This window comes from Streptomyces sp. NPDC007991 (assembly GCF_042958445.1).
In the GTDB taxonomy this organism is placed as follows: domain Bacteria; phylum Actinomycetota; class Actinomycetes; order Streptomycetales; family Streptomycetaceae; genus Streptomyces.
The window spans coordinates 515,934-572,074 of record NZ_JBIBJD010000006.1 but is presented as its reverse complement, the minus strand read 5'-3'; the positions used below and the strand labels follow the sequence as shown (position 1 = coordinate 572,074).

General features: G+C 71.1%; 49 protein-coding genes and 5 pseudogenes (2 of these 54 cut by a window edge). 30 read left to right on the top strand and 24 right to left on the bottom strand.

Annotated elements, in window-relative coordinates; all coding sequences use genetic code 11:
- From ACFZDA_RS20245 to ACFZDA_RS20235, 3 genes are all read left to right on the top strand, one after another.
- Nucleotides 1–1,329: the 3' portion of an ABC transporter substrate-binding protein gene (locus ACFZDA_RS20245; protein ID WP_391083047.1), read on the top strand. Its footprint begins 258 nt before the window's first position; the window shows 1,329 of its 1,587 coding nt (coding positions 259–1,587); its start codon lies off the left edge, out of view; its stop codon occupies nt 1,327–1,329.
- 117 nt (nt 1,330–1,446) lie between these two features.
- On the top strand, nt 1,447–2,130 hold the full coding sequence (ung, locus tag ACFZDA_RS20240; protein ID WP_391083044.1) for a uracil-DNA glycosylase: 684 nt from the start codon (nt 1,447–1,449) through the stop codon (nt 2,128–2,130).
- Between the two features lie 93 nt (nt 2,131–2,223).
- Complete coding sequence (locus ACFZDA_RS20235) at nt 2,224–2,739, top strand: hypothetical protein (protein WP_391083040.1); 516 nt, start codon at nt 2,224–2,226, stop codon at nt 2,737–2,739.
- 229 nt (nt 2,740–2,968) lie between these two features.
- Here the strand turns inward: ACFZDA_RS20235 and ACFZDA_RS20230 are convergent, their stop codons facing one another.
- From ACFZDA_RS20230 to ACFZDA_RS20220, 3 genes are all read right to left on the bottom strand, one after another.
- Nucleotides 2,969–3,490 carry a hypothetical protein gene (locus ACFZDA_RS20230; protein ID WP_391083271.1) on the bottom strand — a complete coding sequence of 174 codons (522 nt, stop codon included), beginning with the start codon at nt 3,488–3,490 and terminating at the stop codon, nt 2,969–2,971.
- Between the two features lie 126 nt (nt 3,491–3,616).
- Complete coding sequence (locus ACFZDA_RS20225; RefSeq protein WP_391083037.1) at nt 3,617–4,129, bottom strand: DinB family protein; 513 nt, start codon at nt 4,127–4,129, stop codon at nt 3,617–3,619.
- A gap of 42 nt (nt 4,130–4,171) precedes the next feature.
- On the bottom strand, nt 4,172–4,762 hold the full coding sequence (locus tag ACFZDA_RS20220) for a TetR/AcrR family transcriptional regulator (RefSeq protein ID WP_391083034.1): 591 nt from the start codon (nt 4,760–4,762) through the stop codon (nt 4,172–4,174).
- A 105-nt stretch (nt 4,763–4,867) separates the two neighbouring features.
- Between ACFZDA_RS20220 and ACFZDA_RS20215 the strand changes: the two genes are divergently transcribed.
- Both ACFZDA_RS20215 and ACFZDA_RS20210 read left to right on the top strand, forming a co-directional pair.
- Complete coding sequence (locus tag ACFZDA_RS20215) at nt 4,868–6,052, top strand: FAD-dependent oxidoreductase (protein WP_391083031.1); 1,185 nt, start codon at nt 4,868–4,870, stop codon at nt 6,050–6,052.
- A gap of 13 nt (nt 6,053–6,065) precedes the next feature.
- Nucleotides 6,066–6,971: a Gfo/Idh/MocA family oxidoreductase gene (locus ACFZDA_RS20210; protein ID WP_391083028.1), complete on the top strand. Its 906-nt coding sequence runs from the start codon at nt 6,066–6,068 to the stop codon at nt 6,969–6,971.
- Here the strand turns inward: ACFZDA_RS20210 and lnt are convergent.
- Together lnt and ACFZDA_RS20200 are read right to left on the bottom strand one after the other, a co-directional pair.
- Complete coding sequence (gene lnt, locus ACFZDA_RS20205) at nt 6,895–8,460, bottom strand: apolipoprotein N-acyltransferase (RefSeq protein WP_391083025.1); 1,566 nt, start codon at nt 8,458–8,460, stop codon at nt 6,895–6,897. The genes ACFZDA_RS20210 and lnt overlap by 77 nt on opposite strands.
- A gap of 72 nt (nt 8,461–8,532) precedes the next feature.
- Nucleotides 8,533–9,003, bottom strand: coding sequence for a nuclear transport factor 2 family protein (locus ACFZDA_RS20200; protein ID WP_391083022.1), 471 nt, complete (start codon nt 9,001–9,003; stop codon nt 8,533–8,535).
- A gap of 92 nt (nt 9,004–9,095) precedes the next feature.
- Between ACFZDA_RS20200 and ACFZDA_RS20195 the strand changes: the two genes are divergently transcribed.
- Complete coding sequence (locus ACFZDA_RS20195) at nt 9,096–9,698, top strand: DUF4291 family protein (RefSeq protein ID WP_391083020.1); 603 nt, start codon at nt 9,096–9,098, stop codon at nt 9,696–9,698.
- Between the two features lie 60 nt (nt 9,699–9,758).
- Here ACFZDA_RS20195 and ACFZDA_RS20190 read toward each other — a convergent pair whose 3' ends face one another.
- Together ACFZDA_RS20190 and ACFZDA_RS20185 are read right to left on the bottom strand one after the other, a co-directional pair.
- The gene (locus ACFZDA_RS20190) at nt 9,759–9,938 is read right to left on the bottom strand and encodes a hypothetical protein (RefSeq protein ID WP_086562056.1); all 180 of its coding nucleotides are present in this window, start codon (nt 9,936–9,938) and stop codon (nt 9,759–9,761) included.
- Between the two features lie 109 nt (nt 9,939–10,047).
- Nucleotides 10,048–10,182 (bottom strand): annotated as a pseudogene (locus ACFZDA_RS20185) (undecaprenyl-diphosphatase); the annotation flags it as partial.
- 397 nt (nt 10,183–10,579) lie between these two features.
- Here ACFZDA_RS20185 and ACFZDA_RS20180 point away from each other — a divergent pair.
- The 5 genes from ACFZDA_RS20180 to ACFZDA_RS20160 all read left to right on the top strand — a co-directional run bounded on the left by ACFZDA_RS20180 (nt 10,580) and on the right by ACFZDA_RS20160 (nt 14,332).
- Nucleotides 10,580–10,762 (top strand): hypothetical protein, encoded by a 183-nt coding sequence (locus ACFZDA_RS20180; protein ID WP_391083016.1) that lies wholly within the window; start codon nt 10,580–10,582, stop codon nt 10,760–10,762.
- A 105-nt stretch (nt 10,763–10,867) separates the two neighbouring features.
- A complete protein-coding gene (locus tag ACFZDA_RS20175) occupies nt 10,868–11,416 on the top strand; it encodes a MauE/DoxX family redox-associated membrane protein (protein ID WP_391083013.1) in 549 nt (182 codons plus the stop codon).
- 14 nt (nt 11,417–11,430) lie between these two features.
- A complete protein-coding gene (locus tag ACFZDA_RS20170; protein ID WP_391083011.1) occupies nt 11,431–11,973 on the top strand; it encodes a TlpA family protein disulfide reductase in 543 nt (180 codons plus the stop codon).
- Nucleotides 11,970–13,865, top strand: coding sequence for an ATP-binding cassette domain-containing protein (locus tag ACFZDA_RS20165; RefSeq protein ID WP_391083008.1), 1,896 nt, complete (start codon nt 11,970–11,972; stop codon nt 13,863–13,865). The genes ACFZDA_RS20170 and ACFZDA_RS20165 overlap by 4 nt, the downstream gene beginning before the upstream one ends.
- On the top strand, nt 13,862–14,332 hold the full coding sequence (locus tag ACFZDA_RS20160) for a S26 family signal peptidase (RefSeq protein WP_391083004.1): 471 nt from the start codon (nt 13,862–13,864) through the stop codon (nt 14,330–14,332). The genes ACFZDA_RS20165 and ACFZDA_RS20160 overlap by 4 nt, the downstream gene beginning before the upstream one ends.
- A 163-nt stretch (nt 14,333–14,495) precedes the next feature.
- Here ACFZDA_RS20160 and ACFZDA_RS20155 read toward each other — a convergent pair whose 3' ends face one another.
- A complete protein-coding gene (locus ACFZDA_RS20155) occupies nt 14,496–14,909 on the bottom strand; it encodes a helix-turn-helix domain-containing protein (RefSeq protein ID WP_391083001.1) in 414 nt (137 codons plus the stop codon).
- A 508-nt stretch (nt 14,910–15,417) separates the two neighbouring features.
- On the opposite strand from ACFZDA_RS20155, the gene ACFZDA_RS20150 reads away from it, so the two are divergent.
- The 8 genes and pseudogenes from ACFZDA_RS20150 to ACFZDA_RS20115 all read left to right on the top strand — a co-directional run bounded on the left by ACFZDA_RS20150 (nt 15,418) and on the right by ACFZDA_RS20115 (nt 28,761).
- Nucleotides 15,418–19,239: a helix-turn-helix domain-containing protein gene (locus tag ACFZDA_RS20150; RefSeq protein ID WP_391082997.1), complete on the top strand. Its 3,822-nt coding sequence runs from the start codon at nt 15,418–15,420 to the stop codon at nt 19,237–19,239.
- A gap of 390 nt (nt 19,240–19,629) precedes the next feature.
- Nucleotides 19,630–19,850: pseudogene (locus ACFZDA_RS20145) on the top strand (monooxygenase); the annotation flags it as partial.
- Nucleotides 19,851–21,027: 1,177 nt separating this feature from the next.
- Entirely contained in the window at nt 21,028–21,195 is a 168-nt protein-coding gene (locus ACFZDA_RS20140; RefSeq protein WP_391082995.1) for a hypothetical protein, read from the top strand.
- Between the two features lie 173 nt (nt 21,196–21,368).
- The gene (locus tag ACFZDA_RS20135; RefSeq protein WP_391082992.1) at nt 21,369–23,723 is read left to right on the top strand and encodes a DUF4135 domain-containing protein; all 2,355 of its coding nucleotides are present in this window, start codon (nt 21,369–21,371) and stop codon (nt 23,721–23,723) included.
- Entirely contained in the window at nt 23,720–24,985 is a 1,266-nt protein-coding gene (locus ACFZDA_RS20130; RefSeq protein ID WP_391082989.1) for a hypothetical protein, read from the top strand. The genes ACFZDA_RS20135 and ACFZDA_RS20130 overlap by 4 nt, the downstream gene beginning before the upstream one ends.
- A complete protein-coding gene (locus tag ACFZDA_RS20125) occupies nt 24,982–26,238 on the top strand; it encodes a JmjC domain-containing protein (protein ID WP_391082986.1) in 1,257 nt (418 codons plus the stop codon). Before ACFZDA_RS20130 ends, ACFZDA_RS20125 begins: the two co-directional genes overlap by 4 nt.
- Nucleotides 26,210–27,568: a lanthionine synthetase LanC family protein gene (locus tag ACFZDA_RS20120; protein ID WP_391082983.1), complete on the top strand. Its 1,359-nt coding sequence runs from the start codon at nt 26,210–26,212 to the stop codon at nt 27,566–27,568. The genes ACFZDA_RS20125 and ACFZDA_RS20120 overlap by 29 nt, the downstream gene beginning before the upstream one ends.
- A 746-nt stretch (nt 27,569–28,314) precedes the next feature.
- A complete protein-coding gene (locus ACFZDA_RS20115) occupies nt 28,315–28,761 on the top strand; it encodes a hypothetical protein (RefSeq protein WP_391082980.1) in 447 nt (148 codons plus the stop codon).
- 365 nt (nt 28,762–29,126) lie between these two features.
- Here ACFZDA_RS20115 and ACFZDA_RS20110 read toward each other — a convergent pair whose 3' ends face one another.
- The 3 genes and pseudogenes from ACFZDA_RS20110 to ACFZDA_RS20100 form a co-directional block, all read right to left on the bottom strand.
- On the bottom strand, nt 29,127–29,894 hold the full coding sequence (locus ACFZDA_RS20110; protein ID WP_391083268.1) for a DUF1963 domain-containing protein: 768 nt from the start codon (nt 29,892–29,894) through the stop codon (nt 29,127–29,129).
- Between the two features lie 187 nt (nt 29,895–30,081).
- Nucleotides 30,082–30,699: pseudogene (locus ACFZDA_RS20105) on the bottom strand (nitroreductase); the annotation flags it as partial.
- 224 nt (nt 30,700–30,923) lie between these two features.
- Nucleotides 30,924–31,269: pseudogene (locus ACFZDA_RS20100) on the bottom strand (transposase); the annotation flags it as partial.
- A 302-nt stretch (nt 31,270–31,571) separates the two neighbouring features.
- Between ACFZDA_RS20100 and ACFZDA_RS20095 the strand changes: the two are divergent.
- The 3 genes from ACFZDA_RS20095 to ACFZDA_RS20085 all read left to right on the top strand — a co-directional run bounded on the left by ACFZDA_RS20095 (nt 31,572) and on the right by ACFZDA_RS20085 (nt 33,426).
- On the top strand, nt 31,572–32,036 hold the full coding sequence (locus ACFZDA_RS20095) for a peptidoglycan-binding protein (protein ID WP_391082977.1): 465 nt from the start codon (nt 31,572–31,574) through the stop codon (nt 32,034–32,036).
- A 210-nt stretch (nt 32,037–32,246) separates the two neighbouring features.
- The gene (locus tag ACFZDA_RS20090; protein WP_391082974.1) at nt 32,247–32,630 is read left to right on the top strand and encodes a peptidoglycan-binding protein; all 384 of its coding nucleotides are present in this window, start codon (nt 32,247–32,249) and stop codon (nt 32,628–32,630) included.
- 40 nt (nt 32,631–32,670) lie between these two features.
- Nucleotides 32,671–33,426: an N-acetylmuramoyl-L-alanine amidase gene (locus ACFZDA_RS20085; protein ID WP_391082971.1), complete on the top strand. Its 756-nt coding sequence runs from the start codon at nt 32,671–32,673 to the stop codon at nt 33,424–33,426.
- Nucleotides 33,427–33,430: 4 nt separating this feature from the next.
- Here the strand turns inward: ACFZDA_RS20085 and ACFZDA_RS20080 are convergent, their stop codons facing one another.
- The 4 genes from ACFZDA_RS20080 to ACFZDA_RS20065 all read right to left on the bottom strand — a co-directional run bounded on the left by ACFZDA_RS20080 (nt 33,431) and on the right by ACFZDA_RS20065 (nt 37,565).
- A complete protein-coding gene (locus ACFZDA_RS20080) occupies nt 33,431–33,748 on the bottom strand; it encodes an acetylxylan esterase (protein WP_391082968.1) in 318 nt (105 codons plus the stop codon).
- A gap of 410 nt (nt 33,749–34,158) precedes the next feature.
- Complete coding sequence (locus ACFZDA_RS20075; RefSeq protein WP_391082966.1) at nt 34,159–34,875, bottom strand: cellulase B precursor; 717 nt, start codon at nt 34,873–34,875, stop codon at nt 34,159–34,161.
- Between the two features lie 135 nt (nt 34,876–35,010).
- Nucleotides 35,011–37,380, bottom strand: a complete 2,370-nt coding sequence (locus ACFZDA_RS20070; protein WP_391082964.1) for a xyloglucanase — start codon at nt 37,378–37,380, stop codon at nt 35,011–35,013.
- Entirely contained in the window at nt 37,377–37,565 is a 189-nt protein-coding gene (locus ACFZDA_RS20065; protein ID WP_391082962.1) for a hypothetical protein, read from the bottom strand. Before ACFZDA_RS20065 ends, ACFZDA_RS20070 begins: the two co-directional genes overlap by 4 nt.
- A 636-nt stretch (nt 37,566–38,201) precedes the next feature.
- On the opposite strand from ACFZDA_RS20065, the gene ACFZDA_RS20060 reads away from it, so the two are divergent.
- Both ACFZDA_RS20060 and ACFZDA_RS20055 read left to right on the top strand, forming a co-directional pair.
- Complete coding sequence (locus ACFZDA_RS20060; protein WP_391082960.1) at nt 38,202–38,429, top strand: hypothetical protein; 228 nt, start codon at nt 38,202–38,204, stop codon at nt 38,427–38,429.
- 302 nt (nt 38,430–38,731) lie between these two features.
- Nucleotides 38,732–40,117: a condensation domain-containing protein gene (locus ACFZDA_RS20055; RefSeq protein ID WP_391082957.1), complete on the top strand. Its 1,386-nt coding sequence runs from the start codon at nt 38,732–38,734 to the stop codon at nt 40,115–40,117.
- Between the two features lie 446 nt (nt 40,118–40,563).
- Here the strand turns inward: ACFZDA_RS20055 and ACFZDA_RS20050 are convergent, their stop codons facing one another.
- From ACFZDA_RS20050 to ACFZDA_RS20020, 7 genes and pseudogenes are all read right to left on the bottom strand, one after another.
- Nucleotides 40,564–40,833: a hypothetical protein gene (locus ACFZDA_RS20050; protein ID WP_391082954.1), complete on the bottom strand. Its 270-nt coding sequence runs from the start codon at nt 40,831–40,833 to the stop codon at nt 40,564–40,566.
- Nucleotides 40,834–40,963: 130 nt separating this feature from the next.
- Nucleotides 40,964–42,046: an ABC transporter permease gene (locus ACFZDA_RS20045; RefSeq protein ID WP_391082951.1), complete on the bottom strand. Its 1,083-nt coding sequence runs from the start codon at nt 42,044–42,046 to the stop codon at nt 40,964–40,966.
- Entirely contained in the window at nt 42,043–42,975 is a 933-nt protein-coding gene (locus ACFZDA_RS20040) for an ATP-binding cassette domain-containing protein (protein WP_391083265.1), read from the bottom strand. Before ACFZDA_RS20040 ends, ACFZDA_RS20045 begins: the two co-directional genes overlap by 4 nt.
- Nucleotides 42,976–42,979: 4 nt before the next feature.
- On the bottom strand, nt 42,980–43,432 hold the full coding sequence (locus ACFZDA_RS20035; RefSeq protein WP_391082948.1) for a GntR family transcriptional regulator: 453 nt from the start codon (nt 43,430–43,432) through the stop codon (nt 42,980–42,982).
- Between the two features lie 135 nt (nt 43,433–43,567).
- Nucleotides 43,568–44,019 (bottom strand): annotated as a pseudogene (locus tag ACFZDA_RS20030) (nucleotidyl transferase AbiEii/AbiGii toxin family protein); the annotation flags it as partial.
- Between the two features lie 920 nt (nt 44,020–44,939).
- Complete coding sequence (locus tag ACFZDA_RS20025) at nt 44,940–45,815, bottom strand: undecaprenyl-diphosphate phosphatase (protein ID WP_391082945.1); 876 nt, start codon at nt 45,813–45,815, stop codon at nt 44,940–44,942.
- Between the two features lie 161 nt (nt 45,816–45,976).
- A complete protein-coding gene (locus ACFZDA_RS20020) occupies nt 45,977–46,447 on the bottom strand; it encodes a winged helix-turn-helix transcriptional regulator (protein ID WP_391082942.1) in 471 nt (156 codons plus the stop codon).
- A gap of 94 nt (nt 46,448–46,541) precedes the next feature.
- Here ACFZDA_RS20020 and ACFZDA_RS20015 point away from each other — a divergent pair, with 94 nt between their 5' ends.
- A complete protein-coding gene (locus ACFZDA_RS20015) occupies nt 46,542–47,711 on the top strand; it encodes an acetyl-CoA C-acyltransferase (RefSeq protein ID WP_391082939.1) in 1,170 nt (389 codons plus the stop codon).
- Between the two features lie 49 nt (nt 47,712–47,760).
- Here the strand turns inward: ACFZDA_RS20015 and ACFZDA_RS20010 are convergent, their stop codons facing one another.
- Nucleotides 47,761–48,552, bottom strand: coding sequence for a VTT domain-containing protein (locus ACFZDA_RS20010; protein WP_391082937.1), 792 nt, complete (start codon nt 48,550–48,552; stop codon nt 47,761–47,763).
- Between the two features lie 352 nt (nt 48,553–48,904).
- Between ACFZDA_RS20010 and tuf the strand changes: the two genes are divergently transcribed.
- Nucleotides 48,905–50,074 (top strand): elongation factor Tu, encoded by a 1,170-nt coding sequence (gene tuf, locus ACFZDA_RS20005; RefSeq protein ID WP_391082934.1) that lies wholly within the window; start codon nt 48,905–48,907, stop codon nt 50,072–50,074.
- Between the two features lie 100 nt (nt 50,075–50,174).
- Nucleotides 50,175–51,020, top strand: a complete 846-nt coding sequence (locus ACFZDA_RS20000) for a fused MFS/spermidine synthase (RefSeq protein ID WP_391082932.1) — start codon at nt 50,175–50,177, stop codon at nt 51,018–51,020.
- A 56-nt stretch (nt 51,021–51,076) separates the two neighbouring features.
- Here the strand turns inward: ACFZDA_RS20000 and ACFZDA_RS19995 are convergent, their stop codons facing one another.
- A complete protein-coding gene (locus tag ACFZDA_RS19995; RefSeq protein ID WP_391082929.1) occupies nt 51,077–52,090 on the bottom strand; it encodes a hypothetical protein in 1,014 nt (337 codons plus the stop codon).
- Between the two features lie 162 nt (nt 52,091–52,252).
- On the opposite strand from ACFZDA_RS19995, the gene ACFZDA_RS19990 reads away from it, so the two are divergent.
- The 3 genes from ACFZDA_RS19990 to ACFZDA_RS19980 all read left to right on the top strand — a co-directional run.
- Nucleotides 52,253–52,705: a DUF4442 domain-containing protein gene (locus ACFZDA_RS19990; RefSeq protein WP_391082926.1), complete on the top strand. Its 453-nt coding sequence runs from the start codon at nt 52,253–52,255 to the stop codon at nt 52,703–52,705.
- Nucleotides 52,706–53,035: 330 nt separating this feature from the next.
- Nucleotides 53,036–54,892 (top strand): ricin-type beta-trefoil lectin domain protein, encoded by a 1,857-nt coding sequence (locus tag ACFZDA_RS19985; RefSeq protein ID WP_391082923.1) that lies wholly within the window; start codon nt 53,036–53,038, stop codon nt 54,890–54,892.
- A gap of 122 nt (nt 54,893–55,014) precedes the next feature.
- Nucleotides 55,015–56,141, top strand: partial view of a phosphoketolase gene (locus ACFZDA_RS19980; protein WP_391082920.1) — the 5' end (the start) only. It continues 1,261 nt past the right edge of the window; 1,127 of the gene's 2,388 nt are visible here — the first part of the coding sequence; the start codon lies at nt 55,015–55,017; its stop codon lies off the right edge, out of view.

Sequence of the window (56,141 nt, the reverse complement as noted above, 5' to 3'; positions counted from 1 at the left end):
TGCGGCTTCAGCGACTCCTCGAACCAGGTGTACCGCTGCGAGCTGCGCGAGGGCCTGAAGTTCTCCAACGGCGACGCGCTCGACGCCCGCGCCGTGAAGTACTCGTTCGACCGGATCCGCAAGATCAACGTCAACGGCGGCCCCGCCGGTCTGCTCGGCAGCCTGGAGCGGGTCCAGGCGCCGAACGACCGCGAGGTGATCTTCCACCTCAACAAGCCGGACGCGACCTTCCCGTTCGTGCTCGCCACCCCCGCCATGTCGATCGTCTCCCCGGCGGCCTACCCGGAGGACTCCCTGCGCAAGGGCAGCGACGTGGTCGGCTCCGGGCCGTACGCCCTCGACTCCTACGACGAGGGCAAGGAGGCCGTCCTCGTCCGCAACGACAGCTACAAGGGCTACGCGGAGCGCCGGAACGACGCGGTGACCATCCGCTACTTCCAGGACTCCGGCACCATGGTCAAGGCCCTGCGGGACAAGCGGATCGACGTCACCTACCGCGGCCTGGGCGCCGGTGACGTGGTCGACCTGCAGAGCAAGTCCTCCACGGAGGAGGAGATCCAGCTCGTCGAGGGCACCGGCACCGACATCAACTACCTGGTGTTCAACCCGAAGGACTCCTGGGCGAACCGCAAGGCCGTGCGCCAGGCCATCGCGCAGGTCGTCGACCGGGCGGCGATCGCCCACAAGGTCTACAAGGACACCGTCGACCCGCTGTACTCCATGGTCCCCAAGGGCCTCACCGGTCACACGACGGGATTCTTCGACGACTACGGCGACCCGGACGTCGCCAAGGCCCGCAAGATCCTCACCGGCGCGGGCATCAACCAGCGGGTCCCGCTCACCTTCTGGTACACCAGCGACCGCTACGGCTCCGAGACCGCCGCGGAGTTCAAGGAGCTGAAGCGCCAGCTCGATGACTCGGGCCTGTTCTCGATCACCCTGAAGAGCCGCCCCTGGAAGACGTACGTCGAGGGCTACCGCAAGGGCGAGTACCCGGTGTTCGGGCGTGGCTGGTTCCCCGACTTCCCGGACGCCGAGAACTTCATCGCGCCGTTCGTCGGCGAGCAGAACGCCCTCGGAACGCCCTACTCGGCGCCCAAGATCACCGGCGAGCTGCTGCCCCGGTCGCGCCGCGAGAGCGACCGCGCGAACGTGGAGAAGGAGTTCGAGGAGGCCCAGCGGATCCTGGTGGACGACGCGCGGCTGCTGCCGCTGTGGCAGGGCCGGCAGTACGTGGCGGCCAGCCGGGACGTCTCGGGCGCGGAGCGGGCCCTGGACCCGTCGACGATCATGATGATGTGGGAGCTGCACCGCAAGACCGCCTGGTAGGCGGGGCGGGCACCGGGCATTCCCGGACTGTCGTCACCGGGGTCTCCCGGCACGTTGTCAGTGGTCGCCTGTAGGTTCTGTGGCCTGGAAGTGACCACACATCGTGAGGACGTTGACGTGACCGACATCGCCATGCTGCCCGAGTCCTGGCGCGGGGTTCTGGGTGACGAGCTGCAGCAGCCCTACTTCAAGGAGCTGACGGAGTTCGTCGAGGAGGAGCGGGCGAAGGGTCCCGTCCACCCGCCGCGCGAGGAGGTTTTCGCCGCGCTGGACGCCACGCCGTTCGAGGGGGTGAAGGTCCTGATCCTCGGTCAGGACCCGTACCACGGCGAGGGGCAGGGACACGGGCTGTGCTTCTCGGTCCGGCCCGGCGTGCGGATCCCGCCGTCCCTGCGGAACATCTACAAGGAGATGCACGAGGAGCTGGGCACACCGATCCCGGACAACGGCTATCTGATGCCGTGGGCGCGGCAGGGCGTCCTGCTGCTCAACGCGGTGCTCACGGTCCGCGGCGGCGAGGCCAACTCGCACAAGGGCCGGGGCTGGGAGAGGTTCACCGACGCGGTCATCCGCGCGGTGGCCGGCCGGCCCGACCCGGCGGTGTTCGTGCTGTGGGGGAACTACGCGCAGAAGAAGCTCCCGCTGATCGACGAGTCGCGCCATGCGGTGGTCAAGGGCGCGCATCCGTCGCCGCTGTCGGCGAAGAAGTTCTTCGGCTCGCGACCGTTCACGCAGATCAACGCGGCGGTGGCGGCGCAGGGGCACGAGCCGATCGACTGGACGATTCCGAACCTGGGCTGACGGCCGACGCCCCGGCGTACGGAGCGGCCTCAGCCGGATCCTCCCGGCCTGCGGTTAGCGTCGGAGGAACAGCGGGCGAGCGGTGCGGAGGGCGTGGTCGTGGAGCGACAGGGACATGCGGTGCCGGATGCCGTGCCGACGCGGATCGGGCAGGTCGTCATGCTGCACCACGCCGGGGACCGGGAGGAGGCCCGGCAGCGGTTCCTGGCCCTGTGGTCGGAGATCGGGGAGCACGGCGACCCGCTGCACCGCTGCACCCTCGCCCACTACCTGGCCGACACGCAGGACGATCCCGCCGACGAACTGGCCTGGGACCTGCGGGCGTTGACGGCGGCGGAGGAGATCACCGACGCCGGGGCCCCCTCGGGGGAGGGGGCGCTCGCGGTCCGCGCGTTCTACCCCTCCCTGCACCTCAACCTGGCCGCCGACTACGCCAGACTCGGCCACCGCGACGCCGCCCGCACCCACCTGCGACGGGCCCGCTCAGCGGCCACGGCCCTCACCGACGACCCCTACGGCGAGGGCGTCCGGGCGGCCATCAGCCGACTGGAGTCCCGGCTGGGCGAGGACGGCGGCGGGATGTGGACACCGCCGAGGCAGCGGCCGTAGCGCCAGGAGCGCCCGGAGCGGCGCGGGCCACTCGGGGACAGCGGCCGTGGCGCGGTAGCGGGACCCCGGGTGTTTCGAGGCGCGGCCGCGGCGCCGAGAGCGAAGGGTGTCCGGGCAGGCGGTAGGGCCGGAGCGGGCAGGGCCCGGGTGTGGTCGGTGCCGGCGGGCCACGGCCCGGGCTGCGGGTTCCTGCTGAGCCGGGCCTGCAGAGGGCCGCCCACGGCGTTGTTCAACGCCCGTACATGTCACGGCAGATCGTCGCCTCCGGGCTGTCCGCCCGCCAGCCCCCGTAGCGCCTGCCCAGTGCGCACACGTCCGTGGTGTTCGGGACGTTCTCCCGGATGTCCTGGCGTACCGACTCCGGGATGTCGGGCAGGCCGGTGTGCGGACGCCATGGGCCGCGCGGGGCCGGTTCGGGGCGTTCCGGTCGGACGGGGCGCGGGCGGGCGTCGCGGGGGCCGGGCGGCTGCCGCCGCTGCTGTGGCGCGGCCGGGGGTGTGGTCAGGTGCGACGGGGACGCGGCGGGCTCCGGGCGGCGGGACGTCTCGATGAGTTCCAGGGCCTCGCGGGCCGGTGCCTGCACGATCTGCGTCTCCGACAGCTCCTCCGGCTGCGGCGCCGACGTCCGGGCCGGGGCCGCCGGCGGTCCGGGAGCGAGGGGACGCTGGACCGTCACACAGCCGGAGAGGGCCGAGACCGCCACGGTCACCAGGAGCGTCGCTGTGGTCGTCGTTCGATGCACCCGCGTCACTCTGGTGCGTCCGGCCGGCGGCAGGGCAGCGGACGGTCGGAGGATGCCCCGCACGGGTGATCTCGCTCCCCGTACGGAGGCAGTCGGCCCGTCCGGGGTGACGTCGCCGGCCTGTCCTGGCTGACGTCAGTCGCCGGTCGAGCCGTCGATGCGCTCGCGGATCAGGTCGGCGTGGCCGTTGTGCCGCGCGTACTCCTCGATCATGTGGGTGTAGAGCCACCGCAGGTTGAACCGCTCGCCGGTGCGGCGGTGCTTGCCCTCGGTGATGTCGTCAAGGCCGAAGCGGGCGGCGTTGCTCCGGGCGGTCTCGATCTCGGCCTGCCAGGCGGCGTAGGCCTGCGCGTAGGTGTCCGCCTCGGTGAGACGGAACTCGCCGTCCGGGTCGTCGTCGCTCCAGTAGAGCGGCGCGACGGGCTCGTCCGTGAGCACCCGGCGGAACCAGCTTCGCTCCACGTCCGCCATGTGCCGCACCAGCCCCAGCAGGGACAGGTCGGACGGCTCCACGGCGGGGGTCCTGAGCTGCTCGTCGGACAGGCCCTCGCACTTCCACGCGAGGGTCTGCCGGTGGAACTCCAGCCAGCCTTCCAGCATGGTGCGTTCGTCGGTGGTCGTGGCAGGCATACGGCGTTCGTTCCTCATGCCCGCATCCTTTCCCAGCGCTCCTTGCCGCACCACGGCTTTTCAGGCCGCGAGCATCCCGTCCAGCAGCTCCCGCAGCCCGGCCCGCACCTCCTCCAGGCTGGGCAGCTCGGCCCCGAACGACCCCGCCACGCAACTGAACATCAGCCCGTCCGCCCAGGCGATCAGGGACAGCGTGTGCCGGGCCGGATCGGTCGAGCCCATCCCGGCGACGAGAGCGCCCAGTTGCTCACGGAACCGGGCGCCCGTCGCGTCGAAGTACGCCCGCAGCTCCGGGCGGCGCGTGGCCTCCAGGGCCAGTTCGTAGCGGGCGAGGGTGAGGTCGCGGTTGCGGGTCAGGGCGCGGTGGGTGGCCAGTGCGAGGGCGTCCGCCAGGGAGCCGGCCCCGGCCCGGGGATCCGGCATCTCGTGCAGCGCCAGCACCCGCGCCTCGCGGTCGGCCAGGCGCCGCACCGCCAGTTCCAGCAGGGCCTGCCGGGTCCGGGCGAGGTTCGACGTGGAGCCCTGGGGGAGCCCGGCCGCCTCGTCGACCGCCCGGTGCGTGAGGCCCCGCATCCCGCGCTCGGCGAGCAGGGCGAGGGCGGTGTCGGCGACGAGGTCGGAGCGGGCGGGACCGGTGGTGCGTACGGACATGGAGCTCACGCTACCCGTCTCACTACAGCCGTAGTAAAGTCGACGGGGAACTACAGGTGTAGTCGACAGGCCGGGCAGGTCCGGCCGCCGGTGGGAGGAGAAGCCATGACACAGGTGAGGCGAGTTGTCGTGATCGGCGGCGGAATCGGAGGCCTGACCGCGGCGGCCGCCCTGCACCGGCGCGGCCGGAAGGTCACCGTGCTGGAGCGCGCCCGTTCACTGGAGCCGGTCGGCGCCGCCATCTCCCTCGCTCCCAACTCCCTGCGCGCGCTGGACGTCATCGGCCTCGGCGACGAGATCCGTGACCTCGCCGCCTGGGCGGGGGACGGCGGGCTGCGCACACCGTCCGGCCGGTGGCTCTCGCGCTCCTCCGCCGAAGCCGCCGCCGAGCGCTTCGGCGGCCCGCTCGTGCTGCTGCACCGCGCCACCCTCGTCGAGCGCCTGACCGCACTGCTCCCGCCCGACGCGGTCCGCACGGACGCCGCCGCGACCCTCGCCGACCGCGGCGACACCGGCCGGCCCGCCCGCGTCGCCACCGCGGACGGCGAGCTGGAGGCCGACCTGGTGGTGGGCGCCGACGGCGTCCGGTCCGCCGTACGCCGCGCGCTCTTCCCCGGCCACCCGGGGCCCGTCTACTCCGGATTCACCACCTGGCGGGTCGTGATCCCCGTGCCCGGCGCCGAGTTCGCCTCGCACGAGACCTGGGGCAGGGGCCGCATCTGGGGCACGCACCCGCTCAAGGACGGCCGCGTCTACGCCTACGCCGCCGCCGTGACACCCGCCGGCGGACGCGCGCCCGACGACGAGAGGGCCGAGCTGCTGCGCCGCTTCGGCGACTGGCACGACCCGATCCCCGCCGTGCTCGACGCCGCCCGCCCCGAGGACGTACTGCGGCACGATGTCCACCACCTCGCCGAACCCCTGCCCGCCCACCACCACGGCAGGGTGGCCCTGGTCGGCGACGCCGCGCATGCCATGCCCCCGACTCTCGGCCAGGGCGGAAACCAGGCCATCGAGGACGCGATCGTCCTCGCGCACCACTGCGACGACCTCCCCGCCTACACCGCCGCCCGGCTGCCCCGTACGACCGCCGTCGCACGCCAGGCCGTGCGGGTGGCCCGCCTCAACCTCATGACCAGCCGCCTCGGGATCGCCGTTCGCGACACGGCCGTGGCCGCGGTGTCGAAGGCCGGACCCGCCCTGTTCCTGCGGAGCTTCGACGGCATCGCCGACTGGCGGCCGCCGCAGCAGACGTATGCTTCCGAGCAGATCCCGGACGGCAACCGTTAGAGGAGAGCGCCCCGTGAAGGTCGGCTGCATCGGACTCGGCGACATCGCGCAGAAGGCCTACCTTCCGGTCCTCGCCCTCCAGCCCGGGGTGGAGCTGCACCTCCAGACGCGCACGCCCGCCACGCTCGACCGCGTCGCCGACGGCCTCCACATCCCGCCGGAGCGGCGGCACACCACCCTGGACTCCCTCCTCGCGGCAGGCCTCGACGCCGCCTTCGTGCACGCGCCCACGATCGTGCACCCGGAGATCGTGACCCGGCTGCTGGAGGCGGGCGTGCCGACGTACGTCGACAAGCCGCTCGCCTACGAACTCGACGCGTCCACGCGGCTGGTGGCGCTGGCCGAGGAGCGGGACACGAGCCTCGCCGTCGGCTTCAACCGGCGTCACGCCCCCGGCTACACGCAGTGCGCCGACCATCCGCGCGAGCTGATCCTGATGCAGAAGAACCGCATCGGGCTCCCGGAGGAGCCGCGCGCGATGATCCTCGACGACTTCATCCACGTCGTCGACACCCTGCGGTTCCTGGTGCCCGGCGAGGTCGACGACGTCACCGTGCGCGCCCGCGTCCAGGGCGGCCTGCTGCACCACCTCGTGCTCCAGCTCGCCGGGGACGGCTTCACCGCGCTCGGCGTGATGAACCGGCTCAGCGGTTCGGCCGAGGAGATCCTTGAGGTGTCCGGGCAGGACACCAAGCGGCAGGTGATCAATCTCGCCGAGGTGATCGACCACAAGGGGCAGCCGACCGTGCGGCGGCGCGGCGACTGGGTGCCGGTGGCCCGGCAGCGCGGCATCGAGCAGGCGGTGCTGGCGTTCCTTGACGCCGTACGGGCGGGCAGGGTGCTCAGCTCCCGGGACGCGCTGGAGACTCACGAACTGTGCGAGCGGGTGGTACGCGCGGTTCAGGAGCGGACCGCCTGAGCCGCAGCGTCCGTACGCCCTCACGGGCGGCCCACGCGGCGAGGATCAGCATGGCCGCGTGCACGGTCCAGTCACCGAAGCGCACATAGGGCGTGGTGCCGTGGGCGAGGGGCACGTCGTAGACCTGCGTGGCGGACGCGTCCGTTCCGAGCCATGAGCCGACGCGCTCCCCGCTCGGGCCGTAGACGGCGGAGACACCCGTCAGCGTCGCGTGCACCATGGGGCGGCCGGTCTCGGCGGCGCGTAGCGCGGCGAGCGAGGCGTGCTGCTCGGGCGCCCAGCTGCTCTGGAACGTGGACGTCGACGACTGACCGATCAGCACATCGACGCCTTCCCGGGTGAGGTGGCGGGTCATGTCGGGGAAGGCCGTCTCGAAGCACACCATCGGCCCGGCGCGCAGACCGTCCCCCACGTTCATCACGACCGGCTGGGAGCCGCGCATGCGGTCCTCTCCCGCCGCCTTGCCGACAGAGGTGGCCCAGCCCAGCAGGGAGCGGGCCGGGACGTACTCGCCGAAGGGGACGAGCCGCATCTTGTCGTAGCGCTCGCCGGTGAGACCGCCGGGCCCGACCAGGATGGAACTCTTGTAGATGCCGGGCTTGTCGGAGCGCCGGGCGTCCACGTTGACCAGGATGTCGGCGCCCGTAGCGCGGGAGAGATCCGCGAGCCGCCGCGCGAGGTCGGGCCGGTCCCCGAGGTCGTAGCCGACGCTGCTCTCGCCCCAGACGATCAGGTCGAGGTCCTGTCCGGCGAGCCGGCGGGTGAGCTGTTCCTCGCGAGCGAGCCGGTGGTCCGGGCCGTCGATGACACCGGGCTGGACGACGGCGATCCTGACCTGGCCGTCGACGGCGGGGCGGGGCGACAGGGCCCAGGCGGCGGAGGTGGCGGCGGCCGTGGCGACCAGACCCGCCATCGCGGGCACGCGGGCCCGACGGACCGCGACCAGGACGGCGACCGCGACGTTGACGGCCACGAGCAGGAAGCTGAGCAGCCACACCCCGCCGACCGAGGCCAGCCGCAGCGCCGCCTCCACCTGCCACTGACTGGAGCCGAGCATGCCCCAGGGGCCGCCGAGGCCCTGCCAGGAGCGGACCAGCTCGACGGCCAGCCAGCCGGACGGCAGGACGACGAGCGCGGACGCGATCCGCCGCCGCGAGGGCAGTCCCGCCAGCAGCCGGTGCACCAGCCAGCCCCACCCGGCCCACAGGGCGCCGAGCAGCGCGGCGAGGACGAACGTGAACACGTGCAGGAAGGGCAGCAGCCAGTGGTGCAGGGCCAGCATGAAGCCGAACCCGCCGCACCAGCCGTCGTACGCCGCGCGTTTCCCGGTCGGCGCGGTGCGCGTCAGCAGGATCCAGGGGACCAGGGCGACGTAGGCCCACCACCACAAGGACGGGGCGGGATAGGCGAGTACGGGAAGGGCGCCCGCGATCACTGCGGCGGCCGAGCGCCGCCACGGGGAGGCGAGCCAGTGGCCGAGCGTCTTCATAAGGCGCCTCCTACCCCGCGGGTGCCTCCAGTGTGCGCCCTGCGGACGATCTAGGACAGGACGCCCGCCGGGTCAGTTGACCACAGGTGCCGTCCGCCGCTCGGGAAGGCGCCGCCACTTCTCCCGGATGACCACCTCGCTCAGCCGCCAGCCGTCGGCCGTGCGCCGCAGCGCGAAGGCGTACCGGCCGCCGGCCACGAAGTCGGGCGCGGGCCCTTCCGTGGCCATGGGATTGATGTAGTCGGCCTGGACCTGGGCCGTGTCGCCGGTGTCCTGCTCCCAGACTCCGAACCTCACCCGCCGGTTGACGATCAGGTGCTGTCGCACGGGGAAGAGCCGCATGCTCCCGGCGAGCCACGCGGCGACCGCCGAGACCTCCCCCTCGATGCCGCCGGCCGAGCGGTAGTCCGCCCGCCCCTGGGGGACGAACAGCCCCCGGTACGCCTCCCAGTCTCCGTCGTCGACCGCCACCGCGTAGTCGGTGATCACACCGTCGACGGCCAGCCGGTCCCTCACGGTGGCGAGCTCCACGCGCTGCGTCATCGGCTCAGTGTTGGGCACCGGAGGGGCGCCGCCAAGGGGTGTGCGTGATATTCGGTGGCCGGGGAGGGTCCTGGGGGCCCAGCCTGTCCTGCGTGAACGATCAGAACGAACCGAGATTCCGGATACGCGCCCGCCACACCGAGTCCACGATCACCGTCTACCAGGCCTACCGCCCGGAGATCGGCCGCCCCGCCGCCCGCCACGGCCGGTTCCCGTCGACCTGGAAACGCGACCGCATGACATGGATCAAGCCGTCGTTCCTGTGGATGATGTACCGCTGCGGCTGGGGCACCAAGGAGGGCCAGGAGACGGTCCTGGCGGTCGAGATCAGCAGCGAGGGCTTCCTGTGGGCCCTGCGCAACGCCTGCCTGTCCCATCACGTCCTGGCCCTGCACGGCGAGCGGGCCGATTGGAAGCGGCAGTTGAGGCAGGCACCGGCGCGGGTCCAGTGGGATCCGGAGCGGGACCTGCGTCTCGACCCGCTGCCGCACCGCTCGCTCCAGCTGGGGCTCGCGGGGGAGGCGGCGGCGCGGTACGCCGACGAGTGGATCGTGGGCATCGAGGACGTCACGCCGCTCGCCGCGGAGGTTCATGCGCTGGTGCGGGCGGGTGAACTCGACGCGGCCGCCGGGCTGTTGCCCGAGGAGCGGCCGTACCCCGTCGAGGGGGAGGTGCTTGCGCGTCTGTGCGCCTAGGGCGTGCCCGGCGTCGCGGGGCAGGCGGGGCTCTGCGGACACGCCCCAGGCGGGGGAGGGTCAGGCCGCCTTGACGACGGCGCCGCGGATCGCCGCCGCCCACTCGACGACCAGCAACTCGTACTCAGCGCGCTCCTCGGCCGACAGGGTGCCGCCCGTGCGCCGCCAGAGCGCACGGATCTCCTCGTTGACCTCGGCGGCGGACCGCACGGAACCAGGGGTCACGAAATCGGGGGACATGCGGACAAGCCTAGGGGCAGCCACTGACAGCCCGCTACCGGACGGCTACCCCGGCGCTATGCGGTTGGTCACGAGACGCGGGTCACAGGCCGTCGGCCGGCCCGCCGGGTCAGCCCGCCGACTCGGCCGCGTGCGGGCTCAGCGCGCCCATGCTGACCAGGGCGATGATGAGGATGCCGAGCGCGATCCGGTACCAGACGAACGGCATGAAGCTCCTGGTCGAGATGAACTTCATGAACCAGTTCAAGCATCGAGGTCCTGAGCCGCTTTGACCTGCTGCTTCCACCACTGCGGGGCTGGCAGTCGCAACGACGTTTGTGTGTGCCGGCCGGAGAAAGTGCGTGGTGGACTCCACGGTGGCCGGTGCGGCCCCGGTTGGCTCCCTGAGGTCGGCGAGACCGCCCGGCGCCCGGAACGAACCTGGCGGGCGCGTCCCGAACAGGCCTCCCGCCAGGCCCCGATGTTCGGAACGCGTTCGGAATGTGTCGGAGCGCCGTCCCGGCGTTGAACCGGTGCTCACCCCACCCCAGACTCGTCACCGTTCATCCCGCCCGCTCACCGGGTCGGGCCCGGACCCCCTCGCCTCCCTACCGGACATCTCCCTCCGGGACACGAGGGGCTGTCGAAAATGAGGAGTGGTCATGCTCAACAGGCTCGGAAACCTCGGTACCGCCCTGCTGGAACGGTTCCTCCCCTCCGCCGACGCGGACGCGCTCAGGTGCATCACGCGCTGCAACGCGGAGGGCTACTGGCAGGACTGGTGCTGCGACAACAACGGCAGGAACTGCCGCTGGTACGGCGAGCCGTCGCTCAGCCCCTGCTGACGGCGGAGCACCGGTGACCGGGGAGGGCGTACCGCTCGGTGTGCCCTCCCTCCTGTGCACGACGGGGCTCCGGCCAGCGGGTCCCGGGCTCTGGGGGAGGCGGCAATGAACTACTTCGCTCACGGCGTGCGCGGGCTGCTGACCGCCGTGTTCCTCATCGCCGTGGTGGGCAAGGTCGGCAGGGCCGGGGCGTTCTCCGCCTTCGCCGACTCGTTGCGGCCCCTCGCCGCGCTGCCCGGGCCGGTCGTGCGGACGGTGGCCCTCGCGGTGGTCGCGGTGGAGGGCGCCGTCTGCCTCGCGCTGATCCTGCCGTACACCCCGGCGACACTGGCGGGTTTGCTGGCGGCCAGTGCGCTTCTGGCGGTGTTCGCCGTGGTCATCGCCCGGTCGGTGGGCAGGGGAACCACCGTCCGCTGCCGGTGCTTCGGCCGCTCGGCCGCGTCCCTGGGCCGGGCTCACGTCGTACGGAACGGGCTGCTGGCGTCCGTCGCCGGGGCGGGCGCGGCGGCGGTGGTGACCGGAACGGCCGGTGGATCCGACCCCGGGATGGTGGCGGTGGCGTGGTGCGCGGGCGCGGTTGCCGGCGGCCTGGTCACCGTGGCGGAGGACCTGGTGAGTCTGTTCCGGCCCGTTACCCCTTCCATGACCGAGTGACCGAGAGGTGCTGGATGGCTGCTCTGACCGCGGCAGTGGTGCTCGTCGGCGTCCTGTGCGCAGTGGACCTGCTGCTCACCATCGGAGTGATCAAGAAGATGCGGGAGTACGGCCCGGCCGGGCCCGCTGGCGCACCGGGCAGGGGGATGACACCGCTGCGTCCCGGCGAGGAACTGCCCGCCTTCACCGCCGTGGCGGTGGACGGCGCACCGGTCAGCCGGTCCTCGCTGCCGGACGGGGCACTGATTGCCTTCCTCTCCCCGAACTGCGAGCCGTGCCGGGTGAAGCTGCCCGAACTCGTCGCGTACGCGGCCGCCGAGCCCGGCGGCCGGGACCGGACGCTCGCCGTCGTCGTCGGCGAACCGGAGGAGTGCGAGCGCTTCGTCCGGGAGCTGAGCCCGGTGGCCCGGGTCGTCGTGGAGCCGAGGGGCGGGCCGGTGTGCGCGGCCCTGCGCGTGGACGCGTTCCCCGCGACCCTGCGCGTCCGCTCGGACCGGGACCGTACCGTCGTCACCGGTCACATGGTCGACTTGGCGCGGGAGGCGTCCCCGCGATGAACCCGTCCCTGTCCTTGTCCGGGTCGGGGTCCGGGTCCGGGTCCGTGTCCGCGTGCCGGGGCGGGCTGCTGCTGGCCGCCACTCTGGTGGCCGGGGCCGCTCCCGTCGCGTGCGTGCTGTACGGCGTGCTGAGTCTGGCCGCCGGTCTGCTGACGGTCGCCGCGGCGTGGCTGACCAAGTCGGTGCTGGACAACCTGGGATCGGACGCGGGGATGAGCGCGCTGCTCGCCCCGGCGCTCGGCCTCACGGTCGTCGGCGCGGTCGCCGCCCTGCTGCCGCACGTGTGCCGCTACCTGTCCGCGGAGGTGGACCGGCGTACCGCACTCCGCGCCGATGCCCGCCTCTTCACGAAGGCGGCCGGCTTCCCCGGCCTGAGCCGCTTCGAGGACCCGGACTTCCTGGACCGGCTGCAACTGGCCCGCCAGGGCGGTGGCCGTGTCCCCGCGCAGGTGATGAACGCGGCGCTCGGCCTGGCACGGTCCGCGATCACGGTCACGGGCTTCCTGGGTTCCCTGCTGGTGCTGAACCCGGTGCTGACCATCCTGGTGGCCGCCGCCGGGGTGCCGACGCTCTGCGCGGAGATCGCCCTTTCGCGTCGGCGGGCGCGCGTGGCCTGGCGAGTCGGGGCAACGGAGCGGCGAGAGTGGTTCTACGGCGGTCTCCTGGCGGACGCCGAGGCGGCCAAGGAGGTGCGCCTCTTCGCCATCGGCGGCTTCCTGCGGGACCGGATGCTCGCCGAGCGGCGCACGGCCAACGCGGCCCGCCGGGCCGTGGACCGGCGCGAGGTCGCCGTGCAGTCGGCCCTCGCACTGCTCGCCTCGCTGATGACGGGCGGGAGTCTGCTGTGGGCGGTGCGCGGCACGTACCGGGGCGAACTGTCGGCGGGTGACGTCACGCTCCTCGTCGCCGCCATCGCCGGGACCCAGTCCGCGTTCGCCGCGCTGGCGCACGAGGCGGCCCGTGCCGGTGAGTCACTGCTGATCTTCAGCCACTACCGGTACGTGATCGAGGCCCCGCCGGACCTGGTGCTCGCGCCGGACCCTGGGCCGCTGCCGGCCCTGCGCCGGGGGATCGAGCTGCGCGACGTGTGGTTCCGGTACTCGGAGCGGCACCCATGGGTCCTCAGGGGCGTCAACCTGACCATTCCCCATGGCAGTTCGACGGCCCTGGTAGGCCTCAACGGATCGGGCAAGACCACGCTGGTCAAACTGCTCTGCCGTTTCTACGATCCGACCCGGGGCGCCATCCTGTGGGACGGCGTCGACCTGCGCGAGGTCGATCCGGCGGAACTGCGCGACCGGATCACCGCGGTGTTCCAGGACTTCGTGCAGTACGACCTGACGGCGGCCGAGAACATCGCCCTGGGCGACCTGGGTGCGCTCGGCGACGAGGAGCAGATCGTGTCGGCCGCGCGGCGGGCCGGGGCGCACGACACCCTCAAGGGGCTGCCGAAGGGCTATCAGACACCGCTGACAAGGACGTTCTTCGCGGAGGAAGACAGGGACGACCCCCAGGCGGGTGTGCTGCTGTCCGGCGGCCAGAGCCAGCGTCTGGCCCTGGCGCGGGCCTTCCTGCGGGGCACGCGGGACCTGATGATCCTCGACGAACCCTCGGCGCGACTGGACGCCGAAGCTGAGTACGAGATCCACACCTCGATCGCGCGGCACCGCCGGGGCCGGACCAGCGTCCTGATCTCCCACCGGATGGGCTCGCTGCGCAATGCCGACGTCATCGTCGTCCTCTCCGGCGGGCGCGTCGTCGAACGCGGCGACCACGCCCGGCTGCTGGCGCTCGGCGGCGAGTACGCGCGGCTCTTCGCACTCCAGGCCACGGGCTACCTGCCCGACGCCGGGCCGTCCGAGGGGGCAGCGCTGACGGAGGTGTCACCGTGACCGGCGGGCCGGACGTACGGGTGCCGGCGGTGGCGCTGGCCGTCCTCGCGGCCTGCTGGGCGGTCGCCGCCCGCCGTCTGCTCGTCGTCACCGTGCGCGGGACGAGCATGGCCCCCACGCACCACCACGGGGACCGGCTGCTGGTGCGTCGTACGCGCACGGTGCGCCGGGGGCAGGTCGTGGTGGTGCTGCGCCCCCGGTCGCCGGCGGTCTGGCGGCAGGACCGGCACAGTCCGCTGATCGTGAAGAGAGTGGCGGCGATGCCGGGGGAACCGGTCCCGCCCGGGTTGGTTCCCCCGCTCGCGGAGGACCATGCGGGGCGGGTGCCGCCGGGCCGCGTGGTGCTCCTCGGCGACAACGCCGCCGCCAGCGTGGACTCACGCCAGTTGGGCTTCTTCCCGCTGGACGACGTGCTCGGGGTGGTGACGCGGTCGCTGCCCCGGCCCGAGGGCGCGCACCGGCGGTGAACCCCGCTCGCCCGCTGGCTGTGTTCCGGCTCCGCGGCACATGGAGACCTCACGCCGACGCGGAGGTGGGACCCGAACTGCCTGCCTGTCATGAGCGAGAGGCCCGGCCGGCCGTCGGCCCGTACCCGTCACAGCGATCAACGACCCGGTCCCAGGAGCCCGTTCAGCGTGTGCCCTGGCCGTGGCGTCGCCGTGTGGCCCTCCTGCCGAGCCGTTTGCCGCACCACCAGGAGGTCAGGCAACCGGCGGCGAACACTGCCGCGACGGCGGCGTCGGCCATCTGGTGACGTCCGTCGACGCCCTCCCCGTCGCTCAGAGCCGGCCCGGCGGGCGCCCCACCCGGGCCGGCCGGCTCCCAGGCGGCCCAGGCGATCGCGCTGCGCGCCCGTAACCAGGCGTCCGTCTCGTCCATGCCTCCACAGACCCGCACGAACGCCCGTACCACGTCCTCCCGGGGCAAAGTGGCGCGGCCCAGCACGGTCGCGAGCGTGCTGGGCGGCAACGTGTCGCCGTTCTGGTGCGCGCGAGCCGCGATCTCCCGGTACGTCAGCCCGGACCACGCTTTGAGCGCACGCATGCGGTCCACGAACGACCGCGGGTCGCAAACGTCGTCGGGGCGGGGCGGACAGTGTTGCCTCATCTCGTGGCCTCTCTCGAGTGTGCGGAGGGGATGTCGCTGCGACGTTGCAGCCCGATGGTGACCACCTGCCAGCTCGGCCGCAAGACACCTACGGCTTCCTGGGTGTCCCGGACACCGAGACCCCTCGGACCTGCGCGTTCCGGACTGTCCCGGACGGCCTGGAGGCTGTCCGGCTCACCCTGGGCACGGCTCTCGCCGGTGCTCACGTGACATGGCGGCGGCGCCCACCTGCGTCGTCAGGAGATCCGGGGACAAGGCGAGTTCAGCGGCCGGCGCATTGTTCGGCAGGGCTGGTCCAGCGACCGAACAATGGCCGGGCCCGATCTGTGTGGGGGACATGAGGGGTACGTAGGTTTGCCGTCCGGGCGTGTACGGGAGCGGCTGAGGGGGGCGGGTCGAGGTGGCGGGACGCCGTGAAGGGCCGGTGGATCCAGGGGCGGGTCCGGTGCAGCGGTTCGCGTTCGAGTTGCGCAAGCTGCGCACCGAGGCGGGCGGGGTCACCTACCGGGTGCTGGCGCAGCGGGCCGGGTACGGGGTGACGACGCTGTCGCAGGCGGCCGCCGGCGAGCAGTTGCCGACGCTGCCGGTGGTGCTGGCGTATGCAGAGGCGTGCGGAGCGGATCCGGCGGAGTGGGAGGCCCGGTGGAAGCAGGCGGTGGCGGAGGCCGCGGCCTCGGATTCGCACGACGATGAGGGGCGCGGATCGCCGCCGTATCGGGGGCTGGCCCGGTTCGAGCCCGGCGACAGCGGCCGGTTCTTCGGCCGGGACAAGCTCACCTCCGACGTACTGGACCTGGTGCGTCGGCGAAGGTTCGCCGCAGTGTTCGGGGCGTCCGGCAGCGGCAAGTCCTCCCTGTTGCGCGCCGGCCTCGTCCCCGCCCTCCGGCACACCCGGGACGCCGCTCTGCGCCCGGCCGCCATCCGCATCCTGACCCCTGGCGAGCACCCCACACACACCCACGCCCAGGTGCTCGACACGAGCGCCCGCACGGTCAGCGCTCAGGCGGACGTGTTCCTGATCGTCGATCAGTTCGAGGAAGTCTTCACACTCTGCGGCGATGCTGCCGAACGAGCCGCATTCATCGACCTCCTCCTGACCGCCCGGCACCCCGAGAGCCGGCTGCGCGTACTCCTGGCCGTGCGTGCCGACTTCTACGGCCGCTGCGCCGAACACCCGGGCCTGGCCGACGCGCTGCGCGACGCCAACCTGCTCGTCGGCCCCATGAGCCCCACGGAACTACGCGCGGCCATCGTCAAACCAGCTGCGGAGGAAGGCCTAACGGTGGAGCGCGCTCTGACCTCGCGCCTCGTCGACGAGGTCGGCGACGCCCCAGGCGGACTGCCGCTGCTGTCGCACGTGTTGCTGGAGACCTGGCGCCGCCGCCGCGGCAAAACCATGACGTTGACCGGTTACCAGGCGGCCGGAGGCATGGAGGGCGCGGTCGCCAAGACCGCCGAGGACGTCTACGGCCGGTTCACCGATGCCGAGGCTGCCGCGGCCCGTCGCCTGCTGCTGCGCCTGGTCGCCCCCGGCGATGGCACTCCCGACACCCGCCGACCCGTCGACCGGGAGGAACTCGAGACCTCCGACAGGCAGGAGACCGCCGAGGTAGTGGAGGCGCTGGCCCGGGCGCGGCTGCTGACCCTCGACGGCGACACCGTCGACCTGGCCCATGAGGCTCTGCTGACCGCCTGGCCCCGACTGCGGGGCTGGATAGAACAGGACCGCGAACGTCTGCGTGCCCACCGCAAACTGACCGAGGCCGCCCGTGCCTGGGAGGAACTGGGCCGCGACCCCGGGGCGTTGTACCGGGGAAGCCGGCTCGCCACCGCCCAGGAACACTTCAGCAGCCCCGGGTGCCCCGAGGACCTGACCGGCCTGGAGAAGGATTTCCTGACCGCCAGCACCACCGCACGCGAACGAGAACAACGCTCCGCCACCCGCACCACACGACGCCTGCGCCGGCTGAGAGTGGGCTGGTCCCTCATGCTGGCGCTCGCCTGTGTCGCGGGCGCGATCGCATGGCAGCAGAGCGAGTCCGAGAAACGCGAACGGTTGCAGGCCGAGGCCCGCAGGGTCGCGGCCCTGGCCGAGAGCCTGCGGGCCACGGACCCGGTCACCGCGATGCGGCTGAGCATCGCTTCCTGGACTCTGGCCGACCTCCCCGAGAGTCGCTCGGCGTTGATGAGCGCCGCGGTGCAGCGGGAGGAGGACGCCTTCACCGACCCGGAGACCGATCCGGCCGTCGTGCGTTACCTCAGCGGCGACGGCCGCACCCTGGTCAGCGCCGGAGCGAAGCAGGCCGTGGTGTGGGACGTGCGCGGCCACCGGCGGATCGCTTCGTTACCCGGGCTGAGCGGCAACCTTGCCCAGGCCGGCGTGATGACCCCCGACCTGCGAAAGCTCACTCTCGTGGACGACGACGGCAGGGTGAGGATCTGGGACATGCGGGCGGGCCGCATGGAGGGGCGGCGTCTGCCGGCCGACGACGGAGCCGAGATCTCTCCGAGCGGCCGCACCCTTGTCCTGTACCGCACCCTGGGACCCCAGGCAGTGTTCCAGCTCCGGGACATGCGGACCCGACGTGTGCTGCTGGAGCACCGCACGGACAGTGTCCTGCCCACGATCCGTCCGGGGGAACGGTTCCACGTCCCGGACTGGACCTTGACGCGGCTCCATCAGCAGCGCCGTGTGAACACCTACCCGTTCCCCGAAGCCCAGGTGAGCGCGGACGACCGTCTGATGGCCCTGTGCATGCCCGGCACCCGCCTGCAGATCTGGGACATCCCCAGGCGCCGCAAGGTGCCCGCCGAGTGGGCCCCCGAGGCGACCGCCGCCAACTGCTCCAACGAAGACTTCCAGTTCACCCCCGACAGCCGGCACCTGGTCCTGCGCGGCACAGCAGGAATCCGCAGATGGGACATCGCGTCCGGGCTGGAACTGCCGAAGCTCGAACACAAGGGACTGGAAGATCTCGACTTCAGCTCGGACGGCAGGTTCATGGCCGCCACAGACCTCGACGAGGTCCTGTTGTGGCGGACCGATGCGCCCGAGGCACCCGTCTTCCGGTATCCGCTCTCCGACGAGACGATCAGTGAACTCAGACTGGACGTGGGAGAGCGCCGCATCCGCTACTTCGCGGGAAGCTCCCAGACCGTGGTGCGCTCCCTCTCCCTCGACGGCGTCGTCGACTCCCGCTGGCAAACCCGGCCCGCCGCAGCGGCCTCCTTCAGCCCGGACGGCAGCACACTGGCCATCGCCCACCAGGACACCGACACCGGCCGGACGCAGATCCAGTTGCGCGACGGCCGCAGCGGCCGTCACCTGTCCGGCCTGCCGCCGGCAGCTTGCCCCACTTCCCCCCACGGGGGGCAACATACGGTGCCCTGCCCAGTGCACATGGCCTTCCGTCCCGACGGACGCATACTCGCCTACGGTGTCAGCCACCCGACGAACTCCCTCCCGCCGGAGAAGCTGTCCCTCTGGGCAGTCCCGGCCCGCCGCATCACCACATCACTGAGGGTGACGCGAACCGGCGCCGAAGCCCCCGGCTTTACCACGAATGCCGTAAACGGCGTCGCCTTCCACCCGGATGGCACGTCGCTGATGGCTTCCCGCATACCGGTGGACGAACGGCTCGAATTCTGGAACGTGCGCACCGGTGACATGACCCGTGAGATCCCCGGTATCGGTGGTGAGACCCTGGCGGTGAAACCCGGCGGACACGTCCTGGCAACCAACCACGGTCAGTTCCTCGACCTGCGGTCCGGACGGATCACACGCCGTGCACTCACCCCCGGCAGCACGACGGCACTGGCATTCAGCCCGGACGGCAAGTACCTCGCAGCAGGCGACGAATCCGGTCAGGTAACCGTGTGGGACGGCGACGCCCAGGAGCACTTCGGCATCCTTCCCGCGTCTCCGGTCCGTGAGGGCAAGCCCCGGTACGTGTCGGCACTGGCGTTCTCCCCGGACGGGCGCACCCTGGCTGCCGCGGGTCATGACGGCACCCTGCGCCTCTGGGACACCGACTCCAGCCGCCCCATCGGCTCCGCCCTCCCTACCCCGGGAACAGCCCTCCTGGACCTGGCCTTCAGCCCTGACGACACGACCCTCTACGCGGCGGGCGAGCACGTCTCGCTGCAGAGATACGACATCACGACGGGCCAGGCAGCCACCCGGGTGTGTGACCGCGCCGGGGGAGGCCTGACTCAAGACGAATGGCGCACACACATCCGTATCGCCCCGTATCAACTGATCTGCTGAACAGCCGCTGGCGGCGGCCCGGAGTACGGCGCATCGCCTGTGCCCGGTGAGGTGTTCACCATGGTTCGGCCCCTGCTCGCCATGTCGATACCGATGAGGTCGTTCAGACGACCTCGGTCTGGACGGCCGAGACCGATGCGAGCGAGCCGGACGGCGCGGGGCGTGGTGCCGGCCGAGGCAGACGGACACGGGCCACGGGACGCCGAAGCAGGCCCGTTCGGAGTCGTGATCACGTGCCTGGAAAAGGGTTGACCGCGACACCGCCCGAGGAGGTGAGACCCATGAACGCTGTATCGATGTGGGTGCTCCCCCTTCCCGTCACGGCCGGCGACTGACGTAGGTGTCGCCGGGAGCGCCTCGACCACAAGGCACTCCCGAAAGGCAACACCCATGGACTCTCCGCAGTTCACCACCGAGCCGTCGTCGAAGGACACGGTCGAGCGCGACTTCATCGTGGGCGAGGTCCCCGGACTCCGGTCGTCGGCCTCCGGAGCCGATCGCGTCTGGAGAAGGAAACCGAGCCCGTGTCGTTCGCCCGCGTCGTCGGTCTGCACATGCGCAGTCTCGAGCTGATGGCAATGCGCGGCCTGCTGGATCGCATGCGCGAACACTTCGTCATTGCCCTGTTCTCCGCCCTGTTCACCTACTGGCTGACCAAGCGAGTCCGTGCGCGTGCCGACCGGCAGGAGGAGCGGGCCGCCCCGCAGGTCCAGGCCGACCGCTGGGCGTGGCCATGGCTGATGTCCGAGCTGCGGCGATCGTCAATCACACGCTGTGGGAGAGCCCGGCCTCGCGCGGCCGCAATTTCCTCCTCGCCCTCCTGGCCTGCGCCGGCGGCGCAGCCGCTTCGTGGTGCGGTCGATCCCTAGGAAGTCCAGAAGGACCACCAGGCTGTAGAAGACGCTTCCCGCGACCAGGACTGCGGCGACGAAGGTGACGGTCAGGGCCCGGCCGACCTTCCACAGGCGCAGCTCCCGATCATCTGGGGCTGATCGCGGCCGTCGGTTGGCTGTCATGAAGACGGAGACAACGTTCGGAGAGCCACGGTTGCAGCGGGGCTCGGAAAGCGAGGACCGTTTCCGCCGAGTGCGCGCGAGCGGGCCGAGGCCGAAGTGCGCCCCCGGCGCGGGCCTTGTCCACCACCCTGGTGTCTGGTCGCCCGGCTGCGGACGGCCCTGGCCCGAGTAGTCCGGCCCGTGACCGGACGGCGACGACAGCCCGAACCCGCTCAGCGGGACTCTGCAGCAGCGAAATCCGAGTGTCCGCTTCCAGGCCGCCCTGTACGTCAGACGTGCCCGGGTCACGGGGCCGTGCGCGCAGCGAGGGAACGAAGTGGGAGCCAAGAACTAGGCGTTGAAGAACGCCGCCCGCCGCCGCGCGGCGGAGACCGGTCAGTCCTACGAGGCCGCGCTGAAGGCGGTCTGCCGAGGCAGCCGCCGCTGCAGCGGTCTCCGGTGCCGCCGAGGGGGTCGAATATCCCCTGCTGGGCCTCGTGCGCATCGGGGATTACATCGCGCGGTGGATGACCTCGCCCTGCTCCTTCGTCCACGTCCACAGCGGCTCCCGGCCTCCGGCGACCTCCTCCGTTGCGCTTCACGGTGCCATCACCTGATCGGTGGCCAACTCGAAGAAGCTCAGTGTGAGCGACCTGAATGATGCAGAATGAAGATCGCAGGAATTTGGCTGGATCTGACGGTGGACATGGCAAACAGGGCTCTCTTGACATGATATTCCGCCCCCGTTGTACTGGGCCGCACATTCATAACTCAGCACGGGAGGAGTGTGTTCATGCAGGCTGTCGAGGAAAAGGTCCGAGTCGAGGCGGACCAGAGCGCCGATGAGGTATTCGACCTGGTGATCGGCGATCTGGAACAGGAAATTCCGCCCCTTGCGTCCCCGACGAATTCGGGCAGCGGTACCTCCTGCGGTTCGTGCGCGAGCATCTACTGCTGTTGACGCGTGCCGGGTGGTGCCGCTGACGGCGGCGCCACCCGGATCGGTCTCGCGTCCCGCAGCAACGAGTCGAGAGGGCGGCCTTGTCGGATGCGCCGGCGGACATCGATCCGCTCTGGGAGATGCGTGCCCCGACCGGCGACACCGGTCGAAACGTTTCCGCCGAACTTCCGGCGGTGGCACAGCGATTGATCGCCGCCGTCCGCGAAGGCACCGCGGGCGGGCTGTTCCCGCCGGTCGTCACGGCCGGTCCGGAGGGAACGGTCACGGTCGACCGGCTGCTCGGTGGCGCGGCGGACGCGCGGATGCTCGCGCACGCGCTCGAAGACCGGCGGTTCACGCCGCTGCTTGCGTTGTTGGACCGGTTGGACGACTGGTGTGTTTCCGCCGCGCAGAAATATTCGACGGTCGTCGCCACCGGATTCCTCGACATTACCAACGCCGAAATCTTCGGACCGGTTGTGTCCGAAGCATTCGTGGCATGCGCGACCGGACGGGCACACTACGCCCGCGACCGGGTGGCGGAATGGGCGGCACGCTGCGAGGCGTTTCTGACGCTCTTTCTCGACCGGTTGCTGCGGGACATGAATACCTGCTGGCCCGAGGATCCGGCATATCGGGGACCGATCGTCGGATTGTGGGCCCACGGCGAGGAAACCCACAACGGCCGCCAACGGGTGATACGCCTCGACTGCGCCGGCGGTGGCCGGGTCGCGTACAAGCCGCGCCCGGCGTCCGGCGAGCTGCTGTTCACCGCGTGCGGCGCCGCCGACTCGCCGGCATCCCTGTTCGAACTGCTCAACAACGCGCCCGCGGCGTCCGGTGAGATCCGGCTGCCGGTGCTCTCGTGCTGGTCCGGCGCCGACCAGGGGTATCTGTGGCAGGAGTGGATCGAGCCGCCCGCACAGTGGGGGCCGATCCGCACGTCCGGGCCGTGGTCGCTGACCGGCACCCGGCTGACCCCGCGGGAGGCGGCGCGCTTCTGGCACCGGACCGGCTCGCTGACCGCCGCGACGTTCGCCTTCGGGATCACCGACATGATCGGCAGCAACGTGGTGACCGGGAGCAGGCCCGGCGAGCGCGAACCGCTGCTGTACCCGATCGACCTGGAGATCTACTTCTGCCGGATTCCCCGGCTCTACGACACAGGTCTGCTGTACGACCCGACCGCCGAGGTCGACCAGCACCACGTCGGCCTGGAGAACACCCCGCGGTGGTGCTCCGCCGAGGGTCCGCCGGTGTGCTGGCACGCGGAGCAGACGGGGGCGCTGCGCCTGTACCGCCGCCGTCGGCCCTACGCCCGGAACGAGACGAGGAACGTCGTCGCGGACACCGAAGGGCGGGCCGGGTACGGTCCCTACCTGCCGGCGATGCTGCGCGGCATGTTCGACGCCTGGACGTTGATGTGCCGGCAGCGGCCGGCGATTCGACGGTTCCTGTCGACCGCAGCCGCCGGCCACTACGTCCGGGTGCTGCGCCAGCCCACGTTCCGCTACTTCGACGCGCTGGTGCCGCGCTGGCTGTCCGGCGGCGGCGCCGCACCGGTCCCCGCCGAGCCGGACGTCCACTTCGACCGGGCGGAACTCGACCAGCTCCGACGCATGGACGTGCCCTACTTCGTCCGTTCGCTGGAGGGCGGGCCGGTACTTCGGGTCGAGCCGCCGCCACTGCCGTTCGGGACGGCCCGAGTCGCGGCCCGGCCGGAACCCGAGGGCGGTTGGCCCCCGCTGCCTGCGCTGCTCGAGGGCGCCAACCTCGAACTCGCCGGTCTCGGAGTGGCACTTCGGGACGCGGTGGAGCATGTGTTCGACGACGTGACCGAGCACGTCGTCACGGACGAGTCGCTGGGCGTGCGGCTGCATCTGCAGAGTCCTGCCGAGGGCCAGGTCGGCTTCGACTGGCCTGAGGTGGGCAGGCGGGTGACCTACATCTGGAACCGGGAGAAGGTACGGCTGCGCATCGACGCGGTGGACGCGCCGGACGTCCCGGCCGAGCCGGCGCCCGCCGGGGAGATCCGGCGCCGGCTGCTGCGCCTCGACCGGCTCGACGGTGCCCTCCGGATGCCGTGGGCGGAGGGCGGCATGGTCGACGGCGCCGCCGAGCGCCGCCTACGGACTCTGACCGACGCCGGCATCGCCTGGCTGTCCGAGGTCGTGGCCGACCACGGGTGGCCTGGGCGCACCATGGTCGGTTCCGCTGCGGCCGGCGCCGCGAGTCGCCTCGTACAGCATGCGAGAGATCACCTGGACTTCCGTCGACACTGCCTCGAGCTGATGCGGCAGGCGGCGGCGGACGGTGATCTCCCGTGGCGTGAAGTCGCGTCCCTGACCGACGAGTTGTGTCTCGCCGACGGGCTTCCCCAGGTGTACGGCACGAAGTTCGAGCGGGTGGCCGGGGAACTGGTGCCGTACCGGATCGAGGAGCCGGGCGACGTGGACCGCCGGCGCGCCTCGATGGGCATGGAGCCCCTGGCGCAGTACGCGGAACGGATTCGGCAGCGGTTCCCCCTGACGGGGAGGGAAGCATCATGACCACGCTGACCCACGAGGTTCGGCAGGCGCCCGACGACGTCGACTGGGCGCTGTTCGGGCAACGGTACTGGGGCAGGCGGCCCACCCGGCTGCGCGCCCGGCCACCGGTGGGCCTCGACCGGATCCACGCGCTGACCGTTCAGTCGTGCGCCCCGTTCCGCGCCGGCACCCGGTTCTGGGTGATGCCCGATGTCCGGTTCCTGGTCGGCGACGGCCGGCTGCGCGCGCCGGGCACACTGCTGCCGGACACCACCGACCGGAGCCTGGACGACTACCTCCACCGGCTGGATGCCGACGTGTCCCGGCAGGGCTACCTGCTGATGGTGCATCAGCCGTTACTCCTGGACTACGCGATGTGGTCCGCAGTACGTGACGCGATCCGCAGGCTGTGGCGGGCGGTCGGCTGGCCGAACCTCCCGGTGGAGGCCCAGGTACTGATCGGCGACCGGTGCACCCAGCACTCCGGCGCGACCGAGGCACCGACGCACGCGGCGCTGACCTGGGTGCTGCGCGGGCGGATGGACGTACGGCTCTGGGACGAGCGCGACGGTCCCCCACCGGCCGCGGTCGCCGACCCGGACCGGGACCTGGACGGCATGCACACCTTGAGTGCCGACGCCGGGGAGCTGCTGTACTGGCCGGGCGACCGGCGGCACGTCGACACCTACCGCGAGGGGTGTGTGGCGCTGCGCCTGCGGATTCCGGTCGACCGGCGGCTGCCGTTCACCGCCTTGCGGGATCTGCTCGCCGAGCTGGTGCACGGTCGGCAGGGCAACGACGAGACCGTGCCGTACTTCCCGTTCGGTCCCGGATCCCGCGTCGACGAGCAGGGCGGGGTGTTGCCCCATCTGACCGCGCTCGGCGACGAGTTGCGTACGGTCGTGGACGGCGAGCAGCTGCGCAGGATGCTGCGGATCCGCTGGGCGGCGCTGCGTTCCGCGGCCGGTCTCGAACCGATTCCGGTGCCGCGCGAGGGCATCCCGATGACCCGGCGGACCCGGATCCGCCGGGCGGGCGAGATCGTCCGGATGCCCGACGGGCCGGGGCGCGAGGTATGGGCGGTCAACGGGAACGTCTTCACCCTGCCGACAGCCGCGGGCGACCGCGTGTTCGCCGCACTGCGCGACGGCGAGGAGACCGGCGTCGCCGACGTGTGCCGAGCCCTCGGCGATGACGACACGAACGACAAGAGTGTGCTCGCGCTGCTGGACAAGCTGTACCGGCTGCGCGGCATCGACGTGGTCAAGGTGCCTGCACGATGACCGAGCTGACCAACACGGCCGAGACAGCCGAGACAGCCGCGCTGACGGTGACCACCGCGACGTCCTTCGACTGGGACACCTTCGTCGACCACTTCTGGGACCGCAAACCCGTGCTGTACCGAGGTGTCGGCGATGCACCGTTCGCCGAGGCGGAGGTGTTCGAGACCGCCGTGCTCGGCAGCAGGCCGCCGCATCCGCTCGCCGTGCCGGGGAACGTGCAGTTCCTCGTGGAGCGGCGGCAGCAGACGCAGCCGCGTGACTATCTGCCGGAACTGTCGGACCGTTCGTTCGACGGCTACGAGCGGCGCCTGGCCGACCGGTTGGACCGGCAGCGTTACGCCCTCGTGGTGCACCGGTTCCATGCGTTCTCCCATCCCTTGTGGGCACGCGCGCAGCGGTTCTACGCCGGTCTGTGGGAGCGGGTCGGTCAGCCTACGCACACCGCGGGCTCCACGTTGTTCCACGGCTCCTACGAGCACAGCCCGGTCGGCGTGCACCAGGATCGCTTCGCCACCTTCATGTTCTGCGTGCGGGGCACCAAGCGGATGCGATTCTGGGCCGAGCGCCCGTGGTCGGATCCGGTGCACACGGTCCTCGACTACCAGCCGTACCTGGCGTCCTCGTTCGTCGCCGAGGTCGAGCCGGGAGATCTGCTCTACTGGCCGGCGCGGTACTACCACGTCGGGGAGAGCTCCGGCGACGCACCGGCGACGAGCGTCAATGTGGGCATTCCCCGCCGCGAGCACCGGCCGTACTACGAGATCAAAGACCTGTTCCGGGGCACCGAACCGGTGGCGTCGGCCTCGTTGTTCACCGCGGATGCCGGTCCGGACGGACGGCTGTCTGGCGCGTTGCCCACGGCCCTTGCCGACGCGGTGGACGCCTTCGCTGGGTGTCTGAGCGAGGACCGGTTCGCCGATCGGGCCACCTCTCTGGCCCTGCGAGTGAGGACGGCGGGCGGGTTCTGGCCGACCCGGCCGCCCGCCGGGCTACGCCCGCTCGACGACGACACCCCCGTCCGCGGGTGCGCTCCCCTGCTGGCCGCGCCTGGCGACGGTGCCCGCAGGTTCGCCGCGAACGGCAACGTCTCGTCCGCCACGGCCGGCGCCGCGGCCCTCGCGGTCCTTGACCGGCTGAACGCCGGCGAAGTGGTACGCGTAGGCGACTTGCCCGTGCCCCAACGCGAGGAAGTTCGCCGTCTACTGCAGGAGTTGGAGAGCTTCCGTGCCGTCACCCGCACCAACACCGACTGACCGGGCGCCCGCCCACAAGGAGGCGGCTGCCAGGATCGTCGCCGAGATCGCCGACCGGCTGGCGGAGCCCGAACGGGTGGCCCGGATCGCGGGCGCGCCGGACAACCTGATGCGTTATCCGGGCAACCCGCAGCCGGTGTGGGATCCGCTGCTGCTCTCCGACGGTCACCCCGGAGTCGGGCTGCTGTTCGCGGAGTTGGCCACGGGTGCACCGGAGCTGCGCGGTCGGGCACACGCGCACCTGTCCGCGGCGCTCGGCAGCGGAATCCGGCTGCTGCCGCAGTCGCTGTTCGGCGGCATGGTGGCGCTCGCCTTCGCCGGGCAGACCGCGGCCACCGGATTCGGCGGCTACGCCACGATGCTGGCCGGCCTCGACCGGCACATCACCGACCAGGTTCGGATACGCGCGCGAGCCGACCGGGAGCGGGTGCGGACCGGAGAGCCGATCGGCGCGTGGGACCGCTACGACGTCCTCAGTGGCACCACCGGCATCGGCCGCTACCTGCTGGCCCGGTACGAGTCGGCGGCCGAGCCGGCCGTGCGGCAGGCGGCGGGGCTCGCGCTGACCGATGTGCTGGAGTCACTGGTAGCCGTGGCGACCGCGGACGACATCACGCGGAGCACCCGGCTGCCCGCGTGGTGGATCACCGATGGCCTGGAGCACGGGCTCGCCGAGCATGCCAACTTCGGTCTCGCACACGGTGTCTGCGGACCGCTCGCGCTCCTCTCGGTCTCCTGGCGGGCAGGGTTTCGGGTGGACCGTCAGGACGAGGCCATCGAGCGGATCACGGCACTGCTGTCCCGCTGGCGCACGACCGACGAGGCCGGCCCGCGCTGGCCGCACCTGGTCACGGCGGCACACCTGGAGAGCGGGAAACCGCCGGAACGCGGGCGGGACTCGTGGTGCTACGGCGCCGCCGGTGCGGCGCGTGCCGTGTACCTGGCCGGCACCGCCCTCGACCGTGCGGACTGGCGCGCCGACGCACATGCCGCCCTCCGTGGTGCGCTGACCGCGGCGAGCGACGAGCTGATCCTCGACTCCGCGCTGTGCCACGGCTGGGCGGGCCTGCTCCAGATCGTGCTGCGCATGGCACACGACAGCGCCGACCCGAGCTACCACACCCTCGCCGACGGGCTGGCGGTGCGGGTGATGGGCGGGTTCGCCCCTGAGGCGCCGTTCGGTTTCCGCTACCGCCATTCTCTCGCTCCACGCGCCCTCGACCGCCCCGGGTTTCTGGAAGGAGCCGCGGGCATCGCCCTCGCCCTCCACACCTACGCCACAGGGAACGTACCGGCGACCTCATGGGACAGCGCACTGCTGGTGAGCTGACGGAGCGGTCGTGCTGTTCGGCGTGAGATGGATACGGCCCGGCACGGGCGTGGCGGCGTTTGCCCAGGTCGCGATCTGGATCAGGGAGAACTCCCAAAGCGTGTGTCGCAGGTTCGAATCCTGCCGGGGATACAACGCATTACGCCGCTGACCTGGGGTTCTCCACAGGAACGCGCTCTAGTCGGCTCCGGACTCGTCGTCCGTGACGGTGGTGGCCAGGACCCAGTCGGCGGCGAGGGGATGACCCGGTCATGGAGGCATGCGCTCTGCCGGCCGACCGTCTCGTGACGACGTCCTGTACCTGGTGGCGTGGGCGAGTGCGCACCAGCTGGAGGCCCAGCAGTCGGCCGAGCACCGCGCTGAGCTCAAGGGTGTGATCTTGAAGTTCCTGGCCATAGCCTTCCGCCAGCCTGTCGGCCTGCGGGAGTCAAGGATCCCCCTCTCGATCGGCGCCGGAAGCCGTGTGGTGGGACGTCGCCGTAGAGGACGCTGTCAACAGCCTTACATGGAACGGAGGTTGCACCTACACCGTGTACCGAGCAGGCTCTACACGGCCATGAGGGCGAACTGGATTCCGCGACGGTTGAGCTGGCACTATCAGGGGCGCCGGACACCCGCGAGTCCGAGTCCCTGCCCTCGTGCCCGTCTGCCCTCAAGTCGGCGCAGAAGACCGATGTGAAGGCCACGGGAGGGACGAAGCGGCGGAGCCGACCGGCCACAGCAGCAACTCCTCGAAGGATGTGTCCATGCGGCTGGCCCTTAAGACGTCGGACCCTGTGCGAACACGGTTCCTGCGCAGGATCCTCGTCACCCTTCTGGTTGCCGCTGTCACCGCCGCCCTGGCTATCGGCTGCATTGCGGTGGCCAACGCGGTGGACCAGCCCGAGCTCCGGATACGCGGGATCACCAGCAGCGGCGTGCTGAACGCCGCCGCGCTCTCCGACGCCACGCTCACGGTGGACGTGGTTGATCGCAACGACGACGAGGCGCTGGTCAATGAGGCACTGCGCAATGTCGAGGTCAGGCTGAACGGCGAGATCGTCCCCACCCTCTGGGTCGGAAGCCATCGGGTGCTCGATCTGGGGGCATTACGGGACGGGGAGTACGAGCTGACGGTGACCGCCGACCCGGGTCTGCTCTCGGCCGAGATCAATCTCAGTCGCCGCTTCATCGTGGACACCGCCCAGCCCTGACCTCGGGGTCCCGACGCGTGCTTGCCCACGAGCACCTCCCCGCCGCCGACCCCGTGGTCAGAGAGTGAAACAGTTCGTTCGCTCCCCTGAGTAATCCATGCCCTCACCGGAAAACGTCCACCGGCAGGTACTCAGCACACACGCGTCGCAATCTCGGTGCCCTGAGAGTCGGTGGAATCCCGAGGGGGAATGTGGGGGAGCTTCACGTGCGCCGCACCTGCCGGTGCTGAGCGCCGCGACGGACGCCGGGACACCGGCGGAGGCATGCTCGCCCTCCTCGCACCCGGCGTCCAGGCCAGGCTGAACGCGGTCCTTGAGGACCCGGCGCGTACGGACGAGAGCACCCTCGCCGGAGACGGGTCGGCTCAGGGGTTCCAGTACACGGTGGCAAACGTCCGGTCGAAGCGCCCGGCCTCCAGGTCCTTGCGCTGGATCGCCCAGTGGACGCTGGACCCGGCCTCCACATCACCGAGATCGGGGCTCCAGCTCGCGAGCAGCACCCAGTCCTCGACGTTCTCGGACACCGGTTCCCCACCGCCCCAATCGCCCGTCGACGCCTGTCCCACCGCGCAGAGCACCAGGCCTGCCAAAGGGTCGAGATGAACCATCTCCTCGTCGGCGTACCCGCCTATGTGCAAGGGGCCCCGGAGGTCGAGGTAGCGGCACGCCATCTCCCACTCTTCGGCCAGTTCCTCGGAGTGCGGGAAACCTGGCAGCGGCTCCAGGCTGCCATCGGGCAGTTCGACCTCAAAGTGGTACGGCAGCGACGGCTCGGTCCGCACCCGCAACTCGCCCCGCGGGAAGGCATCGGCTACCTCGCGCTCCTCGGGGATGCCGTGCGGGTCCCAGGCGTACTTGTCGCTTTCTTCCGTGGGCGCCCCGACGGGGACGTACACGACGGCGCCGTGGTTGGTGAGGTCACCGTTGTCGCGTGGCCAGGCGAAGAGGAGCAGGCGGCCGTCGCACGGCAGAGGCAAATCGGTCGAGGCTTGCGGCAGCGCCGCGAGGTCGATGGAAGCGACGTAGGGAAAAGGAGGATGCGGCGTGCCGGCCGGCAACAGCGCGGGGCCGCCGAACCGGGCGGCGACCGGGCCGTCGTGGCGCGTCGAGAGGACCGCGCAGGGCCGCACCATGTCGATCCACCGGTCGACCTCGTCGGCGGGGATGTCCAGTTGGACCGCTTCGTCGCGGAAACGGGCCAGTCGTTCGCGTAGTTCTTCGGAAGTCACACGGCGAAGGTAGGGCCTGGCACTGACATCGATGGCGATACCCGGTGGCGACGGGCGAGCCGGTGCCGTCGACGGCGGTGACCAACAAGGTTTCGAGTGCCGCCCGGTCGGTCGTGACGTGGTTCACCGGTGCGGCCTCGTCGGCGTAGCCGAAGGAGATGCCCACGAGCAGTCGCCCTGCAGTGACCGCGAGTTCGGCGCGGACCGTGTCGGCGTAGAAGCTCAGCAGCCCCTGCGGGCAGCTCGCCACGCCGTACGCGGTCATCGCCAGGAGCAGCGTCTGCAGGTAGGCGCCGACATCGGCGGCCAGCCGGGGCCCGCCGTCCCCGGTCACGAACAGGAACGCGGCGTGCGGCGCGCCGTAGAAGCGCAGGCTCGGCGCGTCATAGGCCGCCCGCGCCTCGTGATCCTCGGGGCCGATGCCCAGCGTTCCGTACAGGTGGGCGCCGAACGCCGCCCGGCGCGCCCGGTGCACCTGTGCGTACATGTCCTCGGAGTACGGGAAGTCGGCCGAGGTGCGGCGTGCGGCGTGGGCCGCCTGCAAGGCGTCCGCCAGGCGCTGACGCGCGGCGCCGCTGACCACCTCCACCCGCCACGGCTGCGCGTTGGAGTTGGACGGCGCGGCGCCGGCCAGCGAGAAGATCGCGCGCATCGTCTCCTCGGGCACGGCGTCCGGCCGGAACGCGCGGGTCGCGCGACGGCCGCGTAGTCAGCGCCGCATCACCGGCTGCGCACTCCATCTGCTCCGAGACCTCGCCGCTGTGACAGCCGGACTCACCCAACTCTACGGACGAGCCGGAGTCGAACTACTCCGCAAGATGATCCTCCTTCAGTGAACGCTTCTCGGTAACGTCTCGTGACAGTTCGTGATCTACGTTCGGGTAGTGCGGCCATGTTCGAGCTGGAGCAGGACGAGGGCGGCACGGGCCAATACGCTGCGCGGGTGATCGGGGCGGAACCCGGCGTAGGACTTCAGGGCTCTGGCGTCAGCGAAGCGGGGCCGGTCGTCGCCGATCTCAGCGAGGACGCGGGCTGCGAGCAGAGGGCCGAGGCCGGGGAAGCTGAGCAGGATTTCGCTGTCGGCGTGCTGCTCGAAGGCGGCCTCGGCGGCTGTCGCAAGGTCATCCGCGGCCTGGCAGGTGGTGTCCAGCTGCTTGAGCAGGGCCAGCAGTTGCTGGCCGAACGCGTCCTCGACGGCCGGAAGCTGCCGGGCGCACTGGGAGCGGAAGATGTCCCGCAGGCGTGCGGTCTCGGTGTCGAAGGCGCGGATGCGGCCGGCGAGCGCGCGTGCCACGGGTTCGTCCATGTCCGAGGAGACAGAAATCCGCATGCCAGGGGTTCTGCCCGACTCGCTCCACCGTCACGACCGCCGGTGGGACCGACAGCCGGGGAACGGCATGCGGAGCATTCGGTTCACCGCCCTGAGCTCGGCTTTTGCGCTCAGGCGCAAGGGTGTGTCGATGCGGTGACGGAGCTGAAAAGGTGACCTCGAAGCCCACCACGGACCGGCTGAAACGGCTCCGGGACCCCGGCACCGAGGAATGCGCGCGAGGTGCCGACCTACGATCCGAAGGGGAACGCATGCGACCGACTGTCCTCAGCAGGACGCTCGTCACCGCCACCGCTGTCGTCGCCATGGCCGCCGGGAGTCTGGCGGGCGCGAGCGCCGGGTTCGCGGCTACCGACTCGGCCCCGCAGCAGGCCGTGGCAGCCGAGGCCGCGCCGCTCGCGGTGGTCAACCTCGGTCTGAACACCACACAGGCCAAGGCCGTCCAGCGCTGGCTGGCCGCACAATGGGGCTACACCGACCTGATCGACGGCAAGCTGGGCGAGGACAGCTGGAAGGCCTTCCAGCGCCACCTCAAGGTCAGCTGGGGCTACACCGGCAACATCGACGGAGACCCCGGAAGCGGCACGATCAAGGCGCTGCAGCGCAAACTGTCGCAGCCCGCCTACGGCTACACCGGCAACATCGACGGGGACCCCGGACCGGGGACCCAGGAAGCGCTCAAGAAGTTCGCCGCCTGGTGCGACAGCGCCTACTAGAGCCGCGGTCCTGAGTAGCGCGGCCGCCCGATGAGCGGTTGAGCCGACCTGAACCGATGGGCCCCGGCCCCCCGGGCACGCGCACAGGGGCGCCCGGCGTCCGGGGCCCATCACCCGCACCCTGCACGCCGCACGATGCGACTCGCCGGGCACGCCGGCCCCTGTCCTTCGACCTGCCGACCGACCGCCACCCACGTTGGGGAAGACACCATGCGCACCCGCACCCACCGCCCGGCCCTCGTCTGCGGCTCCGCTCTGCTGGCGGCCGGCGGCCTTCTCGTCGGCGGTTCCATGGCGAGCGCCGTACCGAGCGCCACAGCGGCCGAGACCAACTGCAACCACATCGACGACGCCGCCCGGCCCACGGTCGAGCCCGACGACACGGGGGACGCGGTCCGCCAGGTGCAGTGCCTCGTCAATTTCTACAGCGGCTATCCCAACTGGCTTGAGGAGGACGGAAGTTACGGCCCCAGGACGCTGGCGGGCGTCCACTGGGTGCAGACCTGCAACGCCACCGTGGGCGGCCCGGACGGCATCGTCGGCCCCAGCACATGGTCGCGCCTCTACACCCCCAAGCCCGAGTGCTCCCTGTAGCCGAGCCCGCGAACCCGCGCATCCCAGGAAGGACCACACGATGAGGCTTTCGGACTTCTCCGCCGCCCGGGGCACCGGACAGTCGGCTCCCCTGTTGCGCCGGCGCACGCTCCTGACAGCTGCCGGAGCCGCGGCCGCCCTGACCGCCGTGTCCCGTCCCCCGTCGGCCGCGGCCGACGCACCCGCCGCGTACCCGCTGCTGACCCGCAGGGACTGGGGCGCGGACGAGTCACTGCGCTTCGCCGCCGACGGCACCGAGCTCTGGCCGCCGCAGTACTACCCCGTCCAGACGCTCAGCGTCCACCACACCGACGACGGCAGCACCGGCCTGGAGCCGGCCGCACTGGTCCGCGCGATCTACCGCACCGCCGCCGGCCAGTACGGCGACATGGGCTACAACTACCTGATCGACGAGAACGGCCGGGTGTACGAGGGGCGTTGGTCGGGCACCGACGGCACGGCCGCGCACGACGCCGCCGGGCGGCTCGTCACCGGGGCGCACATCCAGGGCTACAACTCCGGGAACATCGGCATCGCCCTCCTGGGGACGCTGACCGACAGGCCCGCGTCACCAGCCGCCCGCGGCTCGCTGGTCCAGCTGCTGGCCGAACTCGCCGAGCGGCACGCGATCGCTCCCCTGGGCAAGGTGGTCTACCGCAATCCCGTCAGCGGAGTCAGCCGCCCCGCCCCGGCCATCGGCGGGCACCGCCACTGGACGGCCACCGACTGCCCCGGCACGGTGTACACCGCCATGCCGTCGATCCGTGACGAGGTCGCCGCACTGATCGCCGGGTGACGTGTCACCGGGGGCCGGCCGGTGTGTTGGCACGGAGCAGCGCGGCTCCGACGGGGGTGAGGGTGTGCGGTACGGAGGCGGCGTGGCGGTGGCTGACGATCAGGCCGGCGTCCAGGCCGGCTGACATACCCCGCAACCCGTGAGGGGCCCTCCCGAGGTACCCCCCGGGAGGCTGGCAAGCGGGCTGAGAGCCCCTCGACACGCACGACTTGACAGGGAAGTCGTCGAGGGTGTGCTGCCAGAAGGCGTCGAAGTCGTGCGGTGCGGTCGACACCGGCCGGTAACCGACGAGTTCGTCATGGCCGAAGTCGGTGAGAGGCATGGGGACTTCTTCCTCCGGATGGGAGACGGTGAAGTGGCGGGGTGGGGGAACGTGGACAACACGCGAAGGGCGTGGGCGGTGGCCGTCACCGCCCGAGAGCGAAGCGGAACGCTGCGAGGGTGACGGAGTGGGCGTTCCAATGACGTCCGCGTCACCGCCTGCGTGACGGACGGCGTGTGCGGAGTGCAGCGAGGTGGTACTGCGGGAGGGGCGGTGGGCAGTTGGGGGTGTGCAGGGCAGGAGGATACGGTCCAGCACCTGGTGGAGGTGTTCGATGTGGGCGTCGAGCCAGGAGAAGTCGTTGCGTCCTTGCTCGGACCAGGCAGCCCGACTCTCCGTAGGGAGAGTCGGGCGGTACTTCCCGGCAGAGGGCGGCCGGTCACTCGTCCGCCCTTCTGCCTGTGGCGGTGTCAGAAGCCCACGGCGCCCCAGGAGTGGGCGGTGTAGTCACCCGGCCCGAATTCCCAGCCGGCCATGACGCTGTTGAGGTAGTGGTCGTTGGTGTAGAGGCCCTTGTTGAGGCCGTAGTCGAAGAAGGGGGTGAGGCTGCCGGACCACCAGCCGGACCTGCTCCTGTCCAGGAAGCTGAGGGTGTGGTCGCCGTTCGGCCAGCTGTAATCGTAGATGTCCCAGCTGCGGCCGCCCAGGCTGACGTTGGTCACGGTCGGGATCGCGTTGCCGTTCGCGTCGTAGCGGTCTGCCAGCGGCTGGGTGTTGGACCAGTTGAGCCAGATCATCAGCTCGGTCTTGGAGTTGCGGTTGTTCGGCTCGGGGTAGGGGTCGATGAAGATGTCGTACGTGGCGTTGTAGCGCGAGCCGGACTTCGGCCACGCCGACTGGCTGAACCACGAGTTGTTGTTGGGGTTTACGGCGCCGATCTTCTTGGGGAGTGTGGTCACCGGGGACGACCAGCCCCAGTCCTTGCCGTTGACCATGGCGACGAAGCCGGTGCCGGTCGGGGAGTTCACACCCCAGGAGTTGTCGTTGGCGTACCACGTCGAGGCGTTGCCGCCGGTCGAGTAGTGCTTGAACCAGTACGTCTGTGACGCTGCCACTGCCGAGTTCGGCAGCGTGAAGACGAGAGCCAGAGCCGCGAGAAGCGCGGCCCAGCCGATACGGAATTTCATCTGCCCTCCGGAATGTGTGCTGAGTGGGGGGATCACACAGGAGAGGAGAAGTCGGTCGTCCTGCCCTGGCGGCAGGGCGTCGTCGGTCTCCCCTTCGGGACGGCGGGTGCAGAGCGCGGTGACCGGGAGTCGGGCTCACTTCGGGTCGCCGTAGATGACTCCGCGTCCGTTGGTCCCGAAGTAGACGCGACCGTGGACCCGGGGGTCTCCGGTCATGGTGTTGCCAGTCCAGGCGTACTGGTGGCGGTCGTCGTTGATGCGGGTCCAGGTCCGGCCTGCGTCGTCGGACCGGAAGATGCCGCGCACGCCGTGGATCTTGGAGCTGGTGTAGACGGCGGGGTATTCGGCGCCGGGCGCGGCCTTGCCGAATCCGACGACGTCGCCCTCGTTCACCGCCGTAAACCTGGTGAAGGACGTTCCGGAGTCGGTCGACCGCCACAGCCCGTACGGTGTGGGGGTGGTGGGCTTGGTGGTGCCGCCGGCCAGCCAGATGTCGCCCTCGTGGCCCGGTACCGGCTTGAACCGGACGTTCCCCGCGGTGGGCAGACCGGTCGCCGCCGTGGCCTTGAAGCTCTTGCCGCCGTCCGTGCTGAGGTAGAAGACGCCGGCGTCGTAGGCGTAGAACTTCGCCGGGTTCAGCCGGTCGGAGCGTACGGGGGCTCCGGCCGGCAGCCCCTTCGACGCTGTCCAGGTCGCTCCGTGGTCGTCGGACCAGCTGACCGGCGCTCCGGCCGGGGACCAGACGATCCGCCTGCCGTCGGCGCTGATGGCGACGGCCTGGTCCTCGGCTCCGGGCCCGGTGACGCCGGCCGGCTCGCTGCGCGACGGCGTCCAGGTGTCGCCGCTGTCGGTGGAGATGGCGAAGTGCTGGGTCCAGCCGCTGGTGGGGTGGCCGACCCGCACGATCGTGTGGGGCGCCAGCTCCGCGTAGTCCAGGGCCGGGGTGCCGCCGAACGTCGGGCTGTCGTACATCTTCGGCGCCTTGCGGAAATCCGTGTGCCGGAAGCCGCCGACATCGCCGACGCCGGACAAGAGGTGCGCCGCGCCGACGGGCGGGCTGATCACACACATGACGGCGGTTTCCTCAAGGCCCTGGGCCCGCACGGACAGGTTTACCGTGCCGCCGCTGTCCCAGTCCGTGAGGTTGTCGGCGCCGTAGATCGTCGCCCCGGTTCCGTACATGAAGTGGTCGGAGTCGAAGGGGTCGATCTGGACGGACTCCATCATCCAGCCCAGCTTCGGTGCGATCTCGGGCAGCGACGGCGAGGCGTTCCAGGTCAGCCAGGGGGCGGCGGAGATGTCGATGTCGTAGCGCAGGGTGCGTTCGGAGTTCGCGCCCATGTCCCACGCACGGGTCCAGCTCGCGCCGCCGTCGGTGGAGCGGAAGAGGATGCAGTCGGGGGACCAGTTGACCTGGGTGGACACCATCAGGGTGTCCGGGTTCTGCCGGTCGATGGTCAGGCCGCTGTAACCCCACTTGTTGTCGTCACTGGTGGACGGGACCGGGCTGATGCGGGTCCAGGTGCCGGTGGCGGTGTCCAGCTTCCACACGTCGCCCTCGGACCCGTCGTAGGGGCCGGCGGTGTCGCTGGTCGCCAGGTACAGGTAGCCGCCGACGTGGTCGAAGACCGCGTGGTGCGGGATGAAGCCGGTGGGCTGCCCTGGTACGCGTTCCCAGGTCGCTCCCGCGTCGGTCGACCGGTACAGGATGTTGTCCTTGTCGGCGACGGTGACGTAGAGGGTCCGGGTGGCCTTCCCCGCTCTGCCGGTGCGCTTGTCGAAGACGACCTGCAGCACGCCCAGGTTGTCGCCGTTGGGGCCGTTGGTGTCGTTGGGGTCGGGGACGAAGTTGCCCGCGTTGGGGAAGTTGGTCACCTTCGCGAAAGTCTTGCCGTGGTCGGCGCTGCGCCACAGCCCGTTGCCCCCGCGCACTCCCAGGTAGAGGATCCTGTTGCGGTTGGGGTCGATCACCAGCCGCTCGCCGATGCCCCGGCCGGGCATGTTGCCGCCCAGCCGGAACGGCAGGGGAGTGGGTTTCCAGGTGCGGCCGCGGTCGGTCGAGCGCAGGATCGCCGCCATGCTCGGGTCCCATTCGGGGAGGGTGTAGGTGCCCGCCGCCAGGTAGAGGCGGTCGGGGTCGACCTCGTCGGTGGCGATGCTGATGATGCCGGTGTGTCCGTACTCGTCCCAACCGATCCAGTCGGTGAGGGGAATCCACCGCCGGGACGCCGTGTCGAGGCGGTAGGCGCCGCCGATGTCGGTACGGGCGTACACCAGTCCGGGTTCGCACTGGTTGAAGACGATGCCCGTGACGAAACCGCCGCCGACTATCTCCGCGTTGCGGAAGGTGTAGGGCGTGTGTCGGACCTTCCCGGCCGCGTGGGCGGACGCGGCGGACCCGGCGGATGCGCCTGAGGCAGTGGAGGGGGCGAGCACAGGGAGTGCAGCCGCGGCCGCACCGGCGGCCAGCAGGCCTCGGCGGGAGAGGTGCGGGGCATGGGTCATGACGGGTCCTTGCCTTTCGGGTGCGCGGGAAAAGTCAGGTAACCCGGCTCCGTGACAGCTCCGTTGGGGAGTCCGACGGACGCGATGTCCGGATTGCCGACCGTGCTGGGGCCGTGGGCGGGCAGCGCGGCGGTCAGCTCCTTCTTGCTGCTCAGGACAGCTCGGCGGTTCGTCTCGAGGCTCATGCCGTTTGCCGCCCTTCGTTTTCGTGAGACCCGACCGGCGGCCGGCCGACGCTGAGTCGCCCGAGGGTGAGTCCGGACTGGTGGTGGGAAAGCTGCGTCGATGCGCTTCGATGTTTCGGTGAGACTAAGACCGTGTTTCCGGGCACGACAACGGGCCGTCCAGGTCACTTTCCGGTAACAGGCGCGGCCAAGGGTGATTGGCCGCTCCGGCCTCCATGCGGCTTTGACACAGGTGAACTGGCCTCTGGGTGAACTCTCAGAGAGGGACGTCAACGCTCGAAGAACGGCTTGCGGTGGCTGGACGACACATGATTGACGACAGGGCTCAGCGCGAGATCAAACGTCGAAGCGCTTCGACGTCATGACATGCAATCGAGGAAAGCCGTATGCCGCCCCCGGCCCGCAGTCACTCACGCTTCCCACGCCTTGCCTTCTCCTTCGATGAACGGCAAGGGACATCTCAGGTGAGTGCCGCCGCCCCGCCCGAGCCGCCCACCGACGACCTGCCGTTCCACGACCCTGCGCCTGCTCCCCCTCGCGCAGCGAGTCGACGACCTGATCTCCCGGCTGACGCTCAATGAGTGCATCGGTCGACCTGGGCGGCCCGGCAGACGGACCGCGCGTCATCACGCCGAGGTGTCCCGCGCGACGGTGGAGGACGCGACCGTCGAGTTGTACGCCGACGGCGATCCCGGTACCGGCACCTTGCCCGCGGGCCTCCACCTCCCTGCGGGTACCGACGGCCGGAACGACTGGAGCCCGGTCGGCGCGCCGACGCCCGCGGAGGTGGCCGGGGTGCACGATCTGCATCTCGTTCTGCGGCGCGGTCTCCATCTGGCCGCTGTCGCCGGCGCGAAGCGGTGAAGATCGGTGGGACGCGGTGACAACCGGTGGGACAGGGTGACAACCGGTCTGACACGGTGACGGCCGGACGCGGCAGAAACGGTCCCCGGTGCCGCGTTCCATGCCTTCCGAGCATTGACGCACGCGGTCCGCGTGAACCTATCCTCTGCCTGAAGATGGGGCGCCCGCGCTCCGGCCGCGTCGTCGTACCGTCGTACGGCGTGGGGGATCGGGGGCCTCCACGCCATCCTGTCGGCGGACTTGCGGCACGCACTACGAGACGCGGCGCGCCGCCGACGTAGCGGAGGAGGGCCGGGGCGGGTATGCGACAGATCGCGCGCCATGACGTCGTCTTCGTCGCCGGCACCGCTGGAGAGCACGAACTGACCTGGTCGCAGAAGGCCCATGAACGCGAAGGATGCCACCCCCATCTCCACGGACCCCGCAACAGGAACGTACGGATGGGGCGGGCACTCGACGGCACGCCCGACATGGCCGCGGTGCTGCATGCCTTCGCCGTGGTCATGGCCCACTTCGAGGCGCTGCGCACGCTGTATCCACCTGACGCGGAGGGGCACCCGCGCGCGGTCATCGTGGCCTCCGGGGTGTTCCAGGTCGACGAGTACGCCTCCGACGCCCCGCCGACCTACGACGAGCTGAGCGCCTTCACGTTCCGGCTGGCCGAGCCCGGATTCGCCCCGGACGACCTGCCGTTGCGGGCCGCCGTCGTCACCGTGGACGGCAGGCCCATCCACATCGCGCTGTCCTTGCACCACTTCTCGGCGGACACGACGGCCGCCCGGATCGTGGCCGAAAACATAGCCCAACTGGCCGCCGATCCGGGCGCCGACCTCGGCTCGGGGTGGCAGCCGCGGCAGATCGCGAGCTTCGAAGCCAGCCCTTCGGGGCAGCGGCACGCCCATCGTGTCGACACCTATGACCGGGCCATGCTCCGTCAGTCCGCCATGCCCGAACTCCTCGCGCCCGCGAGCCGCGACGGGGACGCCGTCTACAACTTCGTATGCCTCGACTCGGCGGCGGTCGCGCTCGCGGCAGCCCGTCTGTCGAAGCAGTACCGGACATCCGTGGCCGCCGTCCTGCACGCCGCATACGCGTGCGCGCTCGCCGAGCACCTCGGCATCGGCAACTGCGTGTTCAACACCGTGATGGCCAACCGGCAGACCGCCTTCGCCCGCGAGGCGGTGGCCCATATCGCCGGCAGGGCCCTCGTCCCGGTCGACACGTCCCTGGGCAGCGACCGGTTCCCGGCGCTGTGCCGGGGCGTCGACGCGGCACTCGTCAGATCCTCCTCCGTCAGCCTGCGTGAGCCCGACCGCTACGCCAGGTCCCTGGACGAGGTCTCCGCCGAACTGGGCCGCTCCGCACAGAACCCGTACGTGGTCAACGTCCGCCCCATAGCGCCCCGAACGCTGATCCGGGCTCGCGCGGCCAGCGCACAGCAGGACCTCGAACGAGCCATGGCATCCAGCCGCTACCGCCGATTCCCCAAACCCGTCGACACGAACTCCGGAAAGCTCTGCTTCGACGTGTGGGGTATGTCCGAGACGGCCGGAATCAGTCTCGGGACGGATGCGAGGTCCTTCAGCGCGACGGATCTCGAACAGATACTCCTCTCCTTCGAGAGGCGGCTGGTCGGAGCCGTGATCGGCGGTCACGCCGCACGGAGCGGCTCCTCCGCCGGCGCGTAGAGACGCGGCGAGGTGTGGATGGCGGACGTCGAAATCCGGCTCTGCCTGGAGGAACCGGGTCGGTCGGGGCCGGCGCTCCGCCGGTCGATCCACGCTACGGCCCGGCTCGGGGGTGACGTCCCCGGCCCTCCCCGCCCGCGCCGGTTCCCGATGGTGCGCCGCAGGTACCGGGGCCGAGGACGTCTCCGGGCCGAACCTCGGTGCCTCGGGAGGCATACGCGGCCAGCGCGTGCCGTACGGCAAGCCCGCCCGGATCTACTCTGCGCACCGCCGTACGGTGCTCGTCCTCGCTGTCCTGCCGCGTATGAGCCGGCCACCGCGGGTGCCGTCCCCGGCCGTGCCCGCCACGGATGTTTCTCCCGGGATCTGAGAGGGTGTTACGTGAGTTTACGTCCGTTTCGCACTTTTGGGAGGGGGTGCGGGCCGGCCGCGACGTCGCCGGGCGGTTACGGCTGCGGCTGGGTGAACAAGCGCTGCTCGGTCTCGGCCGGGATCCCGCGCTCGGCGAGCCGCTTGAGCTTCAGGCGGGTGTTTTTGATGTTGTTGGGCGAGGTCTCTAGGTCCGTCGCCTCGCACACCTGCCGCGCCCGCAATGGCGTGTCGACCGTGGCGAACACCGTCATGATCTGCTGGTAGGCCGGATGGCCCGAGGCGGCGGTGCTGCCCGGCGATCCAAAGGTGCCGGCGGCGGGGCCCTCGTTGCCGGCGGCGATCACGAAGAGGGCGGTGGAGGTGAGCAGGGGGTGCGCCGAAGCCTCACCCGCTCGCCTCCTTCGGCGATTCCACACATGCCTTTCTCTCCGCTCTTTCCCGCATATCGGGCGGTGCGGGGGGGCGAACGGCTACTCAGACGAGCCGCTTACGACCCCAGATGAAGAGGAACGCCACGACGCAGGCCGTCAGGGCGAACAGAATCGAGGCCCCGAACCACTGCATTCCGCCCATCTGCGATATGGGGATGTAATCCACCGACGCACCGACGATGTCCGCCTTCTTCATACAGAGCTCAATCCCCTGCTCCATCGGCGCATCCGAACACGTGCTGACGTCGAGCAGCTTTCCGCTGCCGGTGACATACGAGGCGTCGGCCACGTACGCAGTGCGGGGCACCTCCGGAAACGTGATCCCGGTGCCGGGGCTGACAGGCTTGCTGGTGGCCGTGACGATGTTGCCGAGCGACATCGCGAAGTGGCCCCAGACCGTCTGGAGGGCGACGGTGAAACCGAGGGTCACGACCATGGCCACCAGTGTGCGGCGCAGGACCACACCGATCGCCACCCCGCCGAACACGGAGAGGAGGGTGAGGGCGACGGGCGCCGGGCCCGTGGTGTTGAAGAAGTCACTGGTGGTCCAGTCGATGTCCGCGGGGTGGAGTTTGATGGGGTTCCACCACCAGGCGAACACAACCGACAGCGTGACAGTAGCCACCACGACCAGCAGCCCGGTCAGCCCCAGCTTCGTGGCGAGCCAGCGGTTGCGGCTCACGGACTGGGCGGCGATCAGCTTGGCCGTGCCGTTCTCCAGATCGCCCGCGAGCAGCGGGGCGCCGAGGAGGACACCGAGCATGACGGGGATCGCCGTGAGACCGGTGGTGACGGAATCGAACGCGTCGATGTACGGCTGGAACTCCTTCTCCGCGTCTTCGAGGCTCTTGGCGGGAAAGCCGTAGGCGTCGAGGAAGTTCATCATCTGGCCGCGCTGGTAGACGATCCAGGCCGCGCAGAGCCCGGTGGCGGCGAGGATGGTCCAGAACGCGGCCCGGTGCTGGCGCCAGACCAGCCAGGTCATACCGCTGAGGCGGGGGCGCCGGGTGGCCTCCGTGTTGGTCGCGTTCCTGGCCTCATGCTTGGGTGCGTTCTTGGTCCCGTTCATCGTCCGGTTCGTTGTTCCGTTCTTGCCGTCGGTCGAGGGGTTGGTGAAGGTGCTCATGCCGCCACCGTGCCGGTGCCGAACGCCTGGCCCTGGACCTGGGCGGTGGGGGTGATGAGTGGTTGCGCGTCGGGAGAGCGGAGATAGGCGAGCAGGAGTTCCTCCATGTTCGGGGCGGCTACCTCCCAAGGGCCGGTAGCCGGGCCCTCCGGGCGGATGAGCGCGGTGAACTGCCGTCCGCTGGTCCGGGCCTCGACGAGGGTGTGGTAACCGAGGCCGGCGGGCAGGCCCTCGCCCTCCCTGGCCCCGGTGACCACGGTGTGCGCGGTCATCAGCTCATCCACGTCGCCGGCGAGGCGCACTCCGCCGCCGGAGACGACGACGAGGAAGTCGCACACGTTCTCCAGTTCGGCGAGGACGTGGGTGGACATCACCACGGTGGTGCCGCGCTCGCCGGCCTCGGCGAGGAGGGTGCCCATGAGTTCGTGGCGCACGACCGGATCGAGGTCCGACATCGGCTCGTCGAGCAGCAGCAGGTCGGGGCGCTTGCCGAAGGCGAGGGCGATGGCGACGCGGGTGCGCTGGCCACCGGAGAGGGTGCCGATCTTCGCGTCGAAGGGCACGTTGCCCGCGCGGACGATGTCCTCGGCGGCGCGCTGGTCCCAGCTGGGGTTCAGCTCCCGCCCCAGCCGCAGGGTCTCCGCCACGGTGAAGCGACGGAACAGCGGCTTCTCCTGTGCGAGGAAGGCCGTACGCCGACCGGACTCCACTGAGCCCGGTGCCTCGCCGAACAGACTGAGCGAGCCCTGCGTCGGCTTCAGGACATGGGCCGCGATGTTCAGCAGCGTGGTCTTGCCCGCCCCATTGGGGCCGACCAGCCCGCAGATCCTGCCCGCCGGAAGCCGGAAGGTGCAGTCCCGCAGCGCCCAGCCCCGCCGGTAGCGCATCCCCAGTCCGTGCGCCTCGAGCGCCGGTTCCCCCGCGTACATGACGTCACTCACCTGTGCTCCTCGTTGTCGTGGCCCCCGAGACCGCCGTGGTCCCGGGGGCGTACTGCTTCTCCAGCGCCGACGCGACCAGCGCGGCCACGTCCTCCTGCTCCAGACCGGCCCCGGCCGCCTTCGACATCCACGCCACCAGCTCCCCGTACAGCGGCGAGTCGGTGCCCGTCTCGGGGCGGCCCAGCGTGCGGCGTACGAAGGTGCCCTGGCCCGGTCGCGGTTCGACCAGGCCCTCGCGCTCCAGCTCGCGGTACGCCTTGAGGGTGGTGTTCGGGTTGACCGCGCTCGTCTCGGCGACGTCCTTGGCGGTGGGCAGCCGGTCGCCCGGCACCAGTACGCCCAGCCGCAGGGCCTGCTTGGTCTGCTGCACGATCTGCTGGAAGGCGGGGACCCCGCTCCGCCTGTCGATGCGGTACTCCACGGCCACCACTCCCTCCATCATCATTCCACTAATCAGTTAGTGGAATGATGATGGAGGGAGTGGTGGCAGTTGTCAACGGGGTCCGGGAACGGGCCGGAAAGAGACCAGGAGAGCCGTGGTCGAGGACGGGTCCGCAACTCCGGCATGCTGGTCGTGTGCCTCGAGATCGGCGGTGTTCCAACGGCGGGAGGCTGCGAACACGTCGATCAGGTCACGGGGCGTTCCGCGGTCGGCGAGGGCGGGACCTTGGTCCGATCACGTCCTCCTCCGCGAGGACGGGCCCGTACGGGCTCTGGGCGACCGGCCGCCAGAAGATCTCCTTGAGGATGTCGACTTCGCATCCCGGTGGCCGGGTCGGTCACGGTGAAGCGGGCGGACAGCGGGGCGGTCTCCAGCGCGTGCACCTTCCAGCCGCGGGCTTCCAGGCCGGCGCGGAGCGTGGCGGCGATGTCGGCCATGGGCGCCGGGTTCTCGGTGGCGACATCGAGGTCCTGGCTGGGGCGGTTCACGAGGCGGTGCGCCCGCACGGCCTACCCGCCGGTGAGGACCAGGGGATACGGGGAGCCGAGGGCGATCACATCCGCCAGGAGCCGCGCGTGCAGCTCCGGCATGTCCGTCACGCGACCGCCCGGGTGCGCGAGGCGAGCTCGGGAAGGCGTCCTCCCATACGGCGCGCACGGTGCGGCCGACGAGGGTGCGCAGCACCGGCCACAGCTGGAGGAGCAGGTCCTGGTTGAGGTAGCGGGGCAGGTCGTCGTGCAGACCCTCATGCAGGACAGTGCGGTACAGGCCCATGCGCTGGCGCGGCTTGCCCAGGTCGTACGAGGTCATCCCGGACCAGGCCATGTGCAGCGGCAGCTCGACGACCCCCTGGGTCGGGCCGTGCAACTCGTCCAGCGCCTCCGGCAGACGGCACCGGAACTTCTCCCGGCACAGCGCGAGGTCCTCGGCGTCCGTGCCCGAGAGGTTCTTCGACGCGGGTGCGGGGTGGTGCGGGCTGGAGGGCATGCCTCCCATCATGGCGGCAGCTTCCCACTCGCCGAGCAGCCCGACGCGGCCGATCACCGGCCGACATCCACCGGCAGGAAAGTCGGCACCTCGGACTCGGCAACTGGACCGGCTCCGGCAAGCTCTTGGGCCTGGCCGGCCACGGCAACCCCGACCGCTACACCCTCGGCTTCCTCACCGCCCGCGCTGGCGGCTCGTCGAGAAGCAGCTGAGCGACGTCATCGTGACGGCCGCAGTGGCACTTGCCACCATCAGCACGGACCCGGAGAAGGCGCTCGCCGGCCGTGTCCAGGGCCTGCTGGCGCGCCTCAGCCTCGACTGACCCGGGCCGGCCGCCACGCAGAAGGGCCCGCACAGCTGCTGCTGTGCGGGCCCTCCTTTCTGCTCCCGACTTTGCAGGTGCGCACTTCTGGCTGATCGTCTCCCGGTCTCCTGAGTGGGAGACAAGTGGGAGACGATCATGGCGTGATGCTGCAATCAGGCGCTAGGAAATGCTGGATAGCGCTACCTGTGTGGCCCTGGTTCAGCCCGCCGACTCGGCCGCGTGCGGGCTCAGCGCGCCCATGCTGACCAGGGCGATGATGAGGATGCCGAGCGCGATCCGGTACCAGACGAACGGCATGAAGCTCTTGGTCGAGATGAACTTCATGAACCACGCGATCACCGCGTAGCCGACCGCGAAGGCGATGACCGTCGCGAAGATCGTCGGCCCCCACGAGACATGGCCGCCCTCCGTCGCGTCCTTGAGCTCGAAGATGCCGGAGGCGAGCACCGCCGGGATCGCGAGCAGGAAGGAGTAGCGGGCCGCGGCCTCGCGCTTGTAGCCCATGAACAGGCCGCCGCTGATGGTGGCGCCGGAGCGGGAGACGCCCGGGATGAGCGCCATGGCCTGGCAGACGCCGTAGATCAGGCCGTCCCGTACGCCCAGGTCCTCCAGGGCCTTGCGCTGCTTGGGCGCGCGGTGCCGGCCGCCGCTCTCGTCCCGCGCCGCGAGCCGGTCGGCGACGCCCAGGACGATGCCCATGCCGATCAGCATCGTCGCGGTGATCCGCAGGTCGCGGAAGGGCCCCTCGATCTGGTCCTTCAGCGTGACGCCGAGCACACCGATCGGGATCGAGCCGACGATGACCAGCCAGCCCATCCGCGCGTCCGGGTCGCCGCGCAGCTCCTTGTTCGTGAGCGAGCGCGTCCACGCCGAGATGATCCGCCCGATGTCCTTGCGGAAGTAGATCAGCACGGCGGCCTCGGTGCCGATCTGGGTGATCGCCGTGAAGGCTGCGCCCGGGTCCTCCCAGCCCGAGAACGCCGCCGTCAGGCGCAGGTGCGCGCTGGAGGAGACGGGGAGGAACTCGGTCAGCCCCTGGACGAGTCCGAGGATGAGTGATTCGAACCAAGACATGAGGTAGCGGAGTCCAAGTGCCGATCGTGGGACGGACGACGGGCACACCGGGCCGCCGGGTGTGATGACCGGGGGATCAGATGTACCGAAGGGGAAGCGTAGCGCCCCCGGACGGCCGCTTGGACACAGGGGTTTGGCCGGTGCTCCGAGGCAGGGCGGGCTCAGGCCGCCGTCGGTCCCGTCACCGTCCAGCCGGGCGCCTGGGGGTGGGCCGTGAGGTCCTCGTGGCGCACCTCGTCGGCGCAGGCCCGGCAGGTGACGACCGGGGTGAGGGCCCGGCCGCAGGAGTGCTCCACGACCATCGGGCGGTCGCCGTCCGTCCGCAGATGGCGGTCGCCCCAGGCCATGAGGGTCATCAGCACGGGCTCCAGTTCCAGCCCGGCCCGGGTGGGCTTGTACGTGAAGCGCTGCGGGCGCTCGCTGTAGGGCTGCTTGACCAGGATCCCGGCGTCGACGAGCCGGCGCAGCCGCGTGGCGAGGATGTCGCGCGGTGCGCCGATGTTGCGCACCAGCTGGTCGAAACGGCCGTTGCCGAGGCACACCTCCCGCAGCACGAGCAGCGAGTACTTCTCGCCGACGAGGGCCAGGGTGTCGGCGATGGAGCAGGGGCGCGGGTCTTTGCTGGCGGCCATGAACCTCAGTCTAGGAGAGGGTTGGAATTTCCAACCCATGGGGTTACGGTGAGTTTGGATTTCCTACTCACTGGTAGCCGTGGAGGGCCCGGACATGCGTGACGCAGTGATGGTCGAAGCCGTACGCACCCCGATCGGCAAGGGCAAGCCCAACGGCGCCCTCGCGCACGTCCACCCGGTGGAGCTCCTCGCCCACACCCTGCGCACCCTCGTCGAACGCTCCGGTGTCGACCCGGTGCTGATCGACGACGTCATCGGCGGCACCGTCGACCAGGTCGGCGAGCAGGCCATGAACACCACCCGCTACGCCGCCCTGTCCGCGGGCTTCCCGGAGTCGGTGCCCGCGACCACCGTGGACCGCCAGTGCGGTTCCTCCCAGCAGGCCGTGCACTTCGCGGCCCAGGGCGTCCTCTCCGGAGCGTACGACCTCGTCGTGGCCTGCGGGGTCGAGTCGATGAGCCGGGTGCCGATGTGGTCGAACGTGCCCGCGGGCAAGGACCCCTTCGGCCCCGGGATCGCCGAGCGCTACCCCGAGGGACTCGTCCCACAGGGCATCAGCGCCGAACTCATCGCCGCCAAGTGGTCGATCGGCCGCGAGCAGCTGGACGACTTCGCCGTCTCCTCGCACCACAAGGCCGCGGCGGCCTGGGACGGCGGGCTCTTCGACGCGGAGGTCGCGCCCCTGGAGGGTGTCACGCGCGACGAGTGCGTACGGCCCGGCAGCACCCCCGAGATCCTCGCCGGGCTCAAGCCCGCCTACTACGACCCCGGCTTCGCCGAACGCTTCCCGCAGATCGAGTGGAACATCACGGCGGGCAACGCCAGCCCGGTCAACGACGGTGCCTCGGCGGTCCTCATCACCTCCAGCGAGACGGCGGCCCGGCTCGGCCTGCGCCCGCTCGCCCGGCTGCACAGCTTCGCCGTCACCGGCTCCGACCCGCTGCTGATGCTCACCGGTGTCGTCCCGGCGACCGAGAAGGTGCTGCGCAGGGCCTCGCTGACCCTCGACGACATCGACCTGTTCGAGGTCAACGAGGCGTTCGCCAGCGTGGTCCTGGCCTGGCAGCAGGAGACCGGCGCCGACCTCGCCCGGGTCAACGTGCACGGCGGCGCCATCGCGCTCGGCCACCCGCTCGGCGCGAGCGGCACCCGGCTGACGACGACGCTGGTCCACGCGATGCGGGAACGGGGCGCCCGGTACGCGCTCCAGACCATGTGCGAGGCGGGCGGACTCGCCAACGCCATGGTGCTGGAACGGGTGTGAGCCTGGCGGGCGTAACGGTTCGTCAGGGTGTGAGCGGGCGTAACGGTGGTCAGAGCCGGCGCAGGCGGTGCCGCTTGCGCCAGGCCACCACCACGCCCGCCAGCGCGGGCAGGGCGATACAGGCCATGGCGATCAGGAAGGCGGGGGACGTCGGGGTGGAGGCGCGGGCGCCGGCGACGGCGTAGGCGGCGGTGTTCGGGATCGAGCCGAGGCCCGTCGCCAGCAGGAACGGCAGCAGGCCCATGCGGGAGAACGAGGCGCAGTAGTTCGCGGCCCAGAACGGCACACCGGGGAAGAGCCGCACCACCAGCATCGAGCGGAAGCCGTGCCGGCTGAGCTGGCCGTCCGCGGCCTTCAGCCAGCGCCCGCGCAGCAGCGGCCGCAGGGCGTCCTGGCCCAGCGCGCGGCCCAGACAGAAGGCGATCCCGGCACCGAGCACCGTGCCGGCCAGCGCCACGCCGGTGCCCAGCTGCGAACCGAACAGCGCCCCCGCCGCGAGGTTCAGCAGCGGCCTCGGCACGAACGCCACCGTGCACACGCCGTACGCCACCGCGAACACCAGCGCCGCCATGGCTCCGCCGAGCTGCGGCGGCCAGCCCTGCGTCAGCAGCCGCTGCGGCTCGAACAGCAGGACCCCGCACGCGCCCGCGGCGAGCAGCGCGACGAGCAGGGAGAGCCTCGACCACGGGGACAGCAGAACTCTCGTGCAGCGAGCGGTGAAACCGGTGGGCGGGACGGGCGAGGCGGTCGTTGCCGAGGGAACGGCGACGGCGAGCTCCGCGGTGCTGGCCCGGGGAGAGGCCGTGGCGGTGCCCCCAGAGCGGGTGGTGGCATCGAGCATCCGGTGACACTAACCGACATATGTGTGTGATCGCCGTATGGTTCGTCTCACCAGCGTCACAGACAGCCGTCCGCATCCCCGCGCGGGACCGACCGAGCGGCGCCGAAAACCATTCGACGTGCGGTGAAGCGTCGGCAAAGATCTGACACATGTTCCGGCACGCCTTCACCCTCGCGGCATCCGTGGTCACGGATGCCCCGAAGGCTGCCGTCGTGGTTGTCACGGCCGTTGCGGACGGCGCCCGAAGCTGACCCTCTCCGGTTCGTCCGGCGGACCCCGCAAGGGGAGGGTCGGGCAGGTCCTCGGGGTCCCAGGTTCTTTCTTCGCTGATCCGACGCTGTGAGGTACAGCCATGTCCAAGACGGCCTACATCCGTACGAAACCGCATCTCAACATCGGCACGATGGGTCATGTCGACCACGGCAAGACCACGCTCACGGCCGCCATCACCAAGGTTCTCGCCGAGCGCGGCACCGGCACGTTCGTGCCGTTCGACCGGATCGACCGGGCGCCCGAGGAGGCGGCGCGCGGCATCACCATCAACATCGCGCACGTCGAGTACGAGACCGACACCCGGCACTACGCGCACGTCGACATGCCGGGCCACGCCGACTACGTCAAGAACATGGTCACCGGCGCCGCGCAGCTCGACGGGGCGATCCTCGTCGTCTCCGCGCTCGACGGGATCATGCCGCAGACCGCCGAACACGTGCTGCTCGCCCGGCAGGTGGGCGTCGACCACATCGTGGTCGCCCTCAACAAGGCCGACGCGGGGGACGAGGAGCTGACCGACCTGGTCGAGCTGGAGGTCCGCGACCTGCTCACGGCGCACGGCTACGGCGGTGACTCCGTACCCGTGGTACGCGTCTCGGGTCTGAAGGCGCTGCAGGGGGACCCGCGGTGGACGGCCTCGATCGAGGCGCTGCTCGACGCGGTGGACACGTATGTGCCGATTCCGGAGCGGTATCTGGACGCGCCGTTCCTGCTGTCCGTGGAGAACGTGCTGACCATCACCGGCCGGGGGACCGTGGTGACCGGTGCGGTGGAGCGGGGCACGGTGCGGGTCGGGGACAAGGTCGAGGTGCTCGGGGCTGCCGTCGAGACGGTGGTCACCGGGCTGGAGACCTTCGGCAAGCCGATGGAGGAGGCGCAGGCCGGGGACAACGTGGCGCTGCTGCTGCGGGGGGTCCCCCGGGACGCCGTCCGGCGGGGGCACGTGGTGGCCGCGCCGGGGAGTGTGGTGCCGAGTCGTCGCTTCACGGCGCGGGTGTATGTGCTGTCCGCGCGTGAGGGGGGCCGTACGACGGCTGTCTCCAGTGGGTACCGGCCGCAGTTCTACATCCGTACGGCGGATGTGGTGGGGGACGTCGACCTCGGTGAGGTCGCTGTGGCGCGGCCCGGGGACACGGTGGTCATGACCGTGGAGCTGGGGCGGGAGGTGCCGTTGGAGCCGGGGCTCGGGTTCGCCGTGCGTGAGGGTGGGCGGACGGTGGGGGCCGGGACTGTGACTGTCGTCGGGTGATCGCCTCTTGCTGTGCGCGGGGGACTGCTGGCCGGAAGTGGCTGGTCGCGCAGTTCCCCGCGCCCCTGATGGGGCGCCGCACCACAGGCACAATGAGATGGTGAACGAGCCCATCCCCGTGACCCGCGACGTCGATCACGGCACCGCCAAGCTCATGCCCGACGTCGACCGGGAACGGGCCTGGCTGCTGACCGTCGACGGGGCGCCGCAGTCGTATGTCGATCTGGACGAGCCCACGCATCTGGAGTTCGAGTACGCGCGGCGGCTCGGGTACGTGCTGGATGTCGTGGCGGAGCCGGGGCGGGGGCTGGACGTGGTGCATCTCGGGGGAGGGGCGCTCACGCTGCCCCGGTACGTGGCCGCGACCCGGCCCCGTTCCCGGCAGGACGTCGTCGAGTTCGACCGGGGGCTGCTGGAGCTGGTGGCCGAGCATCTGCCGTTGCCGGAGGGGGTCCGGGTCGCGCTGCACGTGGCGGACGCGCGGGAGTGGCTGGGGAACGCCGCCGCGGATTCGGCCGATGTGATCGTCGCCGATGTGTTCGGCGGTTCGCGGGTTCCGGCGCACCTCACCTCCGTCGCCTTTGTACGGGAGGCCGCGCGGGTCCTGCGGGGGAGTGGGGTCTACCTCGCCAATCTCCCCGATGCGGCGCCGTTCCACTTCCTGCGGTCCCAACTCGCCACTCTCGCCACCGTCTTCGAGGAACTCGTGCTGATCGCCGAGCCGGGGGTGCTGCGGGGGCGGCGGTTCGGGAACGCGGTGCTCGTGGCCGGGCGCGAGCCGGTCGACGTCGCCGCCCTGGCCCGGCTCACGGCCGCCGACGCCTTCCCGGCCCGGGTCGAACACGGTGACGCTCTGCGGGAGTTCATCGGTGGGGCGCGTGCGGTGCGGGATGAGGACGCCGTGCCGTCACCCGAGCCCCCCGACGGCGCCTTCGGTATCGGCTGACCTGCTGACCCCGAGACGGCCCGCCCCTGCCGGGGCGGGCCCGTTCGGTGTCCGCGTCAGCTTGCGGTGGGCTCTCCGTGCAGCCGGACCGTGCTGAGGATCTTCAGGATGGTCTCCTTGGGCACCTCGCCCTTGACGCCCTTGGCCCCGTAGAAACTCCACGCGACGAAGTCGCCCGCCGAGTTCTTGAAGCCGAACGTGACCGCCTTGCCGTCGCTCGCGCACTTGCCCTTGTCGGGCGTGTTCTCCGACCACGCCCAGGCGACGCTGCCCTTCACGCCGGCGGCGGTGGTGTAGGGCTTGGCCTTCGCCTCGGTCTTGACGCTCTTCTTGTCCGGCTGGGTGTAGCCGCCGTACACCCACCAGGCCACCTGGTTGAGCGCGACCTCATCGGTGTTCTTGGCGCCGTCCGCGCCCTTGGTGCCCGCCCCGGCCAGGGACTCGCTCTCGGTCCTGCCGTCCTTGTTGTCGTCGCTCGTGCACCACTCGGACTTGTAGAAGGCCGGCGCCGACATGATGATGAGCGGCTTGGCGTCGTCGGACTTCTCGTCCTCGAAGCCGACGGACGTGGTCGGGGAGGCGACCTCCCAGTCCGCCGGGACGTCGAAGGCCGTGCCCCACTTGGGGTTGACGACGACCTTCCAGCCCTTGACCGTGGGCTTCTCCTCATCGGTGCCGCGGGGGTTGTCACCCGTGGCGGGCGTGCTCGTGTCCGTGGACGGGCTCGCCGGCGCGGTGGTCTTCTTGCCTGCGCCCTTGCCGCCGTCCGCGGTGTCGTCCTTGTCGCCGCCCAGTACCAGGAAGCCGGTGACACCGGCCGCCACGACGACCGCCGCGGCGGCGATGATCGCGACCAGCTTCGTCCGGTTGCCGCCGCCACCGCCCTGCGGGGGTTGCGGTGCGCCGGCCGGCCCGGGGGCACCCCACTGCGGCTGCTGCCCGTAGGGGCCGGGCTGCTGCTGATAGCCCTGCTGCTGGTACGGATTCTGCTGCTGGTAACCCGGCTGCTGGTACGGGTTGTTCGCTTGCGGGTTCTGCTCGCCCCCGGGCGGCTGCTGTCCTGGCCACATGGGCAGCCACCCTAGCCGCGCTCCGGACACGATTCGGTCACTGCCCGTGGACGGAGACGTAGCAACCCGGGAACGGCGGGCGCGCACGGCCGGGTGGGGACCGGTGCGGCGGTCGTCACACGGGCCTGGCCAGCCGTCTCTACTCGTGAGTAACATGCGGCCATGAGCGCAGACCAGATGTCCATCGGCGAGATGCTCGCCGCCACGGTGCCCATGGCCCGGACCCTGAACCTCGAGTTCCTCGAGACGACGCCGGAGCGGGCGGTGGTGTCCCTGCCCGACCAGGGCGAGTACCACAACCACGTGGGCGGGCCGCACGCCGGGGCGATGTTCACGCTCGGCGAGTCCGCGAGCGGGGCCATCGTGCTGGCCGCGTTCGGGGACCAGCTCTCGCGCGCCGTGCCGCTGGCCGTCAGCGCCGAGATCTCCTACAAGAAGCTGGCGATGGGCGCGGTCACCGCGACCGCGACGCTGGGCCGTCCGGCCGCCGAGGTCGTCGCGGAACTGGACGCGGGCGAGCGCCCGGAGTTCCCCGTGGCCATCGCCATCCAGCGGGCCGACGGCGCGGTGACCGGCGAGATGACGGTGATCTGGACGCTGCGTCCCAACGGCTGATCCGGCTGTCGCTTGTGCGGAGCCCCGGTGCCGAGCGCCGGGGCTTTCGCATGTCCGGACCAGCCGCCTTTGAATGCCCACGAGTTGAGACCCTGCGGCGACGGCATTGTCGAAAACCGGTGCGGATACCGCCGGTAACACATCTGAATTCCCCACGCTTTGAACCTGGGGCATCCGAACTCCTTGTTACCTGTCAGTCGCATGTGCGAAAGTGAGCCGCCTCACAGTCACGTCCTGGCTGACGCGGCACAGGTATGCACCAATCACGCACCTGCTTTCCGACGGACGCGCAATTCGTATGCCGTCCTGCGGCTGGAAGGAAATGGTTCCGTGCAATCCCCCTACCCCCCACGCCCGCCGTACCCGCCGCGCCCCGGAGCGGGGCCCGCGGATTCCGATCGCAATCTCCTCGCCCGGGTCGGTGATCCCGCCGAAGGCCCGCGCGCCGCCGCGCTGTTGCTGGCACGGCACTGGCGGGCGGTGCACGAGTACGCCGTGATCTGCCTGGCCTCCTCCGAGGACTCCGCGTCGATGGCGGCCGCCGCCGCGTTCCGCCGCGAACTCGCCCTGCCGGGCGGCGGAGCCCTGCGCCCGCGGTTGCTCGCGGCCGTACGGGACACGGTCCGGGACTGGGCCGCCGACGACGGCATGTCCGTCGTACTGCCGGAACTCCGCAAACCCGTCGGCGCCCGGGGCTTGCGTGCCGCGCGGTCCGGGACAGCCGAAAGGCGGCGGCTCGCCGAGCGCGCATTCCGCGCCCTTCCGGGGGCTTCCCAATGCCTGCTCTGGCATACGGAGGTAGAGGCCGAGCCCATAACCGTACCGGCCGGTCTGCTGGGAGTGGACGCCCGTACCGCGTCGGCCGCGCTGGAGCAGGCGCGTGAGCAATTCCGCGCGGGTTGCGTCCGGGCGCACCGCGAACTCGCGCCGACGCGGGAATGCCGCTTCTACAACCGTCTGCTCGACGTCCCGATGCGCCGCGGCGGGTCCCTGCTGCCGGACGTGCAACGGCATCTGATGGCCTGCCGCTACTGCCGGCACGCCGCCGAACAACTCAGTCATTTCGAGGGCGGACTGCAGGACCTGCTCGTCGAGACCGTGCTCGGCTGGGGCGCCCACCGCTACCTCGCGTCACGGCCGGGCCGGGACGGGGGCCGGGGCGCACTGCCCACGGGCCCGGCCGGGGGCCGTCACCGGCTCCGGGCGCACGCCCTGCCGGCGGGCGGCCGGCTCGGGACGTCGAGAAGACACGCGAAGGCGCTGGCCGCCGCGGTCGGGGTGACCTCCCTCGTGCTGCTCGCGACGCTGCTCGCCGCCAGGGGCTGGACGGAGGAGGGCGGCACCGTCGCTCCCCAGGCCACCTGGGGAGCGGTCAGCGGTCACTCCGTCGACCCGGATTCCGCGGGAACCTCCTCGGCCGGCCGGCCGTCGGCCGCGTCCGCCGGCCGCCCCGCCGAGGTGGGCCGCGGGCGGCTGCGCAACCTCGACGCCGGCCTGTGCCTCGGCGTCCGGGGCGGCCGGCCCCGGGCCGACGCCCGCGCCGTGCTGACCTCCTGCTCCGCCGCCGGGCCCCTGACGTGGTCGTACCGGGACGACGGCCTGCTGCGCAGCGCCGCCGACCCCGGGCTCTGCCTCGGCTCCGACACCGCCGAGGGCTCGGTCGTCCTGGCCGACTGCCTCGTGCACGCCGGAGTCGTGCGCTACGACCTGACCGTGCGTGGCGAACTCCTGCCGCGCGGCGGCAAGGGCCTGGCCCTCGGCCACGGCACGGGCCGGAACGTGGAAGTCGCCGGGCGCGACGGATCCGAGGCACAACGCTGGGCGCTGGAACCGGAGGACCCGGAGGGCTCAGGGGAAGTGGAGGACCCGGGCGGCAGAGGGGACACAGGCAGGCCGCAGGGCCAGGACGTGCCTCGGGAGAGCCCCCGGCAGGAGAGCCGCCGGGACAAGGAACCGTACGAGGGCGCCCCGCCCGGGGAGCCGCCCGAGCCCGCGCGGAGCACGGCCGGGGACCAGCCGCAGGAGCGGTACGAGACGCGGTTCGCCCGGGCGGACCGCTGCGGCGCGGCCGAACCGGAACGGGCCCCCGGCGACCCGGGCACGCCCGGCACCGACGCACTGGGCTCGGCGACAGCCCCCGTGGCGACGGCCGTGACGGCGACGCTCCACTCCACCGCGCTCCCTTAGGCCCACCTCCGGGAGTCCGGATGCCCGGAGGTGGTGACACCTGGCCGGGAGGCGCCTGGCATCGAACCGGCACAGACTGGTACTCCTCCTGAGGCCGTCGCAGAACCCAGGGAGAGTCACCCATGCCCGAGGCCCCGCGCCAGGACAGCAGCACACACCCGACCGACGAGGAACTGCGCACGCTGGACGCCCACTGGCGGGCCGCCAACTACCTGGCGGCCGGTCAGATCTACCTGCTGGCGAACCCCCTGCTGACCGAGCCGCTGCGGCCGGAGCACATCAAACCGCGCCTTCTGGGCCACTGGGGCACCTCGCCCGGGCTCAACCTCGTCCACACGCACCTCAACCGGGTGATCAGGAACCGCGGGCTCGACGCGCTGTGCGTCTGGGGCCCGGGCCACGGCGGCCCGTCGGTGCTGGCCAACTCCTGGCTGGAGGGCAGCTACAGCGAGAAGTACCCGGATGTGTCCCGGGACGGGCAGGGCATGGAGCTGCTGATGCGGCAGTTCTCGTTCCCCGGAGGCGTGCCCAGCCACGTCGCCCCGGAGGTGCCCGGCTCGATCCACGAGGGCGGCGAACTCGGCTACTCCCTCGCCCACGCCTACGGCGCCGCCCTCGACCACCCCGGCCTGCTGGTCGCCTGCGTGATCGGCGACGGCGAGGCGGAGACCGGGCCGCTGGCCGGATCCTGGCACGCCAACAAGTTCCTCGACCCCGTCCACGACGGCGCCGTCCTGCCGATCCTGCACCTCAACGGCTACAAGATCGCCAACCCGACCGTCCTGGCGCGCCTCCCGGAGTCCGAGCTCGACGCGCTGCTGCGCGGCTACGGCCACGACCCGATCCACGTCAGCGGCGACGACCCGATGGCCGTCCACCGCGCGATGGCCCGGGCGATGGACACCGCGCTCGACCGCATCGCCGAGGCCCAGCGCGCCGCCCGCGAGGAGGGCGCGACCGAGCGCCCGCGCTGGCCGGTGATCGTGCTGCGCACTCCGAAGGGCTGGACCGGCCCGGCCGAGGTCGACGGCGAGCCGGTCGAGGGCACCTGGCGCTCCCACCAGGTGCCGCTGGCCGGCGTCCGTGACAACCCCGACCACCTGCGCCAGCTGGAGGCCTGGCTGCGCTCCTACCGGCCCGAGGAGCTGTTCGACGCCGAGGGCCGGCCGGTCGCGGACGTCCTCGCCTGCGTCCCCGAGGGCGGCAGGCGGCTCGGCGCCACCCCGTACGCCAACGGCGGACTGCTCGT

What these genes read in the sequence shown, in the direction of transcription:
- ACFZDA_RS20090 (WP_391082974.1), top strand. Translation starts at nt 32,247, where the DNA reads ATGCGCACCCGCACCCACCGCCCGGCCCTCGTCTGCGGCTCCGCTCTG.
- ACFZDA_RS20190 (WP_086562056.1), bottom strand. Translation starts at nt 9,938, where the DNA reads ATGTCCCCCGATTTCGTGACCCCTGGTTCCGTGCGGTCCGCCGCCGAG.
- ACFZDA_RS20025 (WP_391082945.1), bottom strand. Translation starts at nt 45,815, where the DNA reads ATGTCTTGGTTCGAATCACTCATCCTCGGACTCGTCCAGGGGCTGACC.
- ACFZDA_RS20095 (WP_391082977.1), top strand. Translation starts at nt 31,572, where the DNA reads ATGCGACCGACTGTCCTCAGCAGGACGCTCGTCACCGCCACCGCTGTC.
- ACFZDA_RS20180 (WP_391083016.1), top strand. Translation starts at nt 10,580, where the DNA reads ATGCTCAACAGGCTCGGAAACCTCGGTACCGCCCTGCTGGAACGGTTC.
- ACFZDA_RS20020 (WP_391082942.1), bottom strand. Translation starts at nt 46,447, where the DNA reads ATGGCCGCCAGCAAAGACCCGCGCCCCTGCTCCATCGCCGACACCCTG.
- ACFZDA_RS20130 (WP_391082989.1), top strand. Translation starts at nt 23,720, where the DNA reads ATGACCACGCTGACCCACGAGGTTCGGCAGGCGCCCGACGACGTCGAC.
- ACFZDA_RS20155 (WP_391083001.1), bottom strand. Translation starts at nt 14,909, where the DNA reads ATGCGTGCGCTCAAAGCGTGGTCCGGGCTGACGTACCGGGAGATCGCG.
- tuf (WP_391082934.1), top strand. Translation starts at nt 48,905, where the DNA reads ATGTCCAAGACGGCCTACATCCGTACGAAACCGCATCTCAACATCGGC.
- ACFZDA_RS20225 (WP_391083037.1), bottom strand. Translation starts at nt 4,129, where the DNA reads ATGAGGAACGAACGCCGTATGCCTGCCACGACCACCGACGAACGCACC.
- ACFZDA_RS20055 (WP_391082957.1), top strand. Translation starts at nt 38,732, where the DNA reads ATGCGACAGATCGCGCGCCATGACGTCGTCTTCGTCGCCGGCACCGCT.
- ACFZDA_RS20165 (WP_391083008.1), top strand. Translation starts at nt 11,970, where the DNA reads ATGAACCCGTCCCTGTCCTTGTCCGGGTCGGGGTCCGGGTCCGGGTCC.
- ACFZDA_RS20035 (WP_391082948.1), bottom strand. Translation starts at nt 43,432, where the DNA reads ATGATGATGGAGGGAGTGGTGGCCGTGGAGTACCGCATCGACAGGCGG.
- ACFZDA_RS20170 (WP_391083011.1), top strand. Translation starts at nt 11,431, where the DNA reads ATGGCTGCTCTGACCGCGGCAGTGGTGCTCGTCGGCGTCCTGTGCGCA.
- ACFZDA_RS20085 (WP_391082971.1), top strand. Translation starts at nt 32,671, where the DNA reads ATGAGGCTTTCGGACTTCTCCGCCGCCCGGGGCACCGGACAGTCGGCT.
- ACFZDA_RS20015 (WP_391082939.1), top strand. Translation starts at nt 46,542, where the DNA reads ATGCGTGACGCAGTGATGGTCGAAGCCGTACGCACCCCGATCGGCAAG.
- ACFZDA_RS20040 (WP_391083265.1), bottom strand. Translation starts at nt 42,975, where the DNA reads ATGTACGCGGGGGAACCGGCGCTCGAGGCGCACGGACTGGGGATGCGC.
- ACFZDA_RS20070 (WP_391082964.1), bottom strand. Translation starts at nt 37,380, where the DNA reads ATGACCCATGCCCCGCACCTCTCCCGCCGAGGCCTGCTGGCCGCCGGT.
- ACFZDA_RS20215 (WP_391083031.1), top strand. Translation starts at nt 4,868, where the DNA reads ATGACACAGGTGAGGCGAGTTGTCGTGATCGGCGGCGGAATCGGAGGC.
- ACFZDA_RS20010 (WP_391082937.1), bottom strand. Translation starts at nt 48,552, where the DNA reads ATGCTCGATGCCACCACCCGCTCTGGGGGCACCGCCACGGCCTCTCCC.
- ACFZDA_RS20125 (WP_391082986.1), top strand. Translation starts at nt 24,982, where the DNA reads ATGACCGAGCTGACCAACACGGCCGAGACAGCCGAGACAGCCGCGCTG.
- ACFZDA_RS19995 (WP_391082929.1), bottom strand. Translation starts at nt 52,090, where the DNA reads ATGTGGCCAGGACAGCAGCCGCCCGGGGGCGAGCAGAACCCGCAAGCG.
- ACFZDA_RS19990 (WP_391082926.1), top strand. Translation starts at nt 52,253, where the DNA reads ATGAGCGCAGACCAGATGTCCATCGGCGAGATGCTCGCCGCCACGGTG.
- ACFZDA_RS20140 (WP_391082995.1), top strand. Translation starts at nt 21,028, where the DNA reads ATGCAGGCTGTCGAGGAAAAGGTCCGAGTCGAGGCGGACCAGAGCGCC.
- ACFZDA_RS20175 (WP_391083013.1), top strand. Translation starts at nt 10,868, where the DNA reads ATGAACTACTTCGCTCACGGCGTGCGCGGGCTGCTGACCGCCGTGTTC.
- ACFZDA_RS20075 (WP_391082966.1), bottom strand. Translation starts at nt 34,875, where the DNA reads ATGAAATTCCGTATCGGCTGGGCCGCGCTTCTCGCGGCTCTGGCTCTC.
- ACFZDA_RS20065 (WP_391082962.1), bottom strand. Translation starts at nt 37,565, where the DNA reads ATGAGCCTCGAGACGAACCGCCGAGCTGTCCTGAGCAGCAAGAAGGAG.
- ACFZDA_RS20115 (WP_391082980.1), top strand. Translation starts at nt 28,315, where the DNA reads ATGCGGCTGGCCCTTAAGACGTCGGACCCTGTGCGAACACGGTTCCTG.
- ACFZDA_RS20110 (WP_391083268.1), bottom strand. Translation starts at nt 29,894, where the DNA reads ATGGTGCGGCCCTGCGCGGTCCTCTCGACGCGCCACGACGGCCCGGTC.
- ACFZDA_RS20045 (WP_391082951.1), bottom strand. Translation starts at nt 42,046, where the DNA reads ATGAGCACCTTCACCAACCCCTCGACCGACGGCAAGAACGGAACAACG.
- lnt (WP_391083025.1), bottom strand. Translation starts at nt 8,460, where the DNA reads ATGAAGACGCTCGGCCACTGGCTCGCCTCCCCGTGGCGGCGCTCGGCC.
- ACFZDA_RS20200 (WP_391083022.1), bottom strand. Translation starts at nt 9,003, where the DNA reads ATGACGCAGCGCGTGGAGCTCGCCACCGTGAGGGACCGGCTGGCCGTC.
- ACFZDA_RS20220 (WP_391083034.1), bottom strand. Translation starts at nt 4,762, where the DNA reads ATGTCCGTACGCACCACCGGTCCCGCCCGCTCCGACCTCGTCGCCGAC.
- ACFZDA_RS20080 (WP_391082968.1), bottom strand. Translation starts at nt 33,748, where the DNA reads ATGCCTCTCACCGACTTCGGCCATGACGAACTCGTCGGTTACCGGCCG.